Raw genomic sequence first — 57671 nt, forward strand, 5'->3', positions numbered from 1 at the left:
CCTGAATTTCACTGAACAAATCAGTGGCAAACAAATTCAGGTCGAAAGAACGGTCCCGCTGCTTTTGAAGCCTGCTATCCATGGGCGAATCGTTGTTCGCCAACACTGTCATACCGTTCAGCGTAACCAGGGTAAAATCCGGGTTTAGCCCGCGCAGCATGATTTGACGGCCTTCCCCGGCTTCACGGGTAATCGACATGCCGGGTATACGCTGCATCGATTCCGCCAGGTTGCGATCTGGATAACTGGCAATATCGTTTGATGCAATCACATCGGAAATCACGTGATTCTCGCGCTTACGCTGACGGGATACATCCAGCGACGCCCGTAATCCTGTTACCGCCACCTCTTCAATAGGTGCTTGGGGGAGCAGTTCATCAGCCGGACTGATCACGATACCATCGGCGGTAATTTGATATTGCAAGCCGGCGGGGTGTAGCAGCGCCGCCAAGGCTTGCGGCAAGGTAAACTGGCCATTTACCGCTGGAGCGCGAATGCTCATGTCCACTGCTGCGTCAGTCACAAAAGACTGACCAAACCGCTCAGAGAGCGCCCGCAAGCTGTCTTTAAGCGGCTGGGATACAATAAAAACGGGAACGGGGGACGGTGAAGAAACCGCAGCGCTAGTGGGTAAGGCAATGCACAAACCGGTCGCCACCGCGATGGCGGTGAACGAGAGGCGAAATAGCGTTAAAGGCTTAAACACTTTCACAACCCGCCCTGCTAGCCGGACACCGTTATGACGTAAGCGTCATCCTTTTCTTCCAGTGAAAGCCCATCAGATTGCGCCAACAATCGCAGACTTTTCGCTGCTTCATTAAGATTGAACCGTCCGGCAATGCGTTGTTTGCTGTTACCCACTATGTGCACCGGCTTATTCAGATAGCGGGACAATTGCTCGGTTACGATGCCAAGCGGCTGATTATCTACATCCAGCCAGCCACTTCGCCATTCAGGCAACAGGCTGTCGTCGATTCGGAATGTACGGCGCCAGTTGCCATCTTCCAGGATAACACCCTCACCTTTCACCAGCGTGAGCGACTTGTCGGCAAACACACGAACAACACCTTCGTACACTCTGATCACGGTTTGATGCGCCAGTTTATCGATATCAAACGCGGTACCGACGACCTGCACCTTGGTGGTATCGACATTAACTACGAAGGGGCGCTCCGGAGCGTGGGCAATATCAAAATAAGCCTGTCCCTGGGTAAGGCTCACTTCACGCAACGCCTGCGTGTGATTCACTTGCAATGATGAATTACCACTCAGATAGACCACTGAGCCATCTCGCAACACAGTCGATTCAGTTGAGCCTGCGGGCGTTTCGACGGTCAGCGTCTGCGCCTGGGCCACGGTCACTGGCGACTCTGCTTGACCGGAGTTGTTGTGTTGTAATCCCAACCAGATAACCAGTACTGCCGCCACCGCCATGCTGGCTGCGATGGCAAACCAGGGACGTGCTGTACGACGTATTTCGACGACATCAGGTACAGTGGTAGTTGTTTTATCGTTTCGCTGTCGGTTAGCTAGCTGTATTGCTGCCGCTGCCACCTCAGGTTGGCCAATCGCCGCTGCAATGCGTGTGAAAGCTTGTTGATGTTCAGGCACAGCAAGCCACAGCGACAATTCAACCTTGCCCTGTTCGTCCAGTTCATCAAAACGATCAAACCAGTCTGCGGCCTGATCTAAATGATCTGCGTGTGTCATCTGTGCCTCTGTTACTTACATTCAATTATATAGATGGTGATTTTATGCATTCGGGGACAAAAAGAATGATTATTCTGGAGATTCTGTCCAACCCGCTTCTTCCAGTTTGAGCGTCAGCTCTACCATGGCCCGGGTAAGGTGCTTTTTCACCGCTTCCACACTCAAATCCAGCGCGGCGGCGATATCATCCCGGCTCATACCGTCTACCCGCCGCAGAACAAAAACCTCCCGGCGTAATGGCGACATTTGCGCCAGTACGGTTTCAATAAAAGCCAGTTTGCTTGCGTTGTGATAATGGGTTTCAGGACTGTCGTTGGCGGCTTCGAGTTCTTCATTCTGCCAATCCACGGCATTCGGCACGGCTTTACGCTGAAAATCATACAGCACCGACTTCGCCACAGTAATCATATAAGCAAGAGGATTTTCCAGTTCGGCGAAGCGCACGCTTTTACTGGTGCGCAGCAGAGTTTCCTGCAGCACGTCTTCGGCTACTACCGGATCATTGGTAAGCCCGCGGATAAACGCTTTTAACGCGCTGCGGGACTGAACGGCTGCCGGGTCGGTGATGCCCTGCCAGTCAGCCGGAGAGTTGCTTTCGTTCAATGTTGCCTTCACTGCAGAAGATGAGAGATGACAACATTAATGCAGATTTATGACAGTGGGATGATACGCAAACAGCAAACTTCAATCATGAGAGCACAATACTCACTTCGCAGCCGTCGGCCGTAAAACGGTGCTGATAGGTCCATCCCAGTTTGGCCGTTACTCTTCTCACTAAATCCAACCCAAGCCCGTAACCCAATTCGTTGCCTGTGGTCGGGTCATCGCATTGATCGGTATTGTCTTCACGGTTATTGATGGTCAGCGTTTGGCCGGATTGACGAATGCTAACCGTACCACTTTGAGTATGTTGAAATGCGTTGCGAATCAGATTGCCGCACACAATGCGAAGCGCTGTAGGCGGGATAGAGCAAACTTCATCATCCGTGCTAAGTTCCACCTCTACCTGCTTTCCAGTTAGCAGGTATTGTAAGTCTTGCACCAGTGTTGACAGCATCTTGCCAGGCTGAATTTCAGAGATAACCAGGTCGTCGTGGTCCTGTCGGCTCAGCCACAGCAGGGTTTCAGTGAGGTCGGTCATGGTGTGTGAAGCGTGGTCAATGCGTCGTATGGCATTTGCGCCTTTTGATGGCCCCTTTTCTTCGAGCTTATGCAGCAATTCCACACTGGAACGAATCACCGCAATAGGGGTGCGAAGTTCGTGGCTGGCGTGAGAAACAAACTCTCGTTCCCTCACCAGTCCTTCCCGCACGTGTTGCAGGCTGGAATGGACAATACCCGCCAACTCATTGAGCTCCTGGTATTTAAATTCCGGCACAGGTTGCTCCAGAGTGTGTTCGTTTAGCCCCTGGGCCCATAAACGCAATCGCTCCACCGGTTTGGACACGCTGCGCAGCAGGATCATCAACACACCCGCAAACACCACCAGTACCACCAGCCCTAACAGCATAGACCAGCCCTCGTGGGACAGGATGTATCTAGGCTCATCTTCTAATTGCAATGAACCAAACACCTGCGCCACATATCTGTCCGGATGAATGCCTCTACGATCCGCTACTTTTACCACAAACATCGCGCTCGTAGGGCGGAAAAAAATAAATGAACGTTCCACTTCCTTATACAAGTGAAAAGGGCGAAGCGTGTCGGGGTTAAATTTAGATTTAACGCTTTCGGGCAAATCGTTCCAGTCGGCAGCAATGATATAGCTCAGCACTTCCTGAGGCTTACCTGGCTCGACCCTGGTCTGTCTGGCTGCATCCACCATAGTGCCGCGCATAACGCCATCCATACCGGCAAAAAAATTCATCATTGCGAGTACGCTGAAACCAGAAATGACCACGGTCCCCATTACCAGCAAAGCAATGAGAATATAGCGTCTCAAACTCAGGCTGAAGCCACGAACCATGTTATTGTGCTCCGGAAACTAATCTAAAACCCACACCGGTAGCGGCTTGTACGTCCAGGCCGCTGTCTTTCCCCAGTGCTTTTCTCAAGTGGTGAATATGTACCTTCAGACTGTTGGAGTCTGGCCGGTTTTCTCCCCACACTGCCTGAGAAAGCATTTCCCTGGATACCGGCGCAGGGTAAGCCCGCACCAGTTGTTCAAGAACAACAAACGCGGTGGGGCTCATCTTTATCGGCTCGCCTGCCAACGTAGCCGTTTTTCCGTTCACGTCTACGCAAAGTTCACCACATCGCAATTGCTTTACCTGCCCGCTTCGTCGCAGTGAAAGCGCCTGCAAACGTGCCACCAGCTCAGCCATAGCGAACGGCTTAACCAGATAATCATCGGCACCTTTAGCAAACCCGGCCAGCTTGTCATCTAGCTGGTCCCGTGCGGTGAGCATGATAACCGGGGTATCATTGCCTTTTTCACGCAGCTTTTCGCATACCGATAAGCCATCCAGTCGGGGCAAATTGATATCCAGAATGACCACGGCATATTCGTTTTCATCCAGAAAATTCAGTGCGGCCACGCCGTTACTGGCATGGTCACAGTCAAAGTCTTCCAGTGCCAGATAATCAACAATATTCCCGGCTAAATCGAAATCATCTTCAACCAGTAGTAATGTGGTCATTGCGGTCTCCAAACCGTTTTCCAATGGCATGCTTAAGTGACAGCAGACCACGTTTGGCATCTTCGTTAATCAGCACCAGCGCAGGAATAAGCAACAAGGTGATGACGGTGGCAAACAGAATACCATAACCCAACGATGCCGCCGCAGGGATCAGGAACTGGGCCTGACGTGAGGTTTCACCAAGAATAGGATACAACCCGGCAAAGGTGGTTACCGATGTCAGCAGAACGGCCCGCAAGCGGCTACTGCAGGACTCGACAATAGCGTCTTGTACACCTTGCCCCATGCGGCGCAGTTCATTGAACCGGGAAACCAGCAACAATGAGTCATTCACCACTACCCCGCTGAGAGCAAGAATGCCGTTCATTGAAAGCAAGCTCATCATGAGTCCGTTACTCCAATGACCGAGGATGGCCCCAACGATGCCAAAGGGAATGGCAGTCATGATGATTAGCGGCTGTATGTACGATTTTAATGGAATGGCTAAGAGTGAGTAAATCGCAATCAGCGCCAGGATGAACACCGTTTCCATAGAGCTCTGGGTTTCTTCTTGTTGCTCGGCTTCACCGGCGAAGTGGATTTCAAGATCGGCATACTGACGCTCAAGCTTCGCCGCCAAACCTTCATTCAGCTGTTGCACAAGTTCTGTAGACGTGACCTTATCGCTAACGACCGATGCAGAGACAGTAAGTGCTCGCAAACCGTCAATGCGGGTAATTTGTTTCTGTTGGCTATCTGGAATGATTCTGGCGACCACATCCAGTGGAACCACTGTGCCATCGTCCAAACGCACACGGGCGTTAAGAATATCTGCGGGGTTAGAACGATCAGCTTCCGGGTAACGTACCCGCACTTTCACTTCGTTCTTGTCGCGCAGATAACGCTGAACAATTTCACCACCGAATGCCCGCAGTAATTGCTGTGAAAGGCTTTTGGTATCCATACCCAGCGCGCGGCCCTGGGGCGTTAGTTCAAAGCGCAGCATGGCTTCACCGGGTGTGAGTGAACTTTCCACACTGTGAACCCCCTCGATACTGGCCAGTTCTTCACGGAAAGCCGCTTCAGCCGCGTTTAGGGTGTCGTTACTGATACTTTTAAGCTCAACCTGGAAGGCGCTTACCATCTCGCGGCGGGATTGAATTTTAAGTTGCTTCACCCCTTCCGGGTTCCCTGCCAGTTCACGCCACTTACTTGCCAGTTCGTCCAGCGTGTAGGGCTTGTCCTCTGAAAGAAACACGGTCAGGCTGCCACTTTGGTCACCAGAGGCGGTAACCTGCAAGTTACCAATGCCCGAACCTTCAAGACCATGTTTTTCCATCAAAAAGGCGTCGGCCTGATTAAGGGTATTTTCAAGGCGGGTAAGGTTTTTCTCATTCTGACCATAACTGGCATCGCTCTGTAAGGTCATGGTGGCGGATACCGTGTCTCCCGGCATACTGGGGAAAAAGCCAACCCGCACAATACCGTTCAGAGGCATGCCAATCACCAGAATAAACAGGGCAATGAACAGCATTACCGAGGCGTAGCGATACTGAATCGCTTTTTTCAACGCAGGCTGATACATGCGCTCGTTGAAGAAAGACAGTCCCCGATCAGCACCGCGCTGCACTTTACCCCACAAGTCAGCAATGCCTTTTTTCGGCTTTCTGTGTGTGGGCAAATGTGCAAGGTGAGCCGGTAGAATGAGCTTAGATTCAACCACCGACAGCAACAGACAAATTGTGACAATCATGCCGAACTGAGAGTACAGTTTCCCTAATCCGCCTTCCACGTTCGACAGCGCAAAGAATGTCGCAACCGTGGTTAACACACCAAACAAGGTAGGCACGGCAACCCGTAACGTGCCTTTAATCGTGTTGCTCAATGTATCGCCGTATTTCTGCCGGGTTGAGTATACGCTCTCCCCCACCACTACGGCGTCATCCACCACAATCCCCAGGGCCATTATGAAACCAAACGTAGTCATTTCATTAATGGTCATTCCCGCGAAGTCATCGGTCATAAAGAACAGCGTGCCGAAGAAGATAAACGGCAAGCCTGCCGCAACCCAGAACGCCACGCGTAAGTTCAGGAATATTGCCAGTGTAATGAACACCAGAATAATGCCCGACATGGCATTTTTAGTGAGCAGAGAAAGGCGGTCGGTGATCATAGAGCTGCTGTCGTACCAGGTTTCCAGCTCGACACCTTCAGGCAGTAAATCGTGCTCGTGCCAGTCGGCAACGACCTGCTTCGCCTGTTCAACCATGTTGACCACGTCACCGTTTTCGTCCATCACGATCTCGATACCGTAGCCGTTTACGCCGTTATAACGGGCCAGCGAATAGCTATCGTCGGCAAACATATCGGTGACTTTGGCTACATCGCCCACGGTAAGATAGGTGCCGTTGTCATTGGCTACCAGCGGAATACTGGCAAAGTCTTCGGCATAATAGGCTTGCTCGGAGGCCTTCAGTCGGATGACTTTTTCTTTATTCCGCAGGCTAGTGGTAAGGGCGGTGGCCGACTCCTGATTAATTGCATCAGCAATGTCGGACATGGTGATCCCATAAGCCTGCAACTTCGCCTCATCGATTTCGATGGACATCATCGGGTCGATAAAATTAGGCGTGCTGACTTCACGAATACCGTCTTTGGCCAGTAATTCTCGTTCCAGGCGCTCGCCCAGTTGTTGCAGGGTGGCGCGGTCGGTATCGCCATACAATTCAACCCAGATCACATGCTCCTGACGACGCCCTTTAGAAATCACCGCTTTTTCAGCATCTGACGGGAAGTTGTAGATACTGTCGACTTTGGTTTTTACATCGGTAAGCAGCGTATCGAGGTCGTAGTCACTTTCCTTCTCAACTTGCACATTGGCGCCGCTGGCAGACGAGGTAGACGTGATCCGCTTGATACCTGGCACAGATTCAAGCGCATTCTCGATATTAATCGCAATGCCCTCTTCCGCCTGCTCGGCATCACCACTGTCGTAGGTCATGGACACAGTAATAAAACGAGGGTCCATGCTTGGGAACGCCTCTTTACGGATATCGCTCAACGACGCAATGCCCACCACAATCATTGTCAGCATTAGTAGGTTCGCGGCAACCGGGTTACGGGCAAACCAGCCAATGATACCGCCGTTATTATTGTCCATCAGAGGTCTCCGATACCGGCAGTACTTTTGTATTCACCAGGTAACTGTTGAGCGGGCGCACGACAATTTTCGCCATATCCATGCCTTCCACCGGGGTGATAAAGGCGTGACCGCCTTCCATAAACAGTACTGACGGGGTAAATTTATCCAGCGTGTTATTATCGGTGACGAACCAGACTTCCTGCTTCTGCGAAATCGCCGTAGATGGAATTTGCCACACGTTATCCCACACGCGACCAGTGATTTTCGCCACCACATAAGTGCCGAAATAAAGCGGTGTAGATTGCTCAAGAGGTTTAGCCACGCGCACAACGGCACTACGCTGGCGCGACGTGGTATCGAGGTGTTGCTCCACACGTTCAACCACACCCTGCCACTGAGTAAGTCCGTCCATGTCGGTGAGTGTTACCGGCCACTGCTGCTGTTTAAGCGAGCTTGCAGGCGGCAGGTTGTTCCACTGACTGGCAGAAAGCGGCACAGAGATTTCGGCGATATCCGTGGCGTACAAGCCAGCGACTTCAGCACCGGACTGAACAAAACTGCCAGGCTGAATACTTCTGCTCACCACCACACTGTTAAACGGAGATGTAATTTCCGTATAAGCCAGGTCGCGCTTGGCCTGCGTCAAGGCTTCACTGGCTTGCTTTACCGCTGCCTCTGCGGCGGCCAGTTGCGGCTCGCGCAGCACCAGCGCAGAGGAGGGTTCGCCATCCAAACCCGAACGCTGCCATTCAGACAGTGCCTGCTTGCCTTGTAACCGCTCTTCTTCCAGGGCAACTTTTGCCTCTTCCAGCGCGGCACTGGCTGCAGCAACCGCTTGTTTGTAGTCGGTATCGTCGATGGTTGCCAGGGTGTCGCCTTCACTGAACTGTACGCCGGTTTCAAAATTATCAGCCAGTGACTGAATACGCCCTGCTACTTGCGCAGATAAAGTAAGATTGAATTGGGGATTCACCTGACCATAACCTTCCACATTGGCCTGATGCGAGCGGCTTACCACATTCACCACACCCACCTCAGGTACGGTTGCTTCCTGTGCGCCCATACTTGGACGAGAAGGTGTTGCTTCACGAGAAGGCGTTGCTGCACGTTCGGGATTTTGTGAACCCGGCTCAGCGTTCGGCTGGGAAGATTCGGGTTTACCGCCAGGGGCAGACGGTGGTCCTGGCGGCTGCGACGAGCCACCTACCACTTGTAACGACAGGAAAATCACCGCTGCCGCAGCAAGGGTGACAATTATAGTTTTACGTTTCTGACTCATGACGATACTCCAAGGCCCAGCGCCAGGCCCAGGTCAATGCGGTTTGATAATTGATTGCGTTGCAGTTGTACCAACTGCGCTTCCAGCGAATAGGTGGTTTGGGTGACCGAGAGGTAATCGAGTATGTCGCTCAAACCCTGACGGTACTGGCTGGTGTAGTTGTCCAGGCTACGTCTGGCGTTCTGATACGCCTGACGGGTGTGCTGTTGCTGGCGCTGGTAGGTTGTTTCCAAATCCAGTGCCGATTGCACTTCCTGCACGGCAGTCAGCAAGGTTTGTTGATAACCCCACCAACTGTTCAGGGTATCCAGTTCTGCCAGTTTGATATTGGCTCGCAGTTCACCACCTTGAAAGAGTGGCGCAGTTACACTGCTTAATAGACTCCATACCGGATCTTTAAACAATGCCAGCGCTGGCGAGCCGCCACTGTCACTGAGTGAACCGGAAATGCTTAACGAAGGAAGCAGTTGTTTATACGCGACTTTCTCAGAGGACTCATTCGCTTTTATCTGAAAATACGCCGCCATTAGGTCCGGCCGGCGGGCCAAATCCTGTTCGGGCATGGTTGCCAGTGGCAATATCACTTCCGGGAACTGACTGGCATCACTAATATCGCTTAGCGACATATCGGTTCTGCCCAGCAACACCGCCAGTGAACGTCGTGAATTCGCCAGATTGTATTCGTATTCTGCAATATTTGCGCGAGAAGTCGCGCTGCTGGTACGTGCGGTGTCTAAATCGCTCAGGGTGCCGAGACCAGCCCGGTAGCGCGCTAGAATCACACTTTCACTGTTTTCCAGGGTGGCGAGATTTCTTCGCTCGATTTCCAACACCTTTTGCTGTGTTATTACATCAAGGTAGGCCTGCATCACGCTGGCTGCTAATGTCGCTTGCGCCGACTGTAGTGCGGCAGCATTACTCTGAGAAGTGAATTCAGCCGCACTCACACTGTTTCCAATGCGATTCCACACATCGAGTTCCCAGCTTACATTCAGTGCAGCGCTATACACGTTTTCCCCATTCTCAGATTTTGAACCCGACAATGAGGTTGATGCCTGCGGCAGTCGGGATGCGTTTGCCGAGGTTTCTCGCACCCGGGATTGCTTCAAGGTGATCAGCGTTTGTTGTAATCCGGGGTTATGTTGTAAGGCTTCATCGATTAGACGCTGCACTTGTGCAACCGGCATTAATTCGACAAGACTGGTTGTTCTTTTGGCATTCGACTGCTCGAGGCTCCAGCTTTCACCCGTGTATAGGCTTTCCAATGCCTGCTCACTGTAGTGGGTTTCGGATTGACTGGCGCACCCGCTTATAAGGCAACTGATGCCGATTGCCAGCATCGACAGTTTGACGTTCATGACGCATCTCTTATTACTCTGATGATCTCAGAATACCGCGGTGAGGGTTAACGACGGGTTAACGCGCAAAATTGAAACGTGAAAAGTGAAACGCTAAAAAACGAAATAAAGCGGAAGGTAGACGCTCCCCCCTTTCCCAATCACAGGCGCAATGGCACCTGTGATGTGGAAAAACAGGAGCGACAGATTTTATATGGGCTAATTTATTGCGCTATCAGGTCCAGGGGATGAGTCCGATTACACCATTGATGAACAGATAGATAACCACAACCACCTGTAAAACCAAATAGAAGCCAACAAAGCCCCGGAGCCAGCGGGACGTGTCTTTGCCACGATATTTGAACCGCACACCACAGGCATACAGGGTGACAGCGGCAAATACCACAGACATCACGGTGATCCCTATCGACACAAATCCGGGTGCAGAAAGCTGACCAAAGGGGTCGCCCAAACCAACTGCGAGCAACGCCACGAAAGCCACCGCTGATAGCATAGACAACGACATCCACTTACGAAGCATGATGCCAGCGCGCGCTGTAATTTTGCCTCTGGCCTTGTTGATCAGCCACACCGGCGTGTATACCAGAGAAATCAATAAGCACAGCAACCAAAGCAATAAAACGGCTTTATCGGCAAAAACATCGAACGCAGAGGTTTTCATTAACACCATGTTGCCGTAATGAATGACGTCTCCTGCTTCTGGATCGGTTCCGGCAGTCATTACCACAGCACCTTTGTCGTTCATCCATAAATTGTCACCCACATAAACGGCTTCCCGGTCAAACCCTGGGGTCGCCACGCTGTATAGATGCGCGCCACTTTCAGTGATATCTATCTTTAAAGGTGAACCAATTCGCTCAAGAAAGTATTGTTTCTCAATACGGGGGTTAATAGGGCGATAAAAACCTGATTTTTCCTGCCAATTTGCTGGTACGGGTTGTGATTCTAATTCTGGCACCGGGTAGTTTTGGGTAAGAAAATCCGCCAGTTTACGCACCACCTGATAAAAACCTCGCTGATCTTCACTGTTTTGCAATACCACAAATCCGGCGCCGGTTTCGGGCATATATGCCAGCTCAGAAGACCAGCCAGCTATTGAGCCGTCATGACCACGAAAACGCCAGCCGTCGAACGTGGCTGCAAAATTATAAACGCCATAGCCACCAGGGAACGTACCTACGTTGGTGGTTTCAGACTGTTCCATTCGCTCCACACTTGGGGTGCCTAGTAGTGGTTCACCGCGATTGAGATAGACTTGTAGCAAGGTAACCAGGTCTTCAATACTGGCCGATGCGCCGCCAGCGGGGTAAACCAGTATTTGTTGATGAGATACTGCTTGGCCGTTGCTGTATCCCGTAACAGAATACTTATCGTCAGGTTCATTGTAAGTGGTGTTATTCATGCCCAATGGCTGCCAGATATTGGCTTTAACGTAGTCACCAAAAGGCATGCCAGCGGTTTTCTCTACCAACAGGGCTGCAACGGCTGCAGCACTGTTTGAATACGCATGGCGGGTTCCCGGCGGCCATCGTGATACATGGCTGTCTGGGTGGAAATTCAGCGCATCGTCGAGCGGCAGTGCTGGCCGACTATCATGGACAAATTCCATCAGCGACAAATCATCCCACCCCGTTGTACTCTCGAGCAGATGCTTTACTTTAAGGGGGTGACTATCTTCCCAAGGGTTCTCGAACATGAAGTCGGGCAATACATCACGCACTTTCGCTTCAGGATCGATACGGCCTTGCTCAATGAGCTTCATCACCGCAATTGCCACAAACATCTTGCTCACAGAAGCGATACGGTACTGAGAAGAAGGTTGCACCGGTTTGCCTGTGGCGTTATCGGCAATGCCAATCGATTTAATATGCAGTGGCTGATCAGATTGGATGATGGCGTAGGATATAGAGGGAATATTGCGGGTTTCGAGGAGGTTTGCTATTTCACTATCAAGCTGGCTTAGGGTGTCAGGCGTATCTTCGTTAGCGCTGGCAAGTGGCGTGGAAAGCCAACAAACCAGCGTAAACAAAAGCGCGCCAAAAGGTATTCGATTGCACATAACCATTGTCCTTAATTAATTTTAAATACTTTCCATAGCACCGCGCACTGAATATTGGCTCATAAGCCCGTCGACTCAATCCATCTCTATAACCTGGTCTTTCCCTGAGCGCTTGGCGTTGTACATGCGGGCGTCTGCAATATCGACCAGTTGATCCAGCGTTTCTTGCTCTTCTGAACAAATACCGATACTGCAAGTGAGTTTCAGCCTGTGTTCGGTGAACTCGTGATTTCTAACCGCCGCAACAAATTTGTTAATGTCTTCAATAAACAGGTGATACTGACGCGTTGACATCACGCTAAATTCTTCACCACCGTATCGACCGTAAAGATCATCACCAAAGTAGTCTCCCATTAAGCTGGCAAACTCTTGCAACAGTTGGTCGCCCACCTTATGCCCATAGGTATCATTCACGGATTTAAAGTCGTCAACATCAAGCATGGCCACACTGAGACCCACTTCGCCTTTTGCTTGTCTGAATAATGCCTCGCCGTGCTCGAAAAGGTATCGGCGGTTATAGGTATTGGTTAGGGAATCCAGGCTGGCCGCTTCGCGGATTGTTTCCAGCATTTCCTGTGCTTCGAGGTTTTGTAACACCCGGCAGAAAAACTCTTCGTGATAGAAAGGTTTACTCAGAAAATCATTGGCACCACTTTTAATAAATTTGGCCGACAACATACTGTTTCCGTTTGCCGATAAGCCAATGAACACGAGATCCTGGAACGCCCGGTCTTGTCGAACCGCTTTGACCAACTCAAAGCCGTCCATATTGGGCATCATATAATCTGAAATGACGAGTTTTATGTCAGGGTTCTCGCGCAAGATCTTCAGCGCTTCCACACCATCAAACGCAGACATGACCTGGAAACGGAATTTCCGCAAAAATGCGCATAAGTAGGAATTACTGGTTGTGGAGTCATCCACCACCAGCACTTTGGTAGTGAGATTTTTTCGCAAGCGGTCGATGAGTTTGATTACCTGCATGTAGGAATAGCGGGATTCCTTGGTAATGTAATCCAACACACCTTTATCAATGAGTACGTTACGAAGTGTTTCGTCGAAGTTGCCGGTGAGCACCGCAGTAGGAACATTGTGAGACAGCATCAGTTCTACAATTTCACCACGTGGCGCGTCTGGCAGATTCAGGTCGACAATGGCCGCGAGGTATTCCTCGTCGCTTTCTATCTTCGCCTTTGCTTGCGCATAGTCAGCACACAGCACACTTTGAAAATGAGGATTGTCTTCAACAAGCTTATTCAGAATTTTACGAACAATCTGACTGTCTTCGACAACGAGAATTTTAAACATACTTACAACCTGAACTTCTGGTCAGACTAGCTTACCTAATAAATTATAATTATGCGCCACCAAAATACTAAAGTTATACGGATGTATAAGGCTTAGCGTGATTTCTCTGTATTTACCAGAGAGTTTAATACCGCAAACAGCACATTTGCACCAACTCGCGACACTTCCTGATCATAAAGATGCTCAACGTTTACGCCTTCCTGGCCTCCTGCTAGATCACTAATAGCACGTATTACCACCCAGTCAATATTGTTGATGGTACACACTTGTCCCACCGCAGCCGATTCCATTTCCGTTACCTCGGCATCAAACACCTCTCTGGTCCATTTGCGATATTCCCGGTTATCTAAGAATACCGAACCGGTTACCCCGTTTCCGCCCACCGTCAGTTGCGCTTTACGTTCGCCTAAGATGCGCTGTTCCGGCATGGTCATCATCGCCTCCCGGGCGGCATCCAGCAGACGTGGCGTTGCAGAAAAATATGCCGTGTCCTGAGGCACTGTCATGCCGTCTTTCACAATGAGCACTTCATCAGGGTGAATAAAGCGGAAGTTTTTGTATTTGGGTAAGTGCGGATCTACACGCCGGCGGGCCTCTTGTTCATCAACAAATTTGGCGTAATACTCTGGCAGAACATAGCTGCCCGGGTTGGCTTTATCAGGATTGGCATAAACACTTTCGTCATGATAGTACCAACGCGCTGGCACAATCACATCGCCCGGTTGCCAGGCAGGGTTCACCGCACCGGCAATCCCCATAAACACAACCTGCTTTACTGGAAAATAATCGATGGCCATTTGCATGGTCAAAGACGCATTAGCGATACTCATGCCGGTAGCAAAAATCAGTATGGGCTCATCGTGGTAGCTGCCCATACGATAAGTTACGCCCTTGTATTGCACTACGTCGGTTATTTCTGCCGCCGGGTCGGCTTCAATGCGACCCAGAATACCTTTCATTTCCGGGCCATAAGCCACAGCAATCGCCGTGAAACCGGCTTGTTCAAACTGTTTAGGCCCAAAACCGATTCCAGCTTCTGCGCTTTCTACGCGGGGAAGTTCAGATTGAAGCGTAGAGGAGCAACCACCAGCAAAAAGTAAAACCGTTATTAACAACATGGCGGAACGAAAAGAAAAACCAGCGCGGAACATGGATGTAAACCTGAATTGAAGATGATATCTACCTCGCCGTGCTGATGCGGCCAGAGCGGCGGTGCCGAAGCGCGGGTGAGAATCATCAGGAATTAATCATTATGGGTTAAGACTATCACTTTGTGCCGTAAAAGTAGACATATAAGCGCGAGTCGATGCCAGTGAATTAGGGTAAATTTCAGCTACAAATAGAAAAGCCCCGACAGGTTAACATTCGGGGCTTTAAGCATTGTGTTTAACGAGGCATTGCGATTACAGAGAAAGTACTTCCATAACCAGTACAAACGCGCCACGACGCTTCTGTGCTGGCGCTTTCGCATTGTCGTCTTCAAACTCTGCTTCCAGCCAGTACATACCTGGCTCGTCAAATGTAACGGCAATAGCGCCACTGGCGTCGGTAGTCAGTTTCATGGCGTCATCGGTATCACGGTACTTCTCACCGTCTTTAACAATAGTGACGTGGGTGTTTGCTGCTGCTTCGCCATCCATCAGGAAGCCAAGACTGATTTCCTCACCGGTGTACAGGTCGTTTGGATGAGTTTTACCGTCTAACTCAAGACCCTTACCCGACGGTGCAACAGACGCTTCACTTGGCTCACCAGAGGTAACGAAAACATCAATACGGCGCGAAGACTCGACGACCTGCAGGTCATCGGCTTGCTTAGGTACAGCGCTGTTAAATTCTGCCAGCGTGCCGGTTTTACCGCGACCAGGCCACATTTGACGCTTGCCGTCGGCATCTTTCCAGAAGGCCATCAAAGACTGGTTCGCAATCTCAACTTTGTAGGTCCCTTCCTCAGTAAGGTTGATATCGAACACGCTGCGATAATGCAGCTTCTGCGCATTTTGTTTCTCAACGGCTTTGCCAGAAGGGGAAGTAACAGAAATAGCGTCTGTGCCCAGTGCAAAGTGGTCAGGCATAAAGATACCGTTGGCTACAGCGGCATCAAACGTAATCCATTCGTTTTCACCAGAAACCACAGTGGTAGAAGGTTTAATCCATGCACGGTGTGCCATGGCAGGCGTTGCGATTAAAGACAAGGCAACAACGCCGGTTCCTAATAGAGTTTTTAATTTCATTTTTACCGTTCCAGGGTTAATTCAATTTTTTCAATTTCACTTTCGCCATCAGCAGATTGATGCTGGGCGGACGTTACAGGCAATGTTACTGGTACACTTACAACTTCACGGCCACCAAGCTCTCGGGCTGCTTCTACATTCAGCGTATACTCACCAGCAGGGATATCCGCAAACGTGTTACCGAGATCAATACTGTGTTCACCAGGGCGACGTGTCGCACCGCTCACCCCATCAAGAGGCATATCTGCACTACGACCGCTGCGACGCCACCACAAGCGCAAATCCTTCAGCCACTTCTCACCTTTGGCGTTTTCCATTTCCATGTCGTACCACACGGCGATGTCTTTTACGCGTTTGTTCTTGCCATCAGCCAGCCAGACCGCCACGTAAGGCGCGTGATACTCAGCCACTGACATTCTCGGCAACGTGACTTTGAGTTCATCCGCCTGACTAGCACCGGACATCAGAGCTACGGAAGCCACCGCAAGAGAAAAGAGCGCCTTTCTGGCGACACCCGTTGGCTTCCGAAAAGTAAATTCCATGAACTAACTCCTATAAAAAATATCTGAACCCGTAGTTGGGTTATTAAATTCATGTTACTGAAAACGTCTTAAAAACTCACAACCCCCAGATAAATCGGGCTTATCAGCCGTTTATCCCATTGCCCCACGAATTGAGCGCTATGGGTTCGACTCTTATTTCTAACCGCTCTATTCTGGCAAAGTGTGAACTATCAAGAAATGAGAATTATTTTTATTTAGACTAAACTGACTCGTACGATTTCTCAACTCATTTCTGAGATTTCAAAGGAACAACTCGTTATATGAACACCAAGCTTCTCCGTTCGCTGCAGATTTTTGTTGAAGTTGCTGAAACCAGCAACATGAGTGTTGCAGCCAAAAAACTCCACATGACCGTTTCAGCCATTAGTCAGCAGTTAAGAAAACTGGAACATGAAATTGGCCTTAGCCTGTTTAATCGTAACACCCGCCACATCAGCCTGACTGAAGCCGGTCATATCTATTACAAAACCAGTTTAGAGCTGATCGATGTTGCCGAAAAAGCGCAACAACAAATGGAACAACTTCAGGAGACGCCGTCTGGAAAACTGAAGATAATCGCGCCTGAAGGGTTTGGTGGTGGTTTGTTAAGTGGCCCGTTACAAGCCCTACTCAATGAATTCCCCAAGATAAAAGTGTCGTTGGATCTCACCGATGATCACGTGGATGTCATTGCATCTGGTGCCGATTTAGCCATTTCAGTAGAAGAAGTTCACGATGTGAATTTACATTGTCGTCACCTGGCAACCTGGAATCTGATGCTTTGTGTAGCTGGCGATCACCCCCTTGCTAATCAGTCTGATCTTACCGCTGAAGCATTATCAGAATACACCTACATGGCGCATCGCGGCCTGCAAGATACCGTTGAAACGTCAGATGCAATTCGAAGTCTGGTGCCGGCAGTACCTCGCATGGTTGTTAACTCAGTGCAGGCACTGGTACGCCTTACACTTGATGGCGTGGGTTATGCCATTCTGCCAGAACCAGAAATTCGCGAGTACATAGCGTCAGGTAAGTTAGTGAATGTAATGCCGGAATGGAAAAAAGCGTCTTACAGTGTGTATGCCATTGGCCCTAAACATGACGCCACGCCAGTAAAAACACTGGCAGCAGTGCAAATTCTGCAAGAAGCATTTGCAGAAATTTAACCGTGAAAGATTGTCTATCATTCAGGCCGATACAGCCGGCCTGAATGAGCGGTAAACGAGTACGAATTAATAGCTAGAGTGAGACGTAGAAGAAATCGATTTATTCACCAGTTGTGAACTACGCGTACCTCGCGCCTTGTAACGGTACTGTTTGCCAGCACCTTTAATATCGGCCGCGTCATCTGCGCCCAATTTGATTGCTTTACCACGTTTTTTTTGAATTTTGATAGAATCAAGACACATTGCCGTTACTCCCTGCAAAATTTAAATACCTGCCCGACTTAACCATTCAGATTTGAATGCGCTCTTCAGACCGGTTAAAAAGTTTCTTTCCCCTTTGATGAAGCATAAAACACACCAAACCCGGTTTATTCTCTAAATACCGTCTTAAAAGTGCTTTTATCTCAATAACTAATACCAATAAGTTGTGGTAGCCCGACCAGCTAAACTGGATTTTTAACCGTGAATAAAGGATGATTACTGCAATTTCGATTGTAAATTTGGCATAGCAGTCTGAATGCCTTTACCACTTTCTATCCAACACCAAGTCTTAGGGAACCTATATGTATAAATTGGTACTAATCCGTCACGGCGAAAGTCAGTGGAATCTGGAAAACCGTTTTACCGGCTGGAAAGATGTGGATTTGACAGAAACCGGCGTCGCGCAAGCGAAAAACGCAGGTACACTGATGAAAGATGCTGGCTTCGAGTTTGATATCGCTTATACCTCTGTGTTGTTGCGTGCGATTAAAACCCTGAATCTGGCGCTGGAAGAAATGGGTCAGCATTATCTGCCGGTTGAGCGCCACTGGCGTTTGAACGAGCGTCACTACGGTGCGCTGACTGGCCTTGATAAAGCCGAAACTGCTGCGAAGCACGGTGAAGATCAGGTTAAAATTTGGCGTCGTAGCTTCGACGTACCACCTCCGGCGGTTGAAGAAAGCAGTGAACATTTCCCTGGCCATGACCGTCGTTACAGCCATGTTGATCCTAGCATCCTGCCTCGCGCAGAAAGCCTTGCACTGACCATCGAGCGCGTACTGCCTTACTGGCACGATGTGATTCGCCCTTCAATTCAGAGCGGCAAGAAAGTGGTTATTGCTGCACACGGTAACAGCCTGCGTGCCCTGGTTAAGTATCTGGATGGCATGTCTGAAGAAGAAGTGCTGGAACTGAACATTCCTACTGGTGTTCCACTGGTTTACGAACTGGATGCAGATCTGAAGCCTATTTCAAAAGAATACCTGGGCGACCCGGAAGCCATCAAAGCGATGATGGATGCCGTAGCTAAGCAAGGTAAAGCTAAATAAGCTCACCTTCTTCGAACATACGCCTGACCTATCAGGCGTATGTTAGTTTCTTTCCTTTCTCTTAAGCTATCCTTAAGTTTCATTGAGTACACTCAGCACTCTTTTCTACGCAAATGAAATACCGAAAAGGATAGTGCTTTGGACCTCTCTGTTGTGATTCCCGCCAAAAATGAGCAGGATAATATTGCTCCACTGGTCAGTGAAATCGAGCTGGCACTTTCAACTTTGCCACTAAAATACGAAATTATTTACGTCGATGACGGTAGTACCGATGCTACAGCGCAAGTGATAAAAGAACTGGCGGTCCTAAAAAATACTCCACTCAAACTTATCCGTCATAAATATTCTTGTGGACAAAGCACGGCTATTTATACCGGCGTTAATAAAGCGCAGGGAAAACTTATTGTTACCCTGGATGCCGATGGCCAAAACAACCCCGCAGATATTCCTGCCATGCTAAATGCTGCCAGCCTGCTTCCCGCTACCAGCGACTTTTGTATAGCGGGTTATCGCAAGCAACGCAAAGATACCACCTGGAAACGTTTCCAGTCTCGTATTGCTAACCGTGTTCGCAGCGCGATTTTGCATGACAATACGCCAGATACCGGGTGTGGACTTAAAGTGTTTCCCCGAGCCACCTTTCTTAAATTGCCTTATTTTGATCATATGCATCGATTCCTACCTGCACTGGTGCGTCGTGCCGGTGGAAACGTTGTAATAACCGAAGTCTCGCATCGTGACCGTCAGTTCGGCACCTCCAAATATACAATGCTTGGACGTGTAGGTGTTGGCATTGTAGATATGGCCGGCGTACTGTGGCTGCAACGTCGTTCTAAGTCTGTGGAAATACTCAATTGAAAGCTGTAGTTTCGAAGTATGCGCCGAAGTCTGCGATTAGAAACTTGACTGTTGTGCTGCTTGTACTTTTTGCGGCCAGCGAATTACTCAACCAATTGCCCGCTTTAACGGGTTTTGATCAGACCTGGATAGATGCCCATACTCGAAATAATGGCGTTACGGGCACAGTGCTTTTTCTTGCGATAGCTACTGGCTTACTTTCGGTAGGCATGCCCCGGCAAGTCGTCGCATTTCTTGCTGGCTATGCCTTCGGATTCACCGAAGGCTTTATTTACGCGACGTTGGCTGCAACCATAAGTTGCGCTTGTTGCTTTACGGTATCTCGATTATGGGCCCGCCGCTGGGTGAACAACCGATACCCCTCCAAGATAGCTAAAATAAACGGCTTTCTACAAAAACATTGTTTTTTAAAAACCATCGTCATACGACTACTCCCCATTGGCAATAATCTGCTGACTAACCTTGCTGCCGGCGTGACCACAGTTAAACCCGCCCCCTTTATTTTCGGTTCTGCCATAGGTTACATCCCGCAAATGATGATTTTCTCATTGATGGGTAAAGGTGTTGTTGTTCAATCAAGTTGGAAAATGGCGCTAAGTGTTGGCCTATTGTGTCTTTCCGCGCTACTTGGGGTTTATCTTTATCGTCAATTCAAAGCTGGTACAAACCTGGATGATAGCGATAAAACTGTAACAACCACATTACCCTCTGGCCTCGAGAAACAATGATTAAAAGTCAACAATATAACTGGTATGCAAGGTTAACGAACAATAACCAGAATAGTGTATTTCTCTTCTTTTTATTTGCCGCTGCGGTTATCTTTTTCGGTATGGGCTTGCGCTCTCCTTGGCCAGCCGACGAACCGCGTTTTGCCCAAATCGCAAAAGAGATGGTGGAATCAGGTCAATGGTTATTTCCGATGCGAGGAAACGAATATTATCCCGATAAACCACCGGTTTTCATGTGGTCCATAGCGGTGTTTTATGCGCTTACGGGCTCATTGAAAATTGCATTTCTGCTTCCTTCAGCGCTGGCAAGTATGCTTTCGCTATTTTCAGTTTATGACATTGGTAAGCGGTTATGGAGTAAACAAACAGGACTGATTGCAGCCGCTTTGCTGTTAACCACCTTCCAGTTTGTTTTACAAGCCAAGTCGGCCCAGATTGATGCATTGGTGACCTGCTGGATAACGCTGGGCTGTTACGGATTGCTGCGTTTTTTGCTAGTCGATCATCTTTGGCGTTGGTACTACTTTGGCTGCTTTTTTATGGGCATTGGTGTAATTACCAAGGGCGTTGGTTTTTTACCCATTTTCATGTTAATTCCCTATGTGCTTTACCGCGGTTTCTTCGTTCGCCCAGCCTTTTCTTTAAGCATCATGTCTATAGCAAAATGGCTAGCTGGTCCGCTGGTAATGCTGCTAGCGATCAGTTTATGGCTAATCCCGATGCTAATGGCTGTTGAGCATAGTAATGACCCCCTACTTGCACAGTATCGTGACAACATTCTGTTCCGTCAGACGGTTACCCGATACGCCAATTCCTGGCATCATATAAAACCGTTCTGGTATTACATTACGAGTGTTATACCCGCGTTTTGGCTTCCTCTCAGTGTTGCCATTCCGTGGCTTGTGCCCCATTGGTTCCGTCATATTAAGCAAGGCGATGCCCGCGTTATTATTCCTCTTGGCTGGATTATTCTACTGTTGCTATTTTTCAGTTTGAGTCCAGGTAAACGTGGTGTTTATGTGTTACCAGCAGTCCCCATGCTTGCGCTCATCAGTGCACCCTATATTTATAACCTCATCAGTAGCAAGGGTTTAAAATGGTGCCTGTGGGGTATCGCACTGGCGCTGTCTGTAGCACTACTACTTGTCGGTATAGGCGGTCTCGCAGGACTGACAGCCGCCGTTAAATTGGAAGAGAAGTTTGACATTGCGCCCTGGTACTTTTTTATTTTCACCGGTTTCCTCGGTACCGCCATTTGCGCGCTAAACATTAGAAGAAACCAGTGGCAGGCGTGGCCAGCTTTTATCTTCATGCTCTGGGCTGGATACAGTTCCTGGGGTGCAACGCTGTTAGAAGAGGTAAAAACGCCGAAGCATATTTATGCCAATATTCAGGCGCAACACGGCGATAATATTGAGGTCGGCTTGGTGGACTTTGCTGAACAATTTATTCTTTTCTCACCTTACCCGGTAACTCACTTTGGTTTCCACACGCCTAACGATGCGCAAATCTCGCAAGCCTACCGTTGGATTGGCCAAGACAGCAACCGGTTCATTCTAACCAGTGCCGAACATGTCTCTCCGGAGTGTTTCAATGTGGACACCGTGGAACATATGGGCTTTGCCCATCGCACTGACTGGGTGTTCATCTCCGCCGACGATCGTCTGCCAGGCTGTCCGCTCAGCGACGCAACTGTACCGGAATATCACTATCAACCAGGCAGCAAATCCTGAGCACGGATTGTGTCGTCAGTAAGATTCTGCGACACATGCCGGTTATACCTGTGGCGATTTCCAAAACCCGTCAAGGGCTCTGAGTAGCGCATTCCAGGCAGGTTTAACAGAAGGGTATGTACCATCGATGGAGAGTCCGTTATGTTGCCGGTTGGTCAACATGATCACGATGAGCTGGTCGTCTGGCCTGAACATGATTTCACTGCCGGTAAACCCAGAATGCCCGAAACTTTCTCGCCCTTCACCATTTTCAAATCGCCAGAACCCCAGCGCCTGATTGGTATCGAAAGGCGTTTGCAAAAACTGATTCAGGGTTTCCGGATCAGCCAGCATGGTGTTACCGTAGCCACCACCGTTTAGCAATGTCTGGCAGAAAACAGCGAGGTCCTGCACGGTAGAGAACAATCCCGCATGACCAGCCACACCTTCCAGTCCGTACCAGGCGTTACCATCGTTAACCTCGCCATTCAGCACATCATTACGGTAACCAGAGAAAGTATTGGAGAGCGGTGGCTTATCTAAAATCGGGTAAGGCTTACCCGACGTCACCATATGCTGTTCATAACCGTTACCCAGTGACGTCGCGGCGATATTACTTCGCCATTCTGGAGGCGGCAGATAGCGGGTGTGATTCATGCCTAGCGGCGCAAATACGGTGTTTTGCACATACTCATCAAGACGGGAGCCCGTTGTATGCTCCACAATTTCACCGAGTAACATAAACCCAATATCAGAATATGCACGCTTTTCTCCCGGCGAATAGCGCAGAGGTAATGCTGCCAGATAAGTATAAACAGAACTTCGACTGCGCTTTTTATGCAGCCAGGTAGGCTGCCACTCCCACAGGCCGGCTCGGTGCGTTAAGAGCTGTTTCAATGTGATCTGCGCTTTATCTGTGCCGGACATGCCGGGTAACAATTCACCCAGGGTATCGGTGAGTGACAATCTTCGTTCACTCACAAGATGCATTATCGCTGCTGTGGTACTCACCACCTTGGTCACCGAGGCCAAATCGAACACGGTATCAGCATGCACCTTGCGAGGAGCAGTAAACGGGTAAAGCTCGCCGTCTGTTGCCCCTTGATATTGCGCCATACCTTGCCCTTCAGCGAAGAGGATTTTTCCGCCCCGGGCCACCAGTAAAGCCGCACCAGGGTACAGACTGGTATTTGGGTCTGTGCCTGAATAGCGACTTATGATTTGCCTGAGTTCACGCTTCTGGAGATCTGTCAGCGATGCGTCTTCCCCTGCAATCTCAAGCTGCGGATAATCCACCGCCACGGCAACATCACCTTCAGTGAGTGTGAGCGTAAGCGTGTTTTCACCGGCGTGCACTGCGGATTTGTCATTTAAGATCAGCGGCCCTTCCGATGTAGGGCTGAGTTCGCCTTGATAGACAATCTGATGGTTAATTTCAATGATGACCTGACTGTACTGCATGGGAAAAATACGCAGCCGGGCGCGTTCACCCGGCGTAGTAAACACACCGGAAACACGTTGTCCCCGATTTTTTGATTGCAGCACCAGTTGACCCGAGAGCGTATCGGCGGGCACGGGTGTCACGCCGATAAGGGTCGCCAGTGTCAGTGTGGCGTAGCGACGAAAGCGCCTAATCATTGGCCCATTCAAATCGCGCGGGATGCGGTGCCGCTTCGGTATGAACAGAATTTGTCAGCGACACAGGTAATCCACCTGATGGGGTAAGCAGGCCGATTAACACTCGTGCCAGGCTGTCCATCGTGCCGCCGGTAAATCGGGCATCTTCGTCTTCAGACAGGGCATACACATTCGCATTATAGGTGGCCAGAACCGCACCAGCACGGGTGTCCAGTCGCGCTTTGTCGTAAGGCATTCGCAGGTAAACCAGAATGCTGCGCTTGCCGCTGGCCTGAACCTGATCAAACAATCCAGGTAACATAGCCTGTGCTTCATCAAACCCCATCAGTTGTTGCTGATTTGCCGCCATATCTTCCATACCGCCAAGCTCAACCAGGCTTGGTGTTGGTGTCATACTGCCAACCACCACGCTGTCTACTTGTTGCAGCGCTGATTTCAGTGACGCTGCGTTAATTTGCTGCAAACTCATACACATAATTTGCTGCTTCGGGCGGTACAGCGTGATGTGATACTCGAGGGCGCTGCACACATTCATTTCAGGCATCAAAACCAGGACTTTGTCGCTTGCCGGGATAACATAATCCTTCGCCATGCCTGACAAAGCAGCCACCGCGGCATCAGCCAGTTTTTGGGCTTTTTGTTTGTTAGCAGACAAATTCGCGGCCAATTGTTCTGGCGAGGGTGCAGGCCACTTGGCTAACCCAAAGCGCTGCTTCGTGGCGCGGATGCGTTCAGCAGAACGGGCAATTTGCTTCGCGTCGAGCTCACCTTTCTGCACTTTTTTTACTAACGCATCAAGCAACTTATTGAATCGTTTAATGTCTTGTTTGTTATGCATGGGCAATGGCATAACCACCACATCAGTCCCTGCGGCAAAAGAAGCAGCAACCGCATCGGTCTGGTCGAAAAATTTAGCAATACCCGCCATGTTCATAGCGTCTGACACAATGATACCGTCGAAATTTAGTTCGTCGCGTAGAATGCCGGTAAGGATTTTATGGGATAACGTAGCCGGTTTAATTTGCGGGTTGCCATCCCGGTCTAGCAGGGTGCTGTCATCGAGCTGTGGATACTGAATATGCGCCGTCATCACCATGGCGGGCTTGGCTTTGGCAATAATTTGTTTAAACGGATATACATCAACGGCATCTATTACCGCTTTGGTATGGTCGACAACCGGTAATGCCAGATGACTGTCAGTATGCGTGTCGCCGTGACCAGGGAAATGCTTCAACGTTGCCAGCACACCTTCACCTTGCATGGCCCTCACCTGTGCTTCCCCCATCTCTGCAACGAGTTTTGGGTCCTGACCGAAAGATCGCACATTGATCACTGGATTTTCGAGATTGGCATTCACATCCACATTAGGCGCGAAATTGGTATTAATCCCCAGCGCTTTAAGTTCCTGCGCTAAAATCTGTCCACTTTCTGATGCGAATCGGGTGCCGTGCTTCGCTTCTGTTGCACCAATCGCCATATTGCCCGCAAAATCGGTGGTAAATACTCTCGGCGTGCGGAACACGCGCCCCCCTTCCTGATCGATAGCGATAAATAAGGGCTGTCCAGCTTTGCTACTGAGTGCCGCTTTCTGCATATCGTTTGTAAGGGCCGCGATTTGATTGGGATAGCGCAGATTCTCACTAAACAAAATCACACCACCAAGCCCGGTATCTTCAATTAAATCAGCCAATGACTCTGGCAAAACCGTCATGGGCTCACGGCATTTTTCATTGTCGTCGTGACAAAAATAGCGCATGTCGAGCATGAGCTTTTGGGCAATATTCTGGCGAATTTGTGATTTAGAAAATTCAGCACTCATGGCGAGATTCACCTGCATCGGCACGCCCATCAATACAATCAGAAAACGAAATCCGATACGGCGAAAAACCTTGTTTGACAACATCGTTACTCATTACCTTCTTCTTCTACTGGCGAACCGAAGCCGGTCGCACTTTTATCACGGGTAATCTCACCCCGAATCTTTGTTCACGACTATACACATAGTCTGTGCTAGTTTGGACTTACTAACAGCATTCGAGTTCTGTTTCGCAGTGCGTTGTAGTATGTTGCGCCATTCTACTGCTTTTGCAATACGGATTGCTAACCGGCCAGAGAGCATGAACAAATATATAGAACGCCTTTATAACAGTGGTAACAAATCCCGCCGCAAAATTCTCGGTTTGATGAGTGGAACTTCGTTGGATGGTCTGGATATCGCGCTATGCGACATTCAATACCACGGCCAGCAAACGCTGGTTCGGGTAGAGCGCTTCACCACGGTTGAGTACGATGTTGAATTCCGTCTTGCCATTCAGCAAGTTTTTGCCCGCCGGGATGTGGATTTACAAGAAGTCACCCTGTTGAATGGCTGGGTTGCCGACTGTCACGCTGCGCTTATTAATCAAACCTTGAACAAATGGCAGGTCGACCCTGAGACCATTGACTGTATTGCCAGTCATGGTCAAACCATTTTCCACTGTCCGAAAGAACAACATGGTTTACCAGACTACGGCAACGGCACCCTGCAGATTGGCGACGGGGACCGTCTTGCTACGGCAACCGGCATAATTACTCTGTCTGATTTTCGTCAAAAGCATATTGCTGCTGGGGGAGAAGGTGCGCCGTTGGCAGTGTATGGCGACTATCTGGTGTTTGGGAGCGAAACTGAAAACCGGGTGCTGCTAAATATTGGAGGCATTGCTAATTTCACCTGGTTACCCGCTGGTCAGCAAGCCACTGACGTTTTCAGTACCGACATTGGACCGGGTAACACGATTCTCGATGCTTTTGTGTCGAAACACTTTTCTCATTTGCGCTACGACAAAAATGGCGAAATCGCGAAGCGTGGTACGGTGAACGAGGCTCTGTTGAACGAGCTACTGCGCTTCGAATTTTTTGATGCGCCCGTGCCTAAAACGACCGGACCGGAAGTGTTTAACCTTGAGTATTTGCATCAGTCTCGTTTGCACAGCCAAACTCTGACACTGCCCACAGAGGATGTTGTGGCTACGCTAACCGCTTTCACTGCCAAAGCGATTGCCAATGGCATTGTTGATGCCGTTCAAACGAGTATGGATACCACCGTGTATCTAAGTGGCGGAGGCGTGCACAACCCAACGTTAACCTCGGCAATCCAAGCGGACTTGCCAGCTAACTTTACGTTGAAAAACCTCGCCGAGCTGGGTATCGACCCTGATGCAAAAGAAGCGCTGTTATTCGCCATACTGGCAAATGAAACGCTTGCAGGCAGCCCTTGCTTCAAAGATAACCGCTACGGCATTCCTGAAACCACTATGGGTAAAATTAGTTTGCCGTAACATTGTTTCCTGGCATTTAAGTACAAACTAAACACACCGATTTATTAAAATTTGTCATGACTTCATAAAGTCATAATTTATTTTAGTAACAAATTCAATTGGGTAGACAAAACTCATCCTTTTGACTAACTCACAATTCATGCCAGTGAAAGTAGTATGGTTGTGATAATTAATAATAAAGCGCGAGACTACTAATGTTTGCCCTGAAAAAGACCTACGAAACTCATATCGCGAAACTTTCTCAAAATGCGAATCAGTACAAAGCATTCTCCGATACCGTAAAACGTCACAACGCATATGTTATCTTCACGCCGGATGGTATCGTAACTGAAACCAACGATAAGTTTGCCGCTATCTTCGGCTTCTCTGCCAACGAACTTATTGGTAAGCATCACAGCAGCCTGTGTTTTGACGAATATAAGAATTCTCCTGAATACGCTCAAATGTGGCGCGATTTGCACAGCGGGCGCGCCAGCACCGGTCAGTTTCGTCGTCGCCATCGTAGCGGCACTGCTGTTTGGCTGGAAGCATCGTACGACCCAATTGTTGACGACAACGGAGTCATTACCAGCGTACTGAAAATTTGTGCTGATATTACAAAACAAATTGAAACCGCTGAAGCGAATAAAGCTATTTCCGATGCCTTAGACCGGTCTATGGCTGTTATCGAATTTGAGCCAGACGGCACTATTCTGACAGCAAATAATAACTTCTTATCAACAGTAGGCTATACCCTCGACGAGATTCGCGGCAAGCATCACCGTATGTTCTGCTACGACGACTTCTACATCGACAATCCTAATTTCTGGGACAGACTTGCTACCGGTAAGTTCGAGTCTGGGCAATTCAAACGCAAAAATGCTGCAGGTGAAATGCTATGGCTTGAAGCCACGTATAACCCGATTTATTCACCTGATGGCCGAGTAATAAAAATCATCAAGTTTGCTGCTGACATTACCAAACGGGTTAACGAGCAAAACAATATAGCCAGAGCGTCTGAGCATGCTGTGGCTATTTCAGAAGAGACCTCGCAGATTGCATTGCGCGGCACAGAGTCACTGGCGAACTCAGTAAACTTTTTTAATGCCACTTTGCAAGAAGTAGACGACGCCAACGAGTTAATTGAGCGACTCACCACGCAATCGGCCAATATTGAACAGATCGTATCTACCATTCGCGGCATTGCCGATCAGACCAACTTACTCGCACTTAACGCAGCCATTGAAGCGGCCAGAGCGGGCGATCAAGGTCGTGGATTTGCGGTTGTTGCTGACGAGGTTCGCCAGTTAGCAAAACGTACTAGCGACTCCACCATCGAGATTGAAAACGTGGTTGGCGAAAACAAAGGTCTTGCTCAGCGCGCCAGAGACAAAATGTTTAAAGTGAAAAATGACGTAGATGCCAATGCAGAACAGATCCAGAGCGTACAAGCCGTAATGGATGAGATATATCAGGGTGCGGTTAGCGTGTCAGAAAACGTTGCCCGCATCATGACCCAGTAAGTCCAATCGACTAGGAGCACGGATGCTCCGCCTTTCATGACCATAAAAAAAAGCCCCGGAAATCGGGGCTTTTCATGTATGCCTGATTACATATGAATAACGGAGCGGATACTCTTACCTTCGTGCATCAGTTCGAAGGCCTCATTGATATCGCCCAGCGGCATGGTGTGGGTTATGAAATCCGTTAATGGGAACTTACCTGCCAGGTAATCCTCAACAATACCAGGTAGCTCAGAGCGGCCTTTCACCCCACCAAACGCAGTTCCGCGCCATACACGGCCGGTTACCAGCTGGAACGGGCGGGTAGAGATTTCCTGACCTGCACCGGCTACACCGATGATAACCGACTCACCCCAGCCTTTGTGACAGCATTCCAGTGCAGAACGCATCACATTCACGTTACCGATACACTCAAACGAAAAGTCCACGCCGCCGTCGGTCATCTCAACAATCACTTCCTGAATTGGCTTGTCATAATCTTTCGGATTGATGCAGTCGGTCGCGCCCAGCTTTTTCGCCAGCTCGAATTTAGACTCGTTCAGGTCGATACCGATAATACGGCCCGCGCCCGCCATGGTTGCACCGATGATAGCGGACAAACCAATACCACCTAAACCAAAGATGGCTACCGTGTCGCCTTTCTGAACTTTTGCCGTTTTGGTTACCGCACCCATACCGGTGGTAACACCGCAGCCCAGCAGACACACTTCTTCAAGAGGTGCTTCCGGGTTCACTTTTGCCAGCGAGATTTCAGGCAGAACCGTGTACTCAGAGAAAGTTGAACAACCCATGTAGTGATAGATTGGCTTACCGTTACAGCTAAAACGGGTTGTACCGTCTGGCATCAGGCCCTTACCCTGAGTTTCACGTACCGCGCTACACAGGTTAGTTTTACCAGAGGTACAGAACTTACATTCACCACACTCAGCGGTGTATAGCGGGATGACGTGATCGCCGACTTTTAACGACGTAACACCCTCACCCACTGATTCAACAACACCACCACCTTCGTGGCCCATAATTGCAGGGAAAACACCTTCAGGATCTTCACCAGACAGGGTAAAAGCATCGGTATGACACACGCCGGTTGCCATAATTTTAATACGTACTTCACCGGCTTTCGGTGGAGCAACCTGAATTTCTTCGATAGACAGTGGCGCTTTCGCTTCCCACGCAACTGCCGCTTTACAGGTAATAACATCTGCCATGAGTGTAATCCTTAATTCTATGTATGTTTTGACTATTCTAAACAGTCACAGTTATGAAACAATACAGGCAAAATGAAAATCACCTTTTCATATTTGCAATAATAAACCCGAACACCGGAGTATGACCATGAGCTGGGAAGGCATTACTGAATTTGTCGCCGTAGTTGAACAGCGCAGCTTCACACTGGCAGCGAAAAAACTGGGCATTTCCACCGCCAAAGTCAGTCGTCAGGTTAACCTTATTGAAACCCGGTTAGCGTCGAAATTGCTTAACCGTACTACCCGGGTTGTCACTCCCACCGATGTGGGTCAACAGTTCTATCATCAGTGTCGTCATATTCTTGATCAACTGGAAGACGCCGAGCGCTTTGTATCCGACCAACAGCTTGCACCGTCAGGTAAGCTGATGGTCACTGCACCCGTTACCTACGGCGAACGCATTATTGCGCCGGTGATAAACGACTTCCTCGCTGAACACCCCCGCATAGAAGTAAGACTGAATCTCACCAACCAGGTACTCGACCTGGTGCAGGACAACTATGATTTAGCCATACGTCTGGGACACCTGGAAAGCTCATCACTGATTGCCCGGCGCCTGGGTAATCGCACATTGTATACCTGTGCGTCGCCTGAGTACTTCTCTGAGTATGGCACACCGGAGGCGGTAAGCGATCTAAACCGCCATCAGTGTATTGCCGGCACATCGGCGCACTGGCAGTTCAAGGTGGCAGGACGGGTAACCACCCATCGTATTTCTAATCCGCGTATTCGTTGTAACAGTGGGATCGGTATTCGAGATGCAGCATTGAAGCATTTGGGAATTATTCAGTTGCCTGATTATTATGTGGCAGAAGACATTGGAAACGGGGCACTAAAAGCGATTCTCGCTACCCAGCAAATTGATGACGACGGGATCTGGGCGGTGTATCCGCAAACCCGTCATGTGTCGACGAAAGTGCGGCTTCTCATAGACTATCTGATAGAACACTTGTACCGCTAATTGCGATACAAGTGCTCGCTGATACAATACGCAAGCTCAGAATTTAAGCTTAAAGGGCTCAAGTTGTCGGTAGTAAGGAAGCGCTTGCTCACAGACTGCCTGCAGCTCATCGTCTAGTTCAGGTAGTGGCTTCATTGGCGAGGCTTTTAGGCCGGTACTTGCCCACACCGCGTTGTACCAGTGACTGGCCCAAACGCCATCGGCCTCGTTGCCACCAGCAGACCAATGCAACATACCTGGGTCGTAAGGAATGCCAATGGCTTCGCACAGCGCCTGCAAGCCTGCTGCGGGATTCACTAGCAGGTCATCGCTGTCGATAACCACCGGCGGCGTGCCGGTTTTGTCTAACTGGCGCTGAAACAGTAGCGCCTGCTGACGAATACCAATATCGTCTAGCACCGGCTTCTCACGTTTTTCATGATAACTGGCGATAACCCGTGCTGGGTGGCGTAGCAGAAACACATTCATGACGTTATCTGTCCACGCCATTGGAAAATCAGGCATCATATGGTGCGTCATGTGTTTTTGATAGAACACGGACTTTCCATTCGGTGCCTCACCCAGGCATTGCGCAATAACGTCATCGGCGCTTTGAGGCTGCGATGCAAGAATTTCTTCCTGCATCGGATGCACTTCGCCGCTGGCTTTTAGAAATGCCGCGTAGAAAGGTTCATCCACTACCCCACAGTCTTGTCTTGCAGCAAATGCGTACATCATTGCAGTGGAGAGGTTTCTTGGGCCAGACCACATTGCTATACGCATTATTGCGCCTCCTTAACCATCTGATAATAAGCTTCTCGAATTTTTTGCGTCACCGGACCTGGATGCTCGGTGCCGATGGCGCGACCATCGATGTGTGACACCGGCGTTTGCGCTCCAAAAGTGCCGGTTAAGAACGCTTCGTCTGCACCAAAGGTTTCTACCAGCGAATAGTTGCGCTCGTGTACGGTTAAGCCAAGACGCTTACACACCTCAATAACCTTCTGACGGGTAATGCCATTCATGCAGTAGTCGCCGGTGGAAGTCCATACTTCTCCCTTGCGCACGATAAAGAAGTTGCATGCATTGGTGGTGTTTACAAAACCGTGAACATCCAACATCAAGGCTTCATCAGCACCTGCTTTTTCAGCGGCGATACACGCGAGAATACAGTTCATCTTAGAATGAGAGTTAAGCTTAGGATCTTGCGTCATCGGCAGCCCGCGTAAATGGGGCACAGTAGCAAGCTTAATTGGACGGGCAATGGCAGGCTTAGAATGTTCGCAGATAATCACCAGCGTAGGGCCATGAACCGACAGCGCCGGATGCTGAAATGGCTTCTTTTTCTTGCCACGGGTGAACATCAGGCGGGCATGTACGTCGGTATGCATGTCATTCGCTCTACGGGTGGCTTCCAGTGCGGCTACCACCTCTTCCCGGCTCATGCCTAAATCCATATCAACCACTTTGGCAGCTTCAAATAAGCGATCCATATGCTCTTCCAGGAATGCCCATTTGCCATCATACAAACGCATGCCTTCCCAGATCCCGTCGCCCAGCATAAAGCCACTATCGTAAACCGAGACCTTTGCCTCATCACGGTGAACAATGTCACCGTTTACGTAAATCAGAATGTCGTCGTTACGGGCATCTTCTGCCGCGGTATGGGTCGATACATCAGCCATACTCATTGCCATGTTCCTTGTAAAAAATTAGTCTTTATTGAAAAGATCTTTGAGTTTGTCTTTGCCTTTTTCCATCAGCTTTTCTTTCTCTTCATCGATCTTTTCCTGTACTTTTTCTTTGGCTTTATCAGCCAGTACTTTTTTCGCTTCAGCTTTTGCTTGCTTGATAGCGTTGTCCAACATTTGTTGCACAATAGCAGCACCTACCTGGTCTGCTGGAAGTCCGTCAGGCTGGCCTATAGAACCCGCGTTGAACGTTGGCAACGTAACCTCATACGCTTTCTTGTCGATTTGCAACTCGCCGGTGTTTAATTGCTCAAAGTTCAGCATCAGTTTGGCATTGCTCACCGTCACTTTATCTACAATCAGCTTAGGGCTTGCACCTGAGCTTTCGCTAGGTTGTTCATTGCCTTGAGGCAGGTTGGCCATCAGGTTATTTTTTAGCGCCAGCAAATTACCCTCACCAGCCGCATTGACTTCATACAGAATTTCCGGTGCGTTGATGGTAATTTCTTGAATGCGATAAGGTTCTTCAGTTGCACCAGCTAAATCCAGTGTTACGCCTTCCAGGCTGAACGCATCTTCATCGCTAAACCCATCGGGGTTTTCCACATCAATATCAGTAATGGTCATACGGCCTTCGGTGAAGGACAAATCAACCGCGCTTACTGTTACCGGCGTATCAAGGTATTTACTTCCCTGCGACTCTATTTGCGCTCGAATAAAGTCGTTTGCGCCACTCGCCAGATAAACCACTGCGCCAGCAATAACCACGACTACCAGCAACAAAATAACCAGAACTTTCTTCATAACTTGCTCCCTGAAACGATGAATGAAGTCGTTACGTATTGCGCCTGCAGACGTGATGCTTTTTCACACTACTGCTTTTGAACGCCTGCCACCACCGATTTACGGCGTTTGGGTTTTCCACGCGACGACTGCCTGCTATTGTGTACGTCACCCGGGTTAAACAGATGACTTTCCCGGCCCAGACTAATTTGAAGAGTGAAGGAAATCAATGAATAAACTCTCATTGGTGCTCGTATCAGCACCCTTGTTGTTCGCCTGTTCTCAGCCGGCAGAAAACAACAAACCTACGACAGAAAAACCAGCAGTTGCGGCTGAAAAACCAGCCTCGATTGTTTCAGGAACCGACTATCATTCACTGTCCAACCCGGATGAAGTGCGCGTTACTCACCTTGAACTCGATCTCTCCGCCGATTTCGATAAGCATCAATTGATTGGTTCAGTGACGCTGGACTTCGACCGCATAAAAGACGGTGCTGATACTCTGGTTGTTGATACCCGCGATCTGGATATCAAACAGGTGACTGCAGAAGGTAAGCCGGTTGAATTTAAACTGGCTGCCGAAGATGAGAACCTGGGTTCCGCGCTGTCGATTTCGTTACCCGACGCCGCTTCCTCAGTGACTATTGAATACTCCACCTCTGAAGACGCTTCCGGCGTTCAGTGGCTGACGCCAGCACAGACACAAGGCAAAGAACATCCGTTCCTGTTCACTCAGGCACAGGCTATTCATGCCCGTAGTTTTATCCCGTTGCAAGACTCTCCGCAGGTTCGGGTGACCTACAGCGCACATATCAAAACGCCGGAAGATCTGCTGGCAGTAATGAGTGCATCTAACGACCCTGACACCGCCCGTGATGGCGATTACAGCTTCGACATGCCACAACCAATCCCTTCTTACCTGATTGCACTGGCTATCGGTCACCTGGAATTTAAAGCCATGGGTGAACGGACCGGTGTTTATGCCGAACCTGAAATTCTGGATGCGGCAGCAGCAGAATTTGAAGATACTGAAAGCATGCTGGAACTGACCGAGAAAACCTACGGTCCGTACAGCTGGGATCGCTATGATTTATTGATCCTGCCGCCCTCGTTCCCGTTCGGTGGCATGGAAAACCCTCGTCTTTCATTCATCACGCCAACCGTTATTGCTGGTGATAAGAGCCTGGTTTCATTAATCGCCCACGAGCTGGCACATAGCTGGTCGGGTAATACGGTAACCAATGCTACTTGGCGGGATTTGTGGCTAAACGAAGGTTTCACCACTTATCTGACCTACCGCATTATGGAAATGCTGTACGGTACAGACCGCTTCAATATGGAAGCCGTGCTGGGTTACCAAAGCCTGGAAGCAGATATTGCCGCCTTGCCTGAAAACGATCAAATCCTCGCCATTGACCTGCGTGGTCGCGGTGCAGACGACGTGTTCAGCGATATTCCTTACGAAAAAGGGGCGCTGTTCCTGCGCGAGCTGGAACAGAAAGTGGGACGTGAGAACTTCGATGCGTTCCTTATGAGCTACTTCAAAAAATTCAGCTTCCAGAGCATTACCACCGATACCTTCCTGACTTACCTGGATGAAACGCTGCTGAAGCAGTATCCGGAAAAATTAAGCAAAGAACGTATCAATGCGTGGGTGTTTGAGCCGGGTCTGCCTGAAGGCGCACCTAAGCCTGAGTCTGACGCCTTCGATAAAGTCGATGCATCTCGCACTGCATGGCTAAACGGTAAAGAAGCGGCCGCAGACATCGATACATCCGCATGGACCACCCATGAGTGGCTGTATTTCCTCAACAACATGCCGTCGTCGTTGTCTGACGAACAGTTGGCTGAACTAGACAGTGCCTTTGGCCTAACCGAAAGCCACAACAACGAAATCGCGCATAGCTGGCTGATGATTGCAGTGCAGAACGAATACAAGCCTGCTTATAACCGTTTACATGATTATCTGGTTTCCATCGGCCGCAATAAGTTGGTGAGACCACTTTATCGTGAATTGGTGAAAACACCGGAAGGTAAAGCATTTGCGAAGCAAGCGTTTGAAGAAGCGAAGCCCGGTTATCACCCGATGACCGTGCGCGCTAATGAAGGTTTCTTCGAAGACTAACCGATACGAAGTTTTAATCCACAATGCAAATAGCAGCCTTTGGGCTGCTATTTTTTTGCCCTCAACGGGGCTTTATTCCATAAAGCTACTACAGCCCACTTGCTTATATGTTAAAAGTTATAGCCAAATGTTTATTTTATGTTAATAATGAAAGTGTTCGTTCTTTGACCAGCAGGAGTGTTGTTTATGAGCAATCACATTTGGGGTTTGATCCATCACCCGGATAAAGAGTGGCGTTCTATTAACGAAGAGCATGAAACAGTAAGTCATCTGTATACACACCATGTGCTCTGGTACGCATTAATTCCCGTCGTCTGTTCGTATATCGGCACTACCCGCGTAGGCTGGACGTTCGGTGGCGAAGAAGTATTTCAGGTTTCACCAACTAGCGGATTAATCTTAGGCGTAGCCTTTTACGGATTAATCCTATTAGCAGTCGCTGCAGTGGGGAGCGTTATCCATTGGATGGCACGGCGATACCCAGAGCGCCCATCACGAGCAGAATGCATCGTATTTGCCGGCTATACCGCCACACCACTGTTTTTAAGCGGCGTGTTTGCCGTCTATCCGGTGTTCTGGCTTTGTGTGGCTGCAGTATGTGCGGGCGTAGTTTACACCGCCTTTTTACTCTACACTGGAACACCAAGTTTCCTTGGCATTAACGACAAAGAAGGATTCATTCTTTCCACTTCCACCTTGTGTATGGGTGTGTTGATTCTCGAAGTCCTACTTATTGTTGCTGTGGCGTTGTGGAGCATGGGTTCAGAGCACAGCATCATGTGGTATTTCTTCGGTTAAAGGTAACCTCTTGGTATTCTGAATATCTGCATTTAATTTTTCTTCGGAAGCGGGCTGTGGCCCGCTTCTTCAATTTAAAAACCCGCCAATATCTTATCCTTATTTATGACATCGATATCAATAAAGTGTAAAATTTTTGTTTAAAGGTGGTATCGTACGGTTAAATAATAGCCTTTCATATACTTCAGGAGGAAACGATGAAATTTAAACTTTCGCTTATCATAATTGCGGGATTATTCTGCTCAACAGCTGCAGCTGATGAACTGCACGGTACTGTGAGCCCAAATGATATCGATGTCGTCATTTCTAAAAACCTTTACGGACAATTTGCAGAGCATCTGGGCAACAGTATTTATGAAGGTATCTGGGTGGGAAGAGATTCAGATATCCCGAATACCCGAGGGATCCGTAACGATGTAGTCGCTGCGCTGAAGGAAATCAAAGTACCCGTAGTACGCTGGCCGGGCGGTTGCTTCGCCGATGAGTACGACTGGCGTGATGGAATTGGCGATCCCCAAACCCGTCCCATGAGGAAAAACAATTGGTGGGGCGGCACACCGGAGCCCAATAGTTTTGGCACACATGAATTCTTCGATTTTGCCGAGCAAATCGGCGCAGACGCTTATGTGTCGGTAAACGTTGCCTCTTCAACGCCTATGGCCATGCGGGAATGGATTGAATACATGACATCCACCGGTAACGATGACCTTGCACAGGAGCGTAGGAAAAACGGACGCGATGCGCCGTTCGACCTGAAGTATGTGGGAATTGGCAACGAAAGCTGGGGCTGTGGAGGTTTCATGACAGCGGAATACTATGCCAACCGGTATCGCCGTTTTGCGTCGTTCTTTCACAAGAATGGTAGCAATTTCCATATGAATAACGACAACAAAGCGATAAGGGTTGCCTCCGGCGCGAATAACCTCGATACCAACTGGACAGACACGGTAATGACCAGCGCAGGCAATGTAATGGACGCCATATCTCTGCATTTTTACACTTTGCATACAGGAAACTGGCCTGAGCGGGACAAAGCTGCAGCAACGGGATTTAACGACACTCAGTGGAATGGCATTCTATATCAGGCTTCCCGTATGGAAGATGTTCTGGAGCAGCATGAGGCTGTGATGGACCGTATCGATCCGGAAAAGCGCATTAGCTTATATGTAGACGAATGGGGCACCTGGTACGCACCCGAAAAAGGCACCAATCCCGCATTTCTGTATCAGCAAAATACACTGCGCGATGCGCTGGTCGCTGGCATTACATTTAATATTTTCCACCAGCATGCAGATCGTGTGGGCATGGCGAACATTGCTCAAGCAGTTAATGTGTTGCAAGCCATGATCCTCACAGATGGCGCAGATATGGCAAAAACGCCTACTTTTTATGCATTCAGAATGTTCACGCCATTTCAGGAGTCGACGCGCCTGGATACCAACTTTATCTCACCGATGATTAGCAGCGAAGAGGGCGACTATCCCGCTATAACCTTATCTGCAGCAACGACAACAAAAAATGAAACGGTGATAGGGCTGACCAATGCATCACTCTTTGATCCTCATACCATTACACTGTCGCTGAAAGACATTGAAGGAACCTCGGTAAGTGGCGAAATTCTCACCCATAGTAAGCTGGACGCCCACAATCGACCGGGCGAGCAGGAGCAAATAGCCCCCGCAGTATTTGACGGCGCAAAAATAAAAGGAAACAAGCTCACTATTGAACTGCCGGCAAAATCAGTGGTGGTGCTCAAAGTGAGATAGTTAAGCCAGAAACACACCATCAGGCAGAAGTGCTGTACTTCTGCCTTTTTTATTGGGCAAACAGGGATTTCATAAACGCGAAAAATACTTCGGTTTTACGGGTGGTGAGGCTATTTTGCGGTTTTAGAAACCACACCGGCGCATCATCATCGGCTAACACGCCAGGCAAAACCTCTACAAGCTTGCCACTTTCCAGCTCTTCCCTGATCGCAATGAACGACTTGATACCCAAACCATGACCAGCAAGCACCGCCTGCGTCATGTTGTCAGAGTTAGACACCGTAAAACGGGCATCAGTATGAAAGGTTACCACCTTATTAGCTTCGCGCATTTTTAACTGGCGCTGCCAGGGCAGTACTACCCAACGGTGCTGGCGTAATGCTGTTAAGTTTTCAGGCGTGCCGAAGCGTTCAAGGTAACCGGGGGAAGCGCACAATAAGCGGTGGTTGCTCACTAATTTACGCCCCAGCAATCCGGAGTCTGGCAGCTTGCCCACCCGAATAGCGACATCCTGTTTATCTTCCACCACATTAACGAACTGATCGTTTACCAGGAATTCCAGTTTGAGATCAGGATACTGTTGCTCGAATGTCATTAATGCCGGCAATACAAATTTGGAAAACACCCAAGGAGGCATGGTGACTCGTAACACGCCGCTCACTGAAGAGCGTCTGGCGCCAATCTGAAATTCTGCGTCCCGAAGTGCTTCAAGAATAGTGCTAACCTGTTGATAAAAAACTTCACCCTCGGGCGACAACTTCAGCTTTCGACTGTCACGGAATACCAATACCGTTGATAACGCTTGTTCTAACTTACTCAGGCGTAAACTAACGGTAGCAGGGGATACTTTTAGCATTTGCGCAGCGGCATTAATCCCCCGGTTCTCCACTACCGCAATATAGGTTTCAAGATCGCTTAGGTTGTACATGACATCATTTAAGAAACTTAAACACAGGTTTCAATATCCGACACTTCATTTAAAAAATCAAAACAAATAAGATCAACTCATCATTTAGAACGTAGGTAATTTATGAATTTTCGAAATCTGTGTTTGACCGCGATAGTCCTTATCGCTACCGGACTGAATAATGTGGAGGCTGAAACCATGCCCGTGAAACCGAAAGTCATTGTATTTGACGTTAATGAAACCCTGCTCGACCTGGAAAATATGCGTGAATCCGTGGGCGAAGCATTGAACGGCCAGGAAGAACTGTTACCGTTATGGTTTTCCACCATGTTGCACTATTCCTTAGTTTCAACCGTTTCGGGCGAATATCAGGATTTCGGTAAAATTGGTGTCGCAGCACTGATGATGGTTGCGCAGAATAACAATATCGATATTACTGAAGAGCAAGCCAAAGAAGCCATTGTTACACCGCTCCTCAGCCTGCCGCCTCATGCCGATGTAAAATCCGGATTAACTGAGCTGAAGAAGCAGGGCTTCAAGCTGGTCAGCCTGACAAACTCATCCAATTACGGTGTTAAAACGCAGTTTGAGAACGCGCAGTTAACGGATTTTTTTGAAGCCAGATACAGCATCGAAGATATTCAAATTTACAAACCCGACCTACGCGCTTATGAGTGGGCTCTTGCCAAACTCGGCGTGAAACCCGAAGAGGCCCTGATGGTGGCCGCCCACGGTTGGGATGTCGCCGGTGCAAAAGCCGCCGGTATGCAAACCGCATTTGTCGCCAGACCAGGCAAAGCCTTGTATCCGTTAGCACAAAAGCCAGATTACATCGTGAAGGATTTGGGTGAACTGGTTGAAAAGCTGAGTCAGTAAATAAAAAACCCACCTTCTCAGGTGGGTTTTTGCTTAAGTGTTGAGGAATGTGTGTGTTGTTCGATTAGAAATCGAAACGGGCACCAGCCTGAACCTGAGTGAAGTCTTTACCTGATGCGGTAGTCGGTGCACGGCCTTCGTCGTTATTGAAGGCTTCAACCGCTGTCCACATACGGAAACGTTTGCTGAAGTGGTGAGCGTATTCCACTTTTACGGCTTTAACATCTCCCGATACATCACAGGCATCCAGCGCATATTTTGCGTGGATCTGGTGAGGACCAGTGCGGTAGCTGGCGTAAATCGCAGAACTGGTGCGCGACTCAGTGCGGCACGGATTCAGGGCGTTTTTATTACCTTCAAATTCTGCATCGCGCAAACGCACGGTACCGGTAAGGCTGCCGCCGTAGATATCATACTGATCGTCAGCGTAGTGATGAAATGCTGACAAGGTAATTTTATCCGTTACGTTCCACCAGCCGCGTATACCGTAAAGATTTCCTTTGTTATCGCCACGGTTGTCTTTCGACCACGCCACCTGAAGTTTTACCGGGCCATCAGTGTACTGGCCGCCCAACTGATACTGATCCAGTGAGTCACCATCCTGACCTTCCATCATTACACTCGCACCGAAGGAGAACTTCCCTTCGTTGTAGTAGTACTGCAGCAAGTCATCATCACGAACCGATCCCTGACGGATAGTATCCAGGCCGTCGGAGAAATAAGAAGTACGCAGGTACTTGTGGAACACATTGGTTTGCGATCCAAAGTACACTTCACCGAAGTTACCTTTCAGACCAATGAAAGCCAGACGAAGCGTAGGGCCTTTGTTCTGGACGAAATCAACAATATTCTCTTCACGAATACCGTATTCCACCACGCCCACAGCAGTCAGGCCCGGACTGACTTCGCCGCTAACTTTCACGCCAATTCGGCTAAGAAAGTCACGACCGTTCGCGCCATCATCTTCTACACCGGCGTCGATATAGTCGGCACCGAGGCGAATAGAGCCGTACACATCAACATTGGGTACGTAGGCATCTGGAATGGCGGCGGCAGTTACATTGGCTGCTGAAAATAAGCCAGCACTCATTAAGGCAAGTTTCAGTGTGCTATTTTTCATAATTAATCTTCTTATTTGCTACGACGGTTGTAGGAATTATTCGTTGCTAGCTTCAGCGGCTTGAATAACGTCTTTACCAACTTGTCTTTCGAATTTTTTCCATACTGGTTTCATCGCAGCTACCCATGCCTGGCGCTGTGCGTCTGTCAGATCGATGATTTCAGTAACGCCTGATTCAGCGATTAACTGACGGTCTTCGTCTGCTTTCTTTTTAGAGATAGCGTTGCCGTAAGCAATGGCATCGTCCATCGCACGTTTAATTTCAGTGCGCAGGTCATCTGGCAGGGTCATCCAGAACTCTGCAGAAGTCACAACCATGTAGTCCAGTACACCGTGGTTAGATGCAGTGATGTAAGGCTGAACTTCGTAGAACTTCTTCGAGTAAGTGTTTGACCAAGTGTTTTCCTGACCGTCGATAGCGCGGGTTTGCAGCAGGGTAAATACTTCAGAGAACGGCTTTTTCAGTGGAATCGCATCTACTTGTTCAAACTGCGCCTGCAGTACGTCAGAAGTCATGATGCGGAATTTCTTACCGGCGATTTGATCAGGGGTAACGATTTTCTCGTTAGAAGACAGTTGCTTCATACCATTGTGCAGGTAACCTAAACCTACCAGGCCGCGCTTTTTCAGTGAACCCAGCAGTTCCTGACCGGTTTCGCTTTGCTGGAAACGGTCTACCGCGTCGATATCTTTAAACAGGAACGGCAGATCGAAAACCTGCAGTTTCTTAGTGAAGCTCTGGAACTTAGACAGTGAAGGTGCAGCCATTTGCACGTCACCTAAAAGCATCGCTTCCAGAACTTTGTTATCGTTGAATAACTGTGAGTTAGGGTAAACGCTGACTTTTACTTTCCCTGGCATACGTTCTTCAACAAGCTCCTTAAATTTTTCAGCCATCAGTCCCTTTGGCGTATTTTCTGCTACAACGTGTGAAAACTTAATTTCAACCGGACGGGCTATACTGGTTACCGGTGTAAGGGCAGCGGCAGTCAGCAAGAGTGAAGCGATCATTTTGTTAAACATTTATCTATTTCCTTTAACGCTCAGAAGGTTTTCGTTATATGTTTTAATTACTGGTTAAAATAAAACTGGCAATTAACCGAAATGAAATGATTCATTTACAACACTCTATAGGCACAGCGTGTGCCAACTTGATTTAAATCAAGTAAAACAGTGAGATACACATACTATCACCCTTGACCAATCCCTCTATGAGTGGATTGTGAAACATAGATAAACGGGAAATGGGTTGAAACTGACACATCGCGATATTGAAGCACTTCTGGTTGCTAACATTAACAGGCGCAATCTCATCATTATGGGTGTGGTTGCCCTTTCACTGGCCCTCAGCGGATTCTGGTTATATTCCGCCGAACGCCAGCGAGACCTGCTGAACACGCAAACTAACCGTATACAGCGGGAAGTCTATCTTTGGAGTAGCCACTTTCAGGGTTTGCCACAGGTTATTGGCCAATATCCTATTGTTCGGGAGTTACTCACGGCGCCCGATCAGAAAAAACAGGATGCGGCTAATTTCTTTCTTCTGCAGTTAACCGACACCCTGGGCGTGAATTTTGCCTACGTCTTCGATGAAAACGGCACGGTACTGGCGGCCAGCAATTTCTATAACGAATTAAACTTTATTGATGACGACTACAGCTTCCGGCCTTATGTACTAAGCGCCATTAAAGGTGACAACGGGAGCTTTATGGCGGTGGGAATAAAAACCCGCAAACGGGGCTTTTATTTTTCTGCCCCCGTGAGAGAGAACGGCAATATCATCGGTGGTGTGGCACTGAAGGTAAATATCGATTTCTTGTCTACTATACAGGTAGAAAAAACCACCGACTTACTGTTCCTCGATGAGAAAAATATCGTTTTCTATTCTGGGTCAGGGCGCTTTGAAGAAAAAGGGTTATCAAGGCTTAGCGATGAAGATATAACGCAGCTTGATTATGAACAGCGATTTAACGACAAACCTATCGAGGTTATCCGTAATCAACCGGTTTTAAATACCGGTTTAAGTGAAAGCATGCTACTGAAGTCAGGTAAAACACAGGCCTATTATAGTGGATACAAATTACCCATTCCGGGGCTGTCTTGGTCGGTGATGAGTATTTCCGACTATAAATACCGCATTCTATTTGTCGCCCAGATGACCGGCCTGACCATGCTGACCTACTTCGCCATCGCGGCTTTTTTAATGGTGTACCGCGGACGACGACGTCATCACCAGGAAATTGCTGCGCTGAATAATTCACTGGAGATCAGGGTTCAGCAGCTGGCTGCAAACCTTACCCGTAAAAATGAAGAGCTGGAGCTATCGCTTGATCACTATAAACGCACCCAGACCGAACTGGAGAACACCCAGTCTGAACTGATTCAAACCGCCAAACTGGCGGTATTGGGTGAAATGGCCGCAGGGATAAATCACGAACTTAACCAGCCGCTACAAGCGCTCATCGCCTATTCTCAGAATGGTAAGAAGTTTATTGAGCGGGATAAAATTGAGCTGGCAGAGAAAAATTTAGAAGAAATCGCCAACATTGCCGCTACGATGGCAGAAACCGTAGCCAAATTTAAAATTTTTTCCCGCCGCGCCAAGCCAGATAGCCGCAAAGCGTTCATTGGCGAAATTCTGGATAACGTATCGGCGATCATCATGCCGCAAATTCAGAAACAACAGATTGATTACCAGATCGATAATCAAGCCACTGACCAGGTGATAAACTGCGAGCCCGTAATGATTGGTCAGGTTTTGGTTAATCTGATATCGAATGCGGCGCAAGCATTGGAAGATACGCCTGATGCACGCATTGATGTTAACATTTCAGACTGTGACGAATGGATGCTGATCACGGTTACCGACAATGGGCCAGGTATGGACAGCGATGTAATGGCAAACCTGTTCGAACCTTTTTTTACCACCAAAGAGAAAGGTCTCGGTTTAGGATTAACCATATCGAGGCGTATTGTTGAATCACAAAATGGTACCCTTACTGTAAAAGCGGTAGAGCCAAACGGCACCGCCTTTACCATCACACTTCTCAAAGAGCTGCATGGAGATAATACGTGAGTGCGTTAAAAGTAATGATTGTTGACGATGAAAAGCACGTTCGTGAATCACTTCAACAAACACTTACCCTGGAAGACTTTGATATTGAAGCCTGCGAAAGCGCGCAGGAAGCACTGAAAATTATTGAAGCGAACTGGGAAGGCATTGTCATCACCGACATTAACATGCCACACATGAATGGCGTGGAGTTACTTGAGCGCATTCAGGCCATCGACAGCGATATTCCGGTGATTGTGCTGACCGGTCACGGCAATGTGTCACTGGCCGTAGAAGCCATGAGACTGGGCGCTTACGATTTTCTTGAGAAGCCATTTTCTGTCGACATTCTACTGGAAACAGTTCACCGGGCAGTGGAAAAGCGCACTTTGACCCTGGAAAACCGCAGTCTACGCCGGGAACTGGAAGCGTCAGAGTTACCTGGCCCGCGAATTATTGGCCGCAGTCCCGGCGTGGTAAAAATGCGGACGTTGCTGGATAAGGTGAAAGACACCCCGGCAGACGTACTCATTAACGGCGAAACCGGCACCGGTAAAGAGTTGGTCGCCCGCTATCTTCACCATCATAGTAAACGACGCCAGAAGCCTTTCGTTGCCATTAACTGTGGCGCGCTACCTGAAACAATCATCGAAAGTGAGCTGTTCGGGCACGAACCTGGCGCATTCACCGGCGCGAATAAGAAGCGTGTTGGGAAATTTGAGTACGCCAACGGCGGCACCTTGATGCTGGATGAAATCGAGAGCATGCCACTGAACCTGCAAACCAAACTTTTGCGGGTGCTGGAAGAACGTAAAGTCGAGCCGCTGGGTTCGAATAAGCAAATTCCGCTGGATATCCGTATTATTGCGGCTACCAAAGAGGATTTACGTGAGCTTTCCGACAAAGGTGAGTTCCGTTCTGACCTGTATTATCGTCTGAACGTGATTCAGGTAGACATTCCTGCCCTACGCAACCGCAAATCCGACATTCCGTTGTTGTTCGAACACTTCATGGCCATGGCCGCATACCGTTATGGTGCGGAGATGCCGAGCCTTTCTGAAGCCCATGCCCATGCGCTACAGAACAACGACTGGCAAGGTAACGTGCGTGAACTCCGTAACGTAGCAGATTGCTTCACTCTGCTCGGTGAATCCCGGGCGTTCGGTGAAATGGCAGACAGCAGCGATTTCTCTGGTGGGCTTTTAACGCTTACCGAACAAATGGACCATTTTGAAGAATCCGTGATCCGAAACTCCCTCAATAGCCATAATGGTGTACTTAAAGATGTTCAAGCCAGTCTCGGTATTGGACGTAAAACCTTGTACGAAAAGATGAAAAAATTCGACATCGATAAAAGCCAGTTCAAGTAACATCTCTCAAACATTGCGCCGGGTCGCCGGCTCAACGCATGTACCGACAACCACACATTTGCCTTTTTAAACGTGTGGTTGTCCACCCATTTCCATTGTTCAATTTTCACCCTCCAAAATAAAGTCCATATTTTTCATTGCGTTAACATCATTTAACATTCTGGCATCCTCTTTGCCATAGAAGGTTACGTTTCGTTAATGAGATAACAACATGAGGCAATTTATAAACAAAGCGGAAGATGCACTCATCGGCATCCTGCTTGTACTGACAACATTGTTGGTGTTTATCGAAGTCGTATTACGATTCGGCTTTGACACAGGTTTACACTGGTCGCAGGAAGTGACTTCCATTTTAGTGGGTTGGATGGTTCTGCTAGGTGCCTCATGGGCGCTGCGTGAACGTGCTCACATCGGCGTTGATTTCCTGCTGGAAAAATTCTCTGAAAAAGTTCGCCCCTGGATAGTCGCTATCGGCTGTCTAGCGAGCCTGACTTACTGCGTATTGATTGGCTACGGCGGCTACGTGTACTTAAGCAAGATGAAATTAATTGGACTGGAGCTCGACGACTTGCCGGTACCAAAGTGGATTGCCTTCTCAGTCATGGTAATCGGCTTCGTGTTGCTGGGTTACCGTATTCTGGAAATCCTGTTCAACATCATCCGCGGTAAGGAAGACACCTTCCATGTGCATCAAGCTAATGATGTCAGTAAAGCATTCGACGAATCTGAGGAGATGAAGTAATGACTGCCCTCGCCCTGTTTGCCTGTTTATTTATTTTTATGTTCATTGGCGTACCTGTTGCGATTTCGCTGGGTTTATCGTCACTACTCACTATTTTATTTTTCACTAACGATTCACTGGCCTCTGTGGCCCTGAAGATGTTTGAGTCGGTTTCCGAGCACTACACACTGCTTGCTATCCCGTTCTTCATTTTATCTTCATCATTTCTTTCAACCGGTGGTGTGGCCCGTCGTCTTATCGACTTCGCCATCGCTTCTGTTGGCCATGTTCGCGGTGGTCTGGCAATGGCATCGGTTCTGGCCTGTATGCTGTTTGCTGCGGTATCCGGTTCTTCACCAGCAACGGTAGCGGCTATCGGTTCAATCGTACTGGTGGGTATGGCGCGTAGCGGTTATCCGCTGGATTTCGCCGCCGGTACCATTTCTACCGCTGGTACGCTGGGTATTCTTATTCCACCTTCTATCGTAATGCTGGTGTACGCGTCTGCCACTGAAGTCTCTGCAGCTCGTATGTTCGAAGCCGGTGTTATTCCTGGTCTGTTGATGGGCCTGAGCCTGATGGTGGTTATTTACATCGTAGCGATTAAAAAGAACCTGCCTTCTCAGCCGTTCCCAGGTGTTCGCACGCTAATGAGCACCGGTGCCCGTGCCATGGGTGGATTAATGCTCATCATCCTGGTACTGGGTTCTATCTATGGCGGTGTTGCTAGTCCAACTGAAGCCGCTGCGGTTGCTGCCGTGTACGCTTACCTGGTGTGCGTATGGGTTTACCGTGATGTAGGCCCGTTGAAAGGCGTGAAGTGGCGCAACGAAGGTGAAAACCTGGGCGTAGCCCTGGTGCGCAACATTATCGCTCTGCCGGTTGCCATCGTGAAATCTGCGTTCGATCAGGAAGTGGGCAAGATGATTAAAGAATCAGCCCGTGTAAGTGTGGTTCTGCTGTTCGTTATTGCCAACGCGATGCTGTTCGCTTACGTACTGACCACCGAGCAAATTCCTCACGGTATCGCCTCTACATTGGTTGAATGGGGTCTGCCAGCCTGGGTGTTCCTGATTTTAGTGAACATTCTGCTGCTGGTTGCCGGTAACTTCATGGAGCCAAGTGCGATCATCATGATCATGGCGCCTATTCTGTTTCCGATTGCCATGCAGCTGGGTATCGACCCGATCCACTTCGGTATCATCATGGTGGTGAACATGGAGCTGGGCATGCTAACACCGCCGGTGGGTCTGAACCTGTTCGTAACGTCAGGTATCACCGGCAAGAGCATGCTGTGGACCATCAAGGCCTGTGCGCCATGGTTAGGTCTGATGCTTATCTTCCTGGCCATGATCACCTACATTCCGGCCATCTCACTCTTCCTGCCTGAGATGCTGCACTGATAAATCGTTAATGGGGGTCTTTTGACCCCCTTCTCGTCACTCATTCTGTTGGAAATATCATGACTACCAAATCAAACAGTAAAAAACGACTGTTTACCCATTACGCGGGTTTTAATCTGCTGGAAATCCCGTTGCTGAACAAGGGCACGGCGTTTTCTGAAAAAGAGCGTTGGGACTTCAACCTCACCGGTCTTATCCCGCCCCGTTTCGAGTCGATTGAAGAACAGACACGTCGGGCCTACATGCAATACTCCAGTTTCAGCGACCCGATTAACAAGCATATTTACTTGCGTGCTATTCAGGATCGTAACGAAACCTTGTTTTACTCGCTGCTGAACCAGTATTTGGACGAGATGATGCCTATCATCTACACGCCTACCGTGGGCGCAGCCTGTGAGCGCTTCTCTGATATTTACCGTCACAACCGTGGTTTGTTCCTCGCCTATCGCGACAAAGACCGCCTGGACGAAGTACTGCGCAATGCGCCAAAACGAAACGTAAAAGTGATTGTTATCACCGACGGCGAACGCATTCTTGGCCTTGGCGATCAGGGTATTGGCGGTATGGGCATTCCTATCGGTAAGCTTTCGCTGTACACCGCCTGTGGTGGTATCAGCCCGGCTTACACACTGCCTATCACGCTGGACGTGGGCACCAATAACCAGAAGCTGCTGGACGACCCCTTCTACATGGGTAATCGCCATGAGCGTATCGATCAGGCATCCTATGACGAGTTCGTGGATCTGGCGATGAAAGCCATTGCCCGTCGCTGGCCCGACGCATTGATACAGTTCGAAGATTTTGCACAGCCAAACGCCATGCCACTGCTGAAACGTTACCGTGACAGCTATCGCTGTTTCAACGACGACATTCAAGGCACTGCATCTGTGGCGCTGGGCACACTGATTGCCGCCTGTTACCGTAAAGAAGAAATTCTGCAGAACCAGCGCGTAGTGATCACCGGGGCCGGAAGTGCTGGTTGTGGTATTGCAGAGCAAATCATCAGCTACATGGTGTCGAACGGCTTAAGCGAAGAAGAAGCCCGGGATCGCATCTACATGGTAGACCGTTTTGGTCTTGTTACCGAATCCACCCCTGACTTACGTGACTTCCAGTTGCCCTTGGCGCGGAAAGAAGCAAGTCTTACCGAGTGGAGCTATAGCGGCGAATACCCAACGCTGCTGGATGTCATCAACTGTGCTAAGCCCACCATTCTGATTGGGGTTTCTGGTCAGCCTAACTTGTTCCCTGAGCAAGTTATTCATGCCATGAGCACAGTGAACGAACGCCCTATCATCTTCCCACTGAGCAACCCGGTTTCTCAGGTAGAGGCCACGCCAGAAAACATCTACGAATGGTCTGAAGGGCGCGCCATTGTCGCCACCGGCAGTCCGTTCGCAGCAGTAGAATATGATGGTGAGAAACGCACAGTAAGTCAGTGTAACAACGCTTACATTTTTCCGGGCATTGGTTTGGGTGTGGTGTCTGCACGCATTAACCGTATCTCTGATGAAATGCTGTTAACCGCTGCCGATACGTTGGCAGAGTGGTCCAACCGCACAATTAAGGATAAGTCAGCACTGCTGCCGCCATTAACGGAGCTGCAAGCACTGAGTAAAGAAATGGCATTTAATGTGGCGAAAGTCGCACAGATGCAGAACCTGTGTTCGCCTATTTCCGATGATGACTTGCGTGCTGCCATCGAAGCCAACTTCTGGAAGCCGGAGTACCGGGAGTACTTGCGCACTACGCCGTAGCTGAATAATTAGCAAGCTTGATGTGTGAGTTGGGCCCCAACCCTCAGCTCACACATCGTTTTGTTGTCTTAGCGGGTATCTTTCGCTGTTATCCTTTTGCTGGCATATACGCCAGGCATTCCAACTCCACAAGTGCATTTGCAGGTAAACCGTCGGAACCAAAGGCGCTGCGAGCTGGCAGTCGATCAGGTTCAAAGAAAGAAACGTAAATCTTGTTGAACGCAGCCCAGTTTGCCATGTCGTCAATCATCACTGTGCACTTAAACACATCAGCACTGGTCAGATTAAAGTCAGACAGCGTCGAGGACAGGTTCGCCATCAATTGCGTCATCTGTGTGTTGAAGTCATCAGAAAATCCGCCTTTTCCCATTCCAAGCAAACCAGAAATATACAAAGTATTATCTACCTGAACCGCTTTTGAATAAGCCGCCCCTGACGATTTAGGGAAGTAAACAGGGCCGGAGGCAGCAAATACAGAAATAGAAGTGGTACATAGAAAAAATGCTGCAAAAATAGTTTTGAAAACTTGTTTCACGATTATCCTTAATTATAGTTGTTGAAGGTCAATCCCTAATCTAAAGGAAAAATCTCAATCAGGCATCATTAATCCTTCATCCCAACCGTAGTCGTAAATATGGATAGACTGACCCACCAGCTTCCACTCATTGTTGAAGCGCTCCAGTAAGCGGATTTCATAGGAATAAGTTTTATCGCCATCAGAGGCTGTGGCTACTTCATGATGGCTTACCCACGCAGAATCGCCCACCACGCTAAAGCGATAATCTGAATGCTCAAACGTGCCTCCCTGTCCTGCCGCACCCGGTGGTGGTGAAACCATTATTTGTGGAGGAATATCTCTGACGGTACCATTCACTTCCGACACTAGAATTCGGCTATAGGGTTGAATATTCCAGCACTCGGCATGCGCCTCTAAATCGCCTTGTCGCCAACTCGTCGACTCCTTTTCAAGTAAAGCAATTATTTCTGCTTCATCAGTGGTATAGCTTCCATAGGCCGTTGTGCTAAAAACTAAAAGTACAGCAATCACAAACTTCATTGTTCGTCTCCCACTTTATTAACAATTAATTAAAAAATAGCGAGAACCATGCACTTTGTCACTATTAATTCGATTAAAATTCCGTCATCAACCTGCAGATATTCCAGTCTATTTTGCCTGTTCGCTTCAGGTTTCCCGCGCTGCAGCCGTTAATAATGAAGAATGCTTAACTACTAATCGGGTAAAAAGCAGGCTAACTGAGTATGTGTAAACATAACCACACAGTGCTGGGTTTGTTTTAAACTGAACGGGTTAAATAGATGTGTTCAGGGAAACTTTTCGAGAGAAGGTAATGAATTCGGCGATGACGAAGCAATCAGGTTTCACCCTTATCGAACTTATTCTGGTGATCATCCTGCTGGGTGTGTTGTCTGTGACAGCACTGCCACGATTTGTCGATCTTTCGAGTGAAGCCAATGCTGCCGTACTGAAAACAATGGCAGGCACCCTTCGCTCAACCGCTAACATTGCTCATACCAAAGCCATTATTGCCCGTCGAAATGGCGGCTTTACCAATGGATTTGATTTTGACGGCGTGTACTTCGATAAAGGCTACCCTCTTGGCACATCCTTTGGAGACAGTGACGGCGTGCCTGAAATTCTGGAACTGGTTGAATACGGCTCCAACGATTTTACCATCGCTGAAAACTTCAACGGCCAGTCTATTAGTGGCGAACTGACCCGGGAAATGTATATCACCACCAGAAACCGCATGGCCAGTGGTGCGGGGCACACGCAAATTGCAGCAAGCGGATGCTACGTGTCTTACGAAACATATGTTGATGCTTACAAAGCACCTGAAATTATTGTGGATTTGTCGGGTTGCTGATCCCTCAGCTCAAATAACCATTACGCTGTAGTTGCTACTTCACTGAAACAAGTGCAATTTCGCGCTTGTTTCGCCCTATGTGATGTTATAACATCTTTCACCGTTCATTCCCTGCCTAAGATAAAATTACTACATGAAGAAGCAGTTTTTACTTTCATTACTCGCCGTATCAACCAGCGTAGCGGCGCAACAAAACACTTCACAGCACACTTCACAGAAAAGCGATGACATCGAGCACGTTGAAGTAAAAAAGCACTATCAACCCTATCGCGGTAACGTGCCGCTTATCGACACACCACAGGCAATCGACCGCATAAGCGCGGAAACACTGAATAATGAAGGTATTACCCGATTTCTCGACGCACTGGATTTTAGCCCCACTATCGTTCGCCAAAACGCTTCGGGTGGTTTGTTTGATAGTTTTGCCGTGCGCGGTTTTTCTGGTGATGAGAACAACCCTACTGGCTACCTAATCAACGGTTTTAATATCCGCGGCTACAGCGGCAATCGCAGCACGGTTAATATTCAAACTATCGAAGTGATGAAAGGCCCTGGCTCTGCGTTATACGGCCAGGGAGAACCCGGCGGCACGATTAACGTGATCACGAAAAAGCCGCAGTTTGAAGAACAAGGTTACGTGCAAGGCACCGTTGGAAATTACAATAAAAAGCAAATTGAGTTCGATTACACCAATGCGCTTAACAACGATATGGCGTTCCGCCTGAACGGTTCATATGAAGATTCGGACACCTACAGAGACCATGTATTCTTCAAGAATCTGAACATTAATCCGTCTTTCATCTGGAATATCTCTGAAGCCACCAGCATGAGCTATCAGATGGAAATTCTCGACCAGGAAAAGCCACTGGATCGTGGCGTTTTTGTACTTAACGGCGACTTTGATGCCGTTGAACCTGAAAGCTTCTACGGTGACATCCGTGACGGCGCTCATGAAGTGAAAGCGTTTGGCCACCAGTTGGTACTCAATCATGAACTGAATCCCGATTGGCATCTGCTGAGTGGTTTCGCATTCCGTGACTCTTCGATGAAAGGTCAGTCTTCTGATACCGAGCTGTCTAGCGGTCGTCAGCTGCTATTTACTGATCCGAATATTTTATCGAGACAACGCCGCACCCGGGATTACGAAGCACAGGATTTATCTCTGAGGTTGGAGCTAAGCGGCGAGTTCAGTACCGGTAGCTTAGTGAACAATGTGCTGTTCGGACTGGATTACTACAATTACGATATCGACACAGACTATCGCAGATGGCGAACGGCCTGGGGCGCTGGCGATACCACTTACAGCATTGATCCGAACAACCCGGATTACACTATTTTCCGGCCAGAAGTATCTCCCACCACCCTTACGGCTGAAGAGCAGCAAGGTCTTGGTTTTTATGCACAAGACTTAATTGAACTCAGCGACAGAGCCACCTTATTGGTAGGTTTCCGCGTGGATAAGTTCGAGCAGGAAATCACTAACTTCCTCGCTGAAACGCCAGAGCCGCAGAAGCAGGATCAAACCGCGGTTACCCCACGTTTTGGCTTTACCTACGAAGTTACCGAAAATCTGAATGTGTATACCAGCTATGCTGAAGGTTTCCGTCCGAATCCAGGTCTGGATTCCGACAGAAATGCCTTCGACCCGGAAGAAACCACGTCTTATGAAGTGGGGGCAAAGTGGGAAAATATCGCCGACATGTTTTCCGGTAGTCTGGCAATCTTCAACGCCGAAAAAACTAACATGCTAACGGCAGAACCGAATACGGGTTTCTCCGCCACCTTGGGTGAAGTTGAAAGTCAGGGCGTCGAGTTCCAGATGACAACCGATTTAACGGCGTCCACTCGTATTGATGTGTCCTACGCGTATACCGACGCCAAAACCGCAAACGAAGTGAACAATCTGGACTGGCAAGTGCCGATCCCGAAAGGTTCGCGATTGATAAACATTGCGAAGCACTCGGGCTTTATCTCGCTGAACCACTATACCGAAGTCATGGCGAAAGACGCGTTTGTGGGTGTAACAGTGCGTTACGTGGGCGACCGCCTTGGACAAACCACCGATCCAGACTACATTCTGCCGTCTTACACACTGGTTAATTTGTCAGGTTCGGTGAACCTCACCAATCAGTTATCGGTGAAGCTTGATGTGAACAACCTGTTTGATGAGGAATATTTCGAGAACTCTTATCATGCATTATGGACCATGCCAGGCTCGCCAGTGAACTATAGCGTAAGCGTGAAATATCAGTTCTAATGCACTCAAAATAGCTTAGAAATTGGGCCGGTGATGTTGCCAAAAACGTCACTGGCCCGCATACGCCCTCACCGACAAACACATTAAATGCAACATAATTGTAACTTTTATAGCCGCCCTCATTATTCTCTCCTCTTACCGTAACTCACTGATACGATTGCATTTGCAGATTTAAGGTTCGCTTCATTCTGCGCCTAAACGCTTATCCGAACGTTCTGATCCCGGTACGAACTTGTAACCAACTGAATTCTCGTTTTTTATTCACCTGGCAAGACGTTGGTACAACTGACAGGGGCATAAGTCTGAAAGCAGGGAAACTACTCGCCACATCGCGCAACCGAACGTTCGGTTAAACGCCTGAAGGCACTTTTATCGATTGATTTAGTAACAGGCACTCGTTACTATTCCCATGACTTATTAACAATATTATTACAACAGTCATAATCAGAGAGTCATGGATAAAACGCTCTTCAACCTGCATGATTTGGTGCTTCTCCTTATCGCTTTCGAATGTCTGGCGGTAGCGATTTACATTGGATTTAATCGCGCCAAAGGCAGCTTCCCTACCAGTTTGCTAATTGTATTTTTTGTTGTGCACGCCTGTATTGCACTGCATGAACTTGTGCTTTGGGGAAGCTCAGTGAGGTATTGGGTACTTGAATCTTCACCAAACTACTTTTTCACGCTTAACTTTGCATATTTGCTCGATGGCCCGTTGCTGTTTCTTTTTGCATGCGCCATCACACAACAGAAATTTACGTTGCAGCGATGGCACAGTGCGTTGCTATTACCAGTGCTGATATTTGGAATATTTATCTATCTGCATTTTTACGCTCTGCCCCACGAGACCAAGGTCACACTGATCAGAAATTACAGTTTTGCCGACTTTGATTACGTATTTGTGGACTTAATCGCCAAAATCGCCCGGGTCGGCTTTAGTCTTTACGCCGTGGCATTGGTAAGCAGGGCCGATGAGCAAGTAAAAGAGCGATTTAATATTCCAGCCTGGCTACCAAAAGTGTTGATTGTACTTGCGGGCATTATGGCTTGGGAAACCATGCTAAGCGGTATCAAGGTGTATCACGCTATGTACGGGTTCCCCTACTACGAACTGGTGGAGTTCATTGGGCTGGCATCGTATTACATGCAGTTCGTGTTGTTCAACGCTGTAATTTTTATGGCGGCGTCTCATTTCCTGAGAACACAGCCAATAAAAGTAAAAACCGTAAATAAAGAGCCGGTGAGTGAAGCCGTTATTGAACGCCTTGAAAACACCATGGAAACGGAGCGGCCCTATCTGAACCAGAATCTCTCTTTTGAGCGACTGGCAGAGAAGCTAGATATTCCGGTGAAGGAACTTTCAAACGCCATAAACCGGCACTACGAAGTGAATTTTTACGAGTTCATCAACAATTATCGCATCCAGGAAGCCCGCAGGATGCTTGAAGATCCGGCAGAAAATGACAAAAGCATCACCAATATTTTTTACGATGCCGGATTCAACAGTAAGTCGGTATACAACACGCTGTTTAAGAAAAAATTTAATAAAACGCCGAGTCAGTACCGCAGTGAATGCAAACTCAGGCTGGCCAGGCAAAGTGCATAGCTAAGGAGTAAGTGTAACTGAATCACTCCCCTGACACTGTGCAGCAGTTTTAGGGAAGTAAGATGCAGGACACCACCCAAATTAAGTCGGTTGTTATTGTTGGCGGAGGCAGTGCAGGCTGGCTTACCGCCGCGTTGTTAGCCGCTCAACACAGCGCCGACATACACATTACGCTCGTTGAATCTCCCGATGTTCCCTTACTCGGTGTTGGCGAAGGTACCTGGCCCACGATGCGCGGTACCTTACAGAAAATCGGCATCGACGAGGTCACTTTTCTTAACGCGTGTCACGCTTCGTTCAAACAGGGAACGCACTTTCATCAGTGGCGTACGGGCAACAGTAACGACGAGTATTACCATCCTTTCAGCCTGCCTTTTAATTACTTTGACACCGATTGCGCAGCATGGTGGCAGCGAGAAGCGAGCCAGTCCAGTTTCGCCCATGCGGTTACCACCCAAAGTACGGTTTGCGATCACTTTCTGGCGCCCAAGCAGGTAGAAACGCCGCCTTTTGCCGGCGTATTGAATTACGGCTATCACCTGGATGCCAGCCAATTTGCACACTTACTGAAAACTCACGCCGTTTCAAAATTGGGTGTCACCCATGTTGTTGATCATGTCGAGCGCGTTATTGCTGCGCCAGGCAACGCCATACAGGGACTGACGTTGAAATCTGGCAAACAGATTAAAGGCGATTTATTTGTAGACTGCAGTGGCTTTTCAGCACGACTAATTGGCGAGCATTTCGGCGAACCGCTTTTATCTTGCAAGGCGCAACTGCCTAACGATAGCGCCGTCGCTTTGCAATGCGCCTATACACAAAGCGACACAGAGATCCCATCGGTCACCCGCTCTACGGCACAAGCAAACGGCTGGATTTGGGACATTGCGCTAACAAACCGGCGCGGCGTTGGGCATGTTTTTAGTAGTGAATACAGCGCTGAAGATGACGCCATAAATGCGCTGCAACAATACATTTTAGCGAATAGCGCTTTAGCACCTAAATCAAGAGATGACATTGCGCAACAAGCCCGCCTGTTTCGCTTTCAACCTGGCTATCGCCAGCGCCCCTGGATACAAAACTGCATTGCTATTGGTACCGCTTCGGGCTTTCTTGAGCCCCTTGAAGCCTCTGCGCTGGTCATGACAGAGTTAGCCGCCTCGCACCTTGCTGAAAGTCTTCCCCGATACCACTATCAATTGCCAGCCGCAGCGCGACAATTTAATCGGGAATTCAGTACTAAATGGGCGCGTATAGTTGACTTTCTCAAGCTGCATTATGTGTTAAGCGAACGCAGAGACAGCGACTATTGGCGAAAAGTAACCCGCATGAGTGATTGCTCAGAACAGCTGTACGACTGGCTGACGTTATGGAAAACCCGTTCGCCCAGTGCTGCTGACTTTAGCTTTCGAGAGGAAATATTTCCTGCAGCCAGTTACCTCTATGTACTTTATGGCATGGGATTTCCAACGGATTTCCAGCATTCTGCCAGCGTCCTTCAACATCGCCAACCACAAGCCTTTAAACAACAAGAGCAGCATAAATTGCTACAACAGCATCTGGCCGGGTTGCCAGGCAACCGGGCACTTCTCAGTCAGTTAGCACAAATTGCAGTAACTTCAGGTAAACACCATGAACAATAATAAGAAACAGCGCGTTGTTATCGCCGGCGGAGGCACGGCAGGCTGGATGGCAGCAGCAGCCCTTTCTCGCTTATTACATAATCGGGTAGACGTCACCCTGATAGAAAGCAGTGACATCGGTACAGTTGGTGTGGGCGAAGCCACCATTCCAACGCTAACGTTCTTTCATCGCCTGCTGAAAATTGACGAAAAAGCCTTTATGGCCGCCACCAATGCCACCTTCAAACTTGGGATCAATTTTGAAAACTGGAAAACCACCAGCGACGCCTATTTGCATGCCTTTGGCGCAACCGGAAAAGATTGCTGGGCAGCCGGATTCCAACATTTCTGGACAAGAGGGAGGCAACTGGGCCTAAGCGATGACTTCGGCGCATACTGTTTAGAGCGTGTGGCTGCAGAACAGGGAAAATTTGCGCATTTACCTCAAAACGGCCTTAACTACGCCTATCACTTAGATGCCAGTAAATACGCGATGTTCTTACGCAACCTCGCCGAGCAAGCTGGGATCAGACGCATTGATGCCCGAATTGAACAAGTCGCAACGCGAAAAGACAATGGCTACATCCGCCACCTGCAATTGGATAATGGAGAAAAAATAGAAGGGGATTTATTCATTGATTGCACCGGGTTTCGTGGCTTACTAATTGAAGAAACCCTGCACACCGGCTATGAAGACTGGTCGCATTGGTTGCTTTGCGACAGTGCCGTTGCCGTGCAAACTGAAAGTGTTAGCTTACCGCTGCCCTATACCCGCAGTATCGCCCATGAAGATGGCTGGCAATGGCGCATACCACTACAAACACGGGTGGGTAACGGCTTAGTATTTTGTAGTAAGTATCTTTCTGAGCGAGATGCGATCACGCGGCTTACCGACAATATTGAAGGCGCGCCTCTTAACTCGCCCCGGGTCATTAAGTTCCGGCCTGGCAGACGCACAAAACAATGGAACCGTAATTGCGTATCGTTAGGCCTAGCCAGTGGTTTTATCGAGCCCCTCGAATCGACCAGCATTCACCTTATTCAGCAGGGTATTGTGCGGCTTCTCAGAATGTTTCCCCACGACGAAATCAGGCCAGCCATTGTGGATGAATTTAACCGCCAAAGTGTGGATGAAATTGAGCATATTCGCGATTTTATTATTCTTCACTATCACGTGACCGCGCGAACTGATTCGGCATTCTGGCGACATTGCCGACACATGGATATACCGGAAACGCTTGCTCAGCGCCTACAAATTTTCCGAGA

Annotated in this window: 46 protein-coding genes and 2 pseudogenes (2 of these 48 running past the window's edge); 23 read left to right on the forward strand and 25 right to left on the reverse strand. The window is 48.8% G+C overall.

Going from position 1 to position 57671, the window contains the following annotated elements; genetic code table 11:
* The 13 genes from BFC18_RS01420 to BFC18_RS01480 form a co-directional block, all read right to left on the reverse strand.
* Positions 1–706, reverse strand: partial view of a TonB-dependent receptor gene (locus BFC18_RS01420; RefSeq protein WP_139138924.1) — the start only. 2228 nt of this gene lie to the left of the window's left edge; only the first 706 of its 2934 coding nucleotides appear in the window; its start codon is at positions 704–706; its stop codon lies beyond the left edge, outside the window.
* A 17-nt stretch (positions 707–723) separates the two neighbouring features.
* A complete protein-coding gene (locus BFC18_RS01425) occupies positions 724–1710 on the reverse strand; it encodes a FecR family protein (protein ID WP_070123405.1) in 987 nt (328 codons plus the stop codon).
* Between the two features lie 69 nt (positions 1711–1779).
* Positions 1780–2313: an RNA polymerase sigma factor gene (locus BFC18_RS01430; RefSeq protein ID WP_170826545.1), complete on the reverse strand. Its 534-nt coding sequence runs from the start codon at positions 2311–2313 to the stop codon at positions 1780–1782.
* Between the two features lie 85 nt (positions 2314–2398).
* Positions 2399–3676 (reverse strand): sensor histidine kinase, encoded by a 1278-nt coding sequence (locus BFC18_RS01435; RefSeq protein ID WP_070123406.1) that lies wholly within the window; start codon positions 3674–3676, stop codon positions 2399–2401.
* Position 3677: 1 nt separating this feature from the next.
* Positions 3678–4349, reverse strand: coding sequence for a response regulator transcription factor (locus tag BFC18_RS01440; RefSeq protein ID WP_070123407.1), 672 nt, complete (start codon positions 4347–4349; stop codon positions 3678–3680).
* Positions 4327–7488, reverse strand: coding sequence for an efflux RND transporter permease subunit (locus BFC18_RS01445; RefSeq protein WP_070123408.1), 3162 nt, complete (start codon positions 7486–7488; stop codon positions 4327–4329). The genes BFC18_RS01440 and BFC18_RS01445 overlap by 23 nt, the downstream gene beginning before the upstream one ends.
* The gene (locus tag BFC18_RS01450; RefSeq protein ID WP_070123409.1) at positions 7478–8749 is read right to left on the reverse strand and encodes an efflux RND transporter periplasmic adaptor subunit; all 1272 of its coding nucleotides are present in this window, start codon (positions 8747–8749) and stop codon (positions 7478–7480) included. Before BFC18_RS01450 ends, BFC18_RS01445 begins: the two co-directional genes overlap by 11 nt.
* Entirely contained in the window at positions 8746–10107 is a 1362-nt protein-coding gene (locus BFC18_RS01455; protein WP_070123410.1) for a TolC family protein, read from the reverse strand. The genes BFC18_RS01450 and BFC18_RS01455 overlap by 4 nt, the downstream gene beginning before the upstream one ends.
* Positions 10108–10321: 214 nt before the next feature.
* The gene (locus BFC18_RS01460) at positions 10322–12166 is read right to left on the reverse strand and encodes a serine hydrolase domain-containing protein (RefSeq protein ID WP_070123411.1); all 1845 of its coding nucleotides are present in this window, start codon (positions 12164–12166) and stop codon (positions 10322–10324) included.
* Positions 12167–12241: 75 nt separating this feature from the next.
* Positions 12242–13474 carry a diguanylate cyclase gene (locus tag BFC18_RS01465; protein WP_070123412.1) on the reverse strand — a complete coding sequence of 411 codons (1233 nt, stop codon included), beginning with the start codon at positions 13472–13474 and terminating at the stop codon, positions 12242–12244.
* Between the two features lie 92 nt (positions 13475–13566).
* Complete coding sequence (locus BFC18_RS01470; RefSeq protein ID WP_070123413.1) at positions 13567–14625, reverse strand: 5'-methylthioadenosine/S-adenosylhomocysteine nucleosidase family protein; 1059 nt, start codon at positions 14623–14625, stop codon at positions 13567–13569.
* 252 nt (positions 14626–14877) lie between these two features.
* Complete coding sequence (locus BFC18_RS01475; protein ID WP_070123414.1) at positions 14878–15705, reverse strand: DUF4198 domain-containing protein; 828 nt, start codon at positions 15703–15705, stop codon at positions 14878–14880.
* Positions 15706–15707: 2 nt separating this feature from the next.
* A complete protein-coding gene (locus BFC18_RS01480) occupies positions 15708–16247 on the reverse strand; it encodes a DUF2271 domain-containing protein (protein ID WP_083272858.1) in 540 nt (179 codons plus the stop codon).
* Positions 16248–16528: 281 nt separating this feature from the next.
* On the opposite strand from BFC18_RS01480, the gene BFC18_RS01485 reads away from it, so the two are divergent.
* A complete protein-coding gene (locus BFC18_RS01485) occupies positions 16529–17413 on the forward strand; it encodes a LysR family transcriptional regulator (protein WP_070123415.1) in 885 nt (294 codons plus the stop codon).
* Between the two features lie 66 nt (positions 17414–17479).
* Here BFC18_RS01485 and BFC18_RS21820 read toward each other — a convergent pair whose 3' ends face one another.
* Entirely contained in the window at positions 17480–17656 is a 177-nt protein-coding gene (locus tag BFC18_RS21820; protein ID WP_211481002.1) for a hypothetical protein, read from the reverse strand.
* 320 nt (positions 17657–17976) lie between these two features.
* Between BFC18_RS21820 and gpmA the strand changes: the two genes are divergently transcribed.
* The 4 genes from gpmA to BFC18_RS01505 all read left to right on the forward strand — a co-directional run bounded on the left by gpmA (position 17977) and on the right by BFC18_RS01505 (position 22042).
* Positions 17977–18723, forward strand: coding sequence for a 2,3-diphosphoglycerate-dependent phosphoglycerate mutase (gene gpmA / locus BFC18_RS01490; RefSeq protein WP_070123416.1), 747 nt, complete (start codon positions 17977–17979; stop codon positions 18721–18723).
* Positions 18724–18861: 138 nt separating this feature from the next.
* Complete coding sequence (locus tag BFC18_RS01495; protein ID WP_070123417.1) at positions 18862–19581, forward strand: glycosyltransferase family 2 protein; 720 nt, start codon at positions 18862–18864, stop codon at positions 19579–19581.
* Positions 19578–20309 carry a TVP38/TMEM64 family protein gene (locus BFC18_RS01500; RefSeq protein WP_070123418.1) on the forward strand — a complete coding sequence of 244 codons (732 nt, stop codon included), beginning with the start codon at positions 19578–19580 and terminating at the stop codon, positions 20307–20309. Before BFC18_RS01495 ends, BFC18_RS01500 begins: the two co-directional genes overlap by 4 nt.
* Entirely contained in the window at positions 20306–22042 is a 1737-nt protein-coding gene (locus BFC18_RS01505; RefSeq protein ID WP_070123419.1) for an ArnT family glycosyltransferase, read from the forward strand. The genes BFC18_RS01500 and BFC18_RS01505 overlap by 4 nt, the downstream gene beginning before the upstream one ends.
* A 42-nt stretch (positions 22043–22084) precedes the next feature.
* Here the strand turns inward: BFC18_RS01505 and BFC18_RS01510 are convergent, their stop codons facing one another.
* Together BFC18_RS01510 and nagZ are read right to left on the reverse strand one after the other, a co-directional pair.
* Positions 22085–23659, reverse strand: a complete 1575-nt coding sequence (locus BFC18_RS01510) for a serine hydrolase domain-containing protein (protein WP_070123420.1) — start codon at positions 23657–23659, stop codon at positions 22085–22087.
* Positions 23652–25562 carry a beta-N-acetylhexosaminidase gene (nagZ, locus tag BFC18_RS01515; protein ID WP_070123421.1) on the reverse strand — a complete coding sequence of 637 codons (1911 nt, stop codon included), beginning with the start codon at positions 25560–25562 and terminating at the stop codon, positions 23652–23654. The genes BFC18_RS01510 and nagZ overlap by 8 nt, the downstream gene beginning before the upstream one ends.
* A gap of 214 nt (positions 25563–25776) precedes the next feature.
* Between nagZ and BFC18_RS01520 the strand changes: the two genes are divergently transcribed.
* The 3 genes and pseudogenes from BFC18_RS01520 to BFC18_RS22100 all read left to right on the forward strand — a co-directional run.
* Positions 25777–26976, forward strand: coding sequence for an anhydro-N-acetylmuramic acid kinase (locus tag BFC18_RS01520; protein ID WP_070123422.1), 1200 nt, complete (start codon positions 25777–25779; stop codon positions 26974–26976).
* A 194-nt stretch (positions 26977–27170) separates the two neighbouring features.
* Positions 27171–27899, forward strand: a pseudogene (locus BFC18_RS22095) (PAS domain-containing protein); the annotation flags it as partial.
* A 219-nt stretch (positions 27900–28118) separates the two neighbouring features.
* Positions 28119–28478: pseudogene (locus BFC18_RS22100) on the forward strand (methyl-accepting chemotaxis protein); the annotation flags it as partial.
* A gap of 86 nt (positions 28479–28564) precedes the next feature.
* On the opposite strand, the gene BFC18_RS01530 reads toward BFC18_RS22100, so the two are convergent.
* Entirely contained in the window at positions 28565–29686 is a 1122-nt protein-coding gene (locus BFC18_RS01530; RefSeq protein WP_070123424.1) for an S-(hydroxymethyl)glutathione dehydrogenase/class III alcohol dehydrogenase, read from the reverse strand.
* 127 nt (positions 29687–29813) lie between these two features.
* Between BFC18_RS01530 and BFC18_RS01535 the strand changes: the two genes are divergently transcribed.
* On the forward strand, positions 29814–30686 hold the full coding sequence (locus BFC18_RS01535; RefSeq protein ID WP_070123425.1) for a LysR substrate-binding domain-containing protein: 873 nt from the start codon (positions 29814–29816) through the stop codon (positions 30684–30686).
* Between the two features lie 36 nt (positions 30687–30722).
* Here the strand turns inward: BFC18_RS01535 and BFC18_RS01540 are convergent, their stop codons facing one another.
* The 3 genes from BFC18_RS01540 to BFC18_RS01550 are packed head-to-tail and all read right to left on the reverse strand — an operon-like array spanning position 30723 to position 33160.
* Entirely contained in the window at positions 30723–31448 is a 726-nt protein-coding gene (locus BFC18_RS01540; protein ID WP_070123426.1) for a sulfotransferase-like domain-containing protein, read from the reverse strand.
* On the reverse strand, positions 31448–32356 hold the full coding sequence (locus BFC18_RS01545; RefSeq protein WP_245680314.1) for a D-amino acid aminotransferase: 909 nt from the start codon (positions 32354–32356) through the stop codon (positions 31448–31450). Before BFC18_RS01545 ends, BFC18_RS01540 begins: the two co-directional genes overlap by 1 nt.
* Before the next feature lie 21 nt (positions 32357–32377).
* Complete coding sequence (locus BFC18_RS01550) at positions 32378–33160, reverse strand: hypothetical protein (RefSeq protein ID WP_070123427.1); 783 nt, start codon at positions 33158–33160, stop codon at positions 32378–32380.
* A 208-nt stretch (positions 33161–33368) separates the two neighbouring features.
* Here BFC18_RS01550 and BFC18_RS01555 point away from each other — a divergent pair, with 208 nt between their 5' ends.
* From BFC18_RS01555 to BFC18_RS01565, 3 genes are all read left to right on the forward strand, one after another.
* Complete coding sequence (locus BFC18_RS01555) at positions 33369–35264, forward strand: M1 family metallopeptidase (protein WP_083272859.1); 1896 nt, start codon at positions 33369–33371, stop codon at positions 35262–35264.
* Between the two features lie 186 nt (positions 35265–35450).
* Complete coding sequence (locus tag BFC18_RS01560; protein ID WP_070123428.1) at positions 35451–36062, forward strand: Yip1 family protein; 612 nt, start codon at positions 35451–35453, stop codon at positions 36060–36062.
* Positions 36063–36259: 197 nt separating this feature from the next.
* Positions 36260–37828, forward strand: coding sequence for an alpha-N-arabinofuranosidase (locus BFC18_RS01565; protein WP_070123429.1), 1569 nt, complete (start codon positions 36260–36262; stop codon positions 37826–37828).
* Between the two features lie 49 nt (positions 37829–37877).
* On the opposite strand, the gene BFC18_RS01570 is transcribed toward BFC18_RS01565, so the two are convergent.
* Complete coding sequence (locus tag BFC18_RS01570; protein ID WP_070123430.1) at positions 37878–38756, reverse strand: LysR family transcriptional regulator; 879 nt, start codon at positions 38754–38756, stop codon at positions 37878–37880.
* A gap of 177 nt (positions 38757–38933) precedes the next feature.
* Between BFC18_RS01570 and BFC18_RS01575 the strand changes: the two genes are divergently transcribed.
* On the forward strand, positions 38934–39611 hold the full coding sequence (locus tag BFC18_RS01575) for a haloacid dehalogenase type II (RefSeq protein ID WP_070123498.1): 678 nt from the start codon (positions 38934–38936) through the stop codon (positions 39609–39611).
* 64 nt (positions 39612–39675) lie between these two features.
* Here BFC18_RS01575 and BFC18_RS01580 read toward each other — a convergent pair whose 3' ends face one another.
* Both BFC18_RS01580 and BFC18_RS01585 read right to left on the reverse strand, forming a co-directional pair.
* Positions 39676–40731, reverse strand: a complete 1056-nt coding sequence (locus tag BFC18_RS01580) for a porin (protein ID WP_070123431.1) — start codon at positions 40729–40731, stop codon at positions 39676–39678.
* Between the two features lie 36 nt (positions 40732–40767).
* Positions 40768–41742 (reverse strand): TRAP transporter substrate-binding protein, encoded by a 975-nt coding sequence (locus tag BFC18_RS01585; RefSeq protein ID WP_070123499.1) that lies wholly within the window; start codon positions 41740–41742, stop codon positions 40768–40770.
* A 238-nt stretch (positions 41743–41980) separates the two neighbouring features.
* On the opposite strand from BFC18_RS01585, the gene BFC18_RS01590 reads away from it, so the two are divergent.
* The 5 genes from BFC18_RS01590 (at position 41981) to BFC18_RS01610 (ending at position 49034) form a co-directional block, all read left to right on the forward strand.
* On the forward strand, positions 41981–43807 hold the full coding sequence (locus BFC18_RS01590; protein ID WP_070123432.1) for a sensor histidine kinase: 1827 nt from the start codon (positions 41981–41983) through the stop codon (positions 43805–43807).
* A gap of 14 nt (positions 43808–43821) precedes the next feature.
* Positions 43822–45153: a sigma-54-dependent transcriptional regulator gene (locus BFC18_RS01595; RefSeq protein ID WP_070123500.1), complete on the forward strand. Its 1332-nt coding sequence runs from the start codon at positions 43822–43824 to the stop codon at positions 45151–45153.
* A 211-nt stretch (positions 45154–45364) separates the two neighbouring features.
* Positions 45365–45895 carry a TRAP transporter small permease gene (locus tag BFC18_RS01600; RefSeq protein ID WP_070123433.1) on the forward strand — a complete coding sequence of 177 codons (531 nt, stop codon included), beginning with the start codon at positions 45365–45367 and terminating at the stop codon, positions 45893–45895.
* Complete coding sequence (locus tag BFC18_RS01605; protein WP_070123434.1) at positions 45895–47277, forward strand: TRAP transporter large permease; 1383 nt, start codon at positions 45895–45897, stop codon at positions 47275–47277. The genes BFC18_RS01600 and BFC18_RS01605 overlap by 1 nt, the downstream gene beginning before the upstream one ends.
* A 59-nt stretch (positions 47278–47336) precedes the next feature.
* A complete protein-coding gene (locus BFC18_RS01610) occupies positions 47337–49034 on the forward strand; it encodes an NAD-dependent malic enzyme (protein WP_070123435.1) in 1698 nt (565 codons plus the stop codon).
* Positions 49035–49122: 88 nt separating this feature from the next.
* Here BFC18_RS01610 and BFC18_RS01615 read toward each other — a convergent pair whose 3' ends face one another.
* Complete coding sequence (locus tag BFC18_RS01615; protein ID WP_211481003.1) at positions 49123–49569, reverse strand: RidA family protein; 447 nt, start codon at positions 49567–49569, stop codon at positions 49123–49125.
* Positions 49570–49623: 54 nt separating this feature from the next.
* Positions 49624–50091: a nuclear transport factor 2 family protein gene (locus tag BFC18_RS01620; protein ID WP_070123436.1), complete on the reverse strand. Its 468-nt coding sequence runs from the start codon at positions 50089–50091 to the stop codon at positions 49624–49626.
* A 304-nt stretch (positions 50092–50395) separates the two neighbouring features.
* Between BFC18_RS01620 and BFC18_RS21995 the strand changes: the two genes are divergently transcribed.
* From BFC18_RS21995 to BFC18_RS01645, 5 genes are all read left to right on the forward strand, one after another.
* Positions 50396–50920, forward strand: a complete 525-nt coding sequence (locus BFC18_RS21995) for a prepilin-type N-terminal cleavage/methylation domain-containing protein (RefSeq protein WP_070123437.1) — start codon at positions 50396–50398, stop codon at positions 50918–50920.
* Positions 50921–51053: 133 nt separating this feature from the next.
* On the forward strand, positions 51054–53177 hold the full coding sequence (locus BFC18_RS01630; protein WP_070123438.1) for a TonB-dependent siderophore receptor: 2124 nt from the start codon (positions 51054–51056) through the stop codon (positions 53175–53177).
* A gap of 454 nt (positions 53178–53631) precedes the next feature.
* Positions 53632–54783 (forward strand): helix-turn-helix domain-containing protein, encoded by a 1152-nt coding sequence (locus BFC18_RS01635; RefSeq protein WP_070123439.1) that lies wholly within the window; start codon positions 53632–53634, stop codon positions 54781–54783.
* 62 nt (positions 54784–54845) lie between these two features.
* Positions 54846–56426 carry a tryptophan halogenase family protein gene (locus BFC18_RS01640; RefSeq protein ID WP_070123440.1) on the forward strand — a complete coding sequence of 527 codons (1581 nt, stop codon included), beginning with the start codon at positions 54846–54848 and terminating at the stop codon, positions 56424–56426.
* Positions 56416–57671 carry the 5' portion of a tryptophan halogenase family protein gene (locus BFC18_RS01645; RefSeq protein WP_070123441.1) on the forward strand. It continues 217 nt past the right edge of the window, so the window shows 1256 of its 1473 coding nt (coding positions 1–1256); it begins with the start codon at positions 56416–56418; its stop codon lies off the right edge, out of view. The genes BFC18_RS01640 and BFC18_RS01645 overlap by 11 nt, the downstream gene beginning before the upstream one ends.

This window comes from Alteromonas confluentis (assembly GCF_001757105.1).
In the GTDB taxonomy this organism is placed as follows: Bacteria; Pseudomonadota; Gammaproteobacteria; order Enterobacterales; family Alteromonadaceae; genus Alteromonas; species Alteromonas confluentis.

Excerpts from the sequence above, each read along its gene's own strand:
- BFC18_RS01630 (WP_070123438.1), top strand. The coding sequence starts at position 51,054 with ATGAAGAAGCAGTTTTTACTTTCATTACTCGCCGTATCAACCAGCGTA.
- BFC18_RS01425 (WP_070123405.1), bottom strand. The coding sequence starts at position 1,710 with ATGACACACGCAGATCATTTAGATCAGGCCGCAGACTGGTTTGATCGT.
- BFC18_RS01570 (WP_070123430.1), bottom strand. The coding sequence starts at position 38,756 with ATGTACAACCTAAGCGATCTTGAAACCTATATTGCGGTAGTGGAGAAC.
- BFC18_RS01450 (WP_070123409.1), bottom strand. The coding sequence starts at position 8,749 with ATGAGTCAGAAACGTAAAACTATAATTGTCACCCTTGCTGCGGCAGCG.
- nagZ (WP_070123421.1), bottom strand. The coding sequence starts at position 25,562 with ATGTTGTCAAACAAGGTTTTTCGCCGTATCGGATTTCGTTTTCTGATT.
- BFC18_RS01445 (WP_070123408.1), bottom strand. The coding sequence starts at position 7,488 with ATGGACAATAATAACGGCGGTATCATTGGCTGGTTTGCCCGTAACCCG.
- BFC18_RS01640 (WP_070123440.1), top strand. The coding sequence starts at position 54,846 with ATGCAGGACACCACCCAAATTAAGTCGGTTGTTATTGTTGGCGGAGGC.
- BFC18_RS01520 (WP_070123422.1), top strand. The coding sequence starts at position 25,777 with ATGAACAAATATATAGAACGCCTTTATAACAGTGGTAACAAATCCCGC.
- BFC18_RS01460 (WP_070123411.1), bottom strand. The coding sequence starts at position 12,166 with ATGTGCAATCGAATACCTTTTGGCGCGCTTTTGTTTACGCTGGTTTGT.
- BFC18_RS01600 (WP_070123433.1), top strand. The coding sequence starts at position 45,365 with ATGAGGCAATTTATAAACAAAGCGGAAGATGCACTCATCGGCATCCTG.
- gpmA (WP_070123416.1), top strand. The coding sequence starts at position 17,977 with ATGTATAAATTGGTACTAATCCGTCACGGCGAAAGTCAGTGGAATCTG.
- BFC18_RS01510 (WP_070123420.1), bottom strand. The coding sequence starts at position 23,659 with ATGATTAGGCGCTTTCGTCGCTACGCCACACTGACACTGGCGACCCTT.
- BFC18_RS01565 (WP_070123429.1), top strand. The coding sequence starts at position 36,260 with ATGAAATTTAAACTTTCGCTTATCATAATTGCGGGATTATTCTGCTCA.
- BFC18_RS01580 (WP_070123431.1), bottom strand. The coding sequence starts at position 40,731 with ATGAAAAATAGCACACTGAAACTTGCCTTAATGAGTGCTGGCTTATTT.
- BFC18_RS01505 (WP_070123419.1), top strand. The coding sequence starts at position 20,306 with ATGATTAAAAGTCAACAATATAACTGGTATGCAAGGTTAACGAACAAT.
- BFC18_RS01470 (WP_070123413.1), bottom strand. The coding sequence starts at position 14,625 with ATGTTCCGCGCTGGTTTTTCTTTTCGTTCCGCCATGTTGTTAATAACG.
- BFC18_RS01465 (WP_070123412.1), bottom strand. The coding sequence starts at position 13,474 with ATGTTTAAAATTCTCGTTGTCGAAGACAGTCAGATTGTTCGTAAAATT.
- BFC18_RS21995 (WP_070123437.1), top strand. The coding sequence starts at position 50,396 with ATGACGAAGCAATCAGGTTTCACCCTTATCGAACTTATTCTGGTGATC.
- BFC18_RS01585 (WP_070123499.1), bottom strand. The coding sequence starts at position 41,742 with ATGATCGCTTCACTCTTGCTGACTGCCGCTGCCCTTACACCGGTAACC.
- BFC18_RS01610 (WP_070123435.1), top strand. The coding sequence starts at position 47,337 with ATGACTACCAAATCAAACAGTAAAAAACGACTGTTTACCCATTACGCG.
- BFC18_RS01575 (WP_070123498.1), top strand. The coding sequence starts at position 38,934 with ATGCCCGTGAAACCGAAAGTCATTGTATTTGACGTTAATGAAACCCTG.
- BFC18_RS01530 (WP_070123424.1), bottom strand. The coding sequence starts at position 29,686 with ATGGCAGATGTTATTACCTGTAAAGCGGCAGTTGCGTGGGAAGCGAAA.
- BFC18_RS01560 (WP_070123428.1), top strand. The coding sequence starts at position 35,451 with ATGAGCAATCACATTTGGGGTTTGATCCATCACCCGGATAAAGAGTGG.
- BFC18_RS01555 (WP_083272859.1), top strand. The coding sequence starts at position 33,369 with ATGAATAAACTCTCATTGGTGCTCGTATCAGCACCCTTGTTGTTCGCC.
- BFC18_RS01550 (WP_070123427.1), bottom strand. The coding sequence starts at position 33,160 with ATGAAGAAAGTTCTGGTTATTTTGTTGCTGGTAGTCGTGGTTATTGCT.
- BFC18_RS01455 (WP_070123410.1), bottom strand. The coding sequence starts at position 10,107 with ATGAACGTCAAACTGTCGATGCTGGCAATCGGCATCAGTTGCCTTATA.
- BFC18_RS01605 (WP_070123434.1), top strand. The coding sequence starts at position 45,895 with ATGACTGCCCTCGCCCTGTTTGCCTGTTTATTTATTTTTATGTTCATT.
- BFC18_RS21820 (WP_211481002.1), bottom strand. The coding sequence starts at position 17,656 with ATGTGTCTTGATTCTATCAAAATTCAAAAAAAACGTGGTAAAGCAATC.
- BFC18_RS01435 (WP_070123406.1), bottom strand. The coding sequence starts at position 3,676 with ATGGTTCGTGGCTTCAGCCTGAGTTTGAGACGCTATATTCTCATTGCT.
- BFC18_RS01620 (WP_070123436.1), bottom strand. The coding sequence starts at position 50,091 with ATGAAGTTTGTGATTGCTGTACTTTTAGTTTTTAGCACAACGGCCTAT.
- BFC18_RS01535 (WP_070123425.1), top strand. The coding sequence starts at position 29,814 with ATGAGCTGGGAAGGCATTACTGAATTTGTCGCCGTAGTTGAACAGCGC.
- BFC18_RS01540 (WP_070123426.1), bottom strand. The coding sequence starts at position 31,448 with ATGCGTATAGCAATGTGGTCTGGCCCAAGAAACCTCTCCACTGCAATG.
- BFC18_RS01485 (WP_070123415.1), top strand. The coding sequence starts at position 16,529 with ATGAACACCAAGCTTCTCCGTTCGCTGCAGATTTTTGTTGAAGTTGCT.
- BFC18_RS01595 (WP_070123500.1), top strand. The coding sequence starts at position 43,822 with ATGATTGTTGACGATGAAAAGCACGTTCGTGAATCACTTCAACAAACA.
- BFC18_RS01475 (WP_070123414.1), bottom strand. The coding sequence starts at position 15,705 with ATGAAATTAAAAACTCTATTAGGAACCGGCGTTGTTGCCTTGTCTTTA.
- BFC18_RS01440 (WP_070123407.1), bottom strand. The coding sequence starts at position 4,349 with ATGACCACATTACTACTGGTTGAAGATGATTTCGATTTAGCCGGGAAT.
- BFC18_RS01480 (WP_083272858.1), bottom strand. The coding sequence starts at position 16,247 with ATGGAATTTACTTTTCGGAAGCCAACGGGTGTCGCCAGAAAGGCGCTC.
- BFC18_RS01545 (WP_245680314.1), bottom strand. The coding sequence starts at position 32,356 with ATGAGTATGGCTGATGTATCGACCCATACCGCGGCAGAAGATGCCCGT.
- BFC18_RS01635 (WP_070123439.1), top strand. The coding sequence starts at position 53,632 with ATGGATAAAACGCTCTTCAACCTGCATGATTTGGTGCTTCTCCTTATC.